The sequence below is a fragment of the Moraxella sp. K127 genome (genome assembly GCF_015223095.1).
In the GTDB taxonomy this organism is placed as follows: Bacteria; Pseudomonadota; Gammaproteobacteria; order Pseudomonadales; family Moraxellaceae; genus Moraxella.
The window spans coordinates 1-48842 of record NZ_JADFBZ010000017.1; the positions used below are offsets into that span (position 1 = coordinate 1).

Genomic DNA, 48842 nt, shown 5'->3' on the forward strand with positions numbered 1-48842 from the left:
TGGGTTGGCCTTTTTGTGTTGAAAGCTAAGGTTGGGCAATCCACACCAGACTTTTCGCATCATCTGCCACATCTAGCCGATACAGCACGGTGTTATGCATGGGCATGGCGGTCTGAAAAGCACGAAATCGCCTGATGTCGGCATTATCACGCACAGGCAGATTCATGAGCCGATAGGCAAGCAGTCCAAGCCAAATCCCATGCCCAAAAAACAGCGTGTTATCAGCAAAATCATCAATCCTACCAATGAATGTATCAACACGCCCCATAAACTCACCAAAGCTGTCCGCCCCCACGCCATGCCTATCATCTAGCCCCACCGTCTGCCACCAGTTGGCATTCATCAAACGGCGTGCATCCACCGAGATGTCTTCGATAGCATCAAAGGCAAGGGTGTTTAACTCATCAAGCAGGTCAAGTGTGCTTGCGGTCATGTCATAATACTGACAAAAGGGCAGGGCGGTCTGCTGTGTGCGAAGCATGGCGGAGTGATAAATGTGGCTTGGGCGTATGCCTAGCTGTTGCCAATGGGTAAGGCGGTTCTTTGCTTGGGTGTGTCCTTTTTCGGTCAGGGGAATATCAGCATTGGGCAGGGGCGTGCCACCAGCATTGGCAAGGCTTTCGCCATGACGGATAAAATATAGGCGTTGCATGGTGTTTGTCCTTATTAAAAAAGGCGGAATTTTGCCCGCCTTTTATGTTTGGCTTTGTTAATTAACCATACCCTTGGGTGGATTTGTAGGGGGAAAATTACATTTGTCCTATGATAAATTATTGATTTTTGGGCGAATAAATTGCCCCTACACGTCCAAATTTTAAATATAATTGAACAATACTTTATGCTTTTTAGGCTTATCCCAAAACCGCCCCTTTAATCAAGCCATACTCCGCTTTGGGCAGTCTTGCCCCAAACTGGCTTACCACATGGCTTGCCACACCCCCTGCCAGTGCGATACATCTCTTATAATCCGCCCCTTCTGATAGGGCATATAAAAACGCCCCTGCAAAGTTATCGCCTGCCCCATTGGTGTCTATCACGTTGGCAGGGGCAACATCATACATATAAATACCATCTTTGTCCGCCACAGTGGTGGGATTTGCCCCATCTGTGATGACAACCAAAGCAGCGTGAGCGAGTAAGGCATGCACCGCTTGGGTGTTATCGTCTGTGCCAGCAAAGAGTTTGGCTTCATCCATGTTACAAAAAATCACATCCACACCATCTGTCAGCCATGATAATATACCGTCTTTGGCAAAGCGAATCACCGCAGGGTCAGCAAAGCTTACCACGATTTTCACCCCTTGCGTTTTGGCGACTTGACACAATTGGGTAATGGCACTTTGTACCGATGGCGACATGGCAAGATAACCTTCTAGATACAGATATTTTGCTTTGCTTAAAACATCAAAATCCACATTGCTTTGGTCAATTTCACCACTTACCCCCAAATTGGTCTGCATGGTACGTTCACCATCGTCTGTAACCAATACCACACAGGTGCCTGTTGCCCCCACCACTTCGGCTCTGCCAGCATCTATCGCCACGCCCATATTTTGCATGTCAGACAAATAAAATGCACCACGTTTGTCATGCCCTACTCGGCAGCAGTAAAAGGACGTGCCACCCAGTGCTGAAAAGCATGCCACCGTATTGCCTGCTGAACCACCTCCTGCTTGTTTGGTGGGGGTAAGTCCATGCGTGTTTAACATGTCAAATAAGGCGGTTTGTTCATCCGTGTCAGCAAGGGTCATATTGCTTTTGGTTAATCCTGTTTGGGTTAAAATCTCATCACAGAGCTTAAATTCGGTATCAACAAGAGCGTTACCAATGGCGACAAGTTGGTACATGGTTTTTCCTTGTAATTTAAAATGAACTGTCATTATAACAAAATTTGCCAAAATTACCTGTTAAATTCATGACTTTATCCGATTTTTTTTGTATAATAAGCGGTTAATTTTTATAAAAAACCATGCCATGACCGCCAAAATCCCTGTTGTTTACACCCCCGATACAACCACCTTTGACCAAAAAAACCAAAAAACCAATCTTTTGGGCATGTCAAAAGATGAACTTTCCCAATTTTTTGTGGGTATGGGTGAAAAGTCGTTTCGTGCCACTCAGGTGATGAAGTGGATTTATCAGTTTGGCGTTACTGATTTTTTTGAGATGACCAACCTATCCAAAGCCTTGCAAGCGAAACTTGATAAAGTTGCGTGCGTGGTACCACCTGTGGTTAAGTTCAAGAAGTTTGGCGAAGATGGTACTCGTAAGTGGGTGTTTGAAGTGGCGGGCGGTTCGCTTGTTGAGACAGTGCTAATCCCTGCCGAAGATGGCAAACAGTTTGGGCGTAAGACCTTGTGCGTATCTAGTCAGGTCGGCTGTGCGTTGGACTGCTCATTTTGTAGTACAGGTAAGCAAGGTTTTGAGCGAGACTTAACAGCAAGCGAGATTATCGGGCAGTTGTGGGTTGCCAATCAGTCCTATATGCAGGGCGTTGCCCCGACCGAGCGTGAAAACCGTGTTACCAATGTCGTGATGATGGGCATGGGCGAGCCACTTTTAAATTATCATCCTGTTGTGGCGAGCATGAGTCTCATGCTTGATGACCACGCCTTTGGCTTATCCAAACGCCGAGTTACGCTCTCCACGTCTGGTATCGTGCCAAAAATGTATGACTTGGCTAAGGACATTGATGTGGCTCTTGCCATTAGCTTGCACGCTCCTAATGATGAACTGCGTAACGAGCTTGTGCCAATTAACAAAAAGTATCCTTTGGCGGAGCTTATCCGTGCTGCCAAAGCCTATGTTTATGATGAAAACCCCCGCCACAAAAAGCACGTTACCATTGAATACGTCATGCTACACGGGGTAAATGACAGTGACAAACACGCTCATGAATTGGTGGCACTACTGGCGGATTTACCAAGTAAAATCAACTTAATTCCCTTTAATCCCTTTCCGCACGCCCCTTATGGGCGGTCTAGCAATAACCGCATTCATGCGTTTAGTAATATCCTAAATCAAGCAGGATTTGTCTGCACCGTTCGCCAAACTCGTGGCGATGACATTGATGCGGCATGCGGTCAGCTTGTGGGGCAAGTGGCAGACAGAACACGGCGAGCCAAAAAATGGCAAGAGAGCATTGAAAAACGCCAAGCGTGATTTATGGGTGATGGTTTGTCTTTTATCAAAAAGTGTTTTGTTAAAAAGGTGTTTGGGCGTGAAATAAGGGCATTTTGTCCCATGTTGTTATTGATTTTTGTGAAAATCTGATGAAATGTCAATATTTTGGCGGGAAAAGAGCAAAAACATTGGCAAAAATTGTTGATAATTGTTAGAATGGCGATTATTTGTCTGTCGTGTTTGTATAAAAAGCGTGCAAGTCTTGGATGGTTGTCAGTATGGATTTGACTCTTGCACCATCAATGCAAAGATGGCACGACTTATGTAACTGTTCATCATGGTAATTATGGTAAAATCATGAAATATTTAGTCATATTAACGACATTGACCGTTTTATTGACGGCTTGTCAAAGCACTTCACAAAACACAACATCGGTCTATCAAGGCACTGACCCATCACAGCGTAAACGTGATAAGATGGAGCTTGCCCAAGCACGCACCGCTTTGGCAGGGCAGTACATCAACCAAAGACAGCTGGATGCTGCCAAAAGACAGTTGGATGAAGCGATAGAGGCACAGCCAAATTATGCCCCTGCTTATGATATGATGGGCAACTTGCTCAAAATAGAGGGCAGTCCTAGCAATATTGCCAACGCCGAAAAATACTTTAAAAAGGCGATCAGTCTGGACCCTGATTTTATCCAAGCACGCAATAACTATGGGGTGTATCTGTCCGAGCTTGGACGTCATCAAGAAGCGATTGAGCAGTTTAATATTGCAGGCAGTACCTTAGGCTATCATAATCGTGCAGGTGCGTTGGAAAATTTGGGGCTGACCTATCTAAAAATGAACAATCCAAAAGCGGCGGAGATGGCATTTAATAAAGCAATAGAGACGGAGAGTGCAACGGTTACAGCAAAGATGGAGATGATTGATATCCTAATTGGCAGACATGAATCCCTAAAAGCCAAAGCCTACTTTAATGACCTAAAAACGATGGCGCAACTTCATAATCAACCCATGCCATCACGCTTGCTATATCAAGGAGTCCGTCTGGGTATTTTGCAAAATGATCGCCAAGAGATTCAGCGATTGTCAAGTCAACTTTTGTCGCAACATCCACTCTCTGATGAAGCAAAACAACTAAAACAATGGCTAAACAACCCAACGGGAGCATTACAGTGAGCCAAACCAACGACAAACCAGCATCAAACACAGGTTTTGGCGGTAAATTAAGAAGTGCCAGAACGTCTCGTGGCTACTCACTAGATGCAGCAGCGGCTGAACTTCACATCCTAAAACGCCACGTACAGGCGATGGAGGAGGAGAACTTTGATGCTCTGCCCCAATTTGCTTTTGCACGGGGATTTGTGATGAACTATGCTAAGTTTTTGGGACTTGATGCCAATGAATTCGCCCGAGAATTTGAAAGCATCTACCCTGAGAACAAACGCACCAAGAGCGTCAATGACATTAAAGCACCACTGACGCCCATGGGTACAATTGAGCGTGGGCGTGGGGGCATGCGTTTTAATCCATGGCTTATTGCAGGGGTGATTGCACTTGTGATTTTTGGTTTTGTCTTATTAAAAATCATATCCAGTGCCATAGACAGGTCAGATGAAATAAACCCAACTGCCCAAACACAAATACTAAATCCAAGCGAGCAAGCCCAAGGAGCGGCGGTCGGTGCGTCGGGTTCGGCATTAAATTTAGGCACAAATGATGGTGAATCTACCACCCAAACCATGGCAGGTCAAGGTGTGATTGATATTTGGTCAAAAGGAGATGTTAATATCAAAATCACCGATAAACATGACAGAGTGCTCATGCAAGGCTTGCAGTCCCGTGGGGGTTATCAGTTAAAGGGTGAGACACCGTTTACCATTGAGATTGACAATCCTGCACAGGTAGATTTGAATTTTAATCAACGCCCCATTCGTTTGGGTGAGCATACCCAAAATGGCAAAGCCACTTTAACGCTACAATAAGCGAGTTATCATGCACCACAGTCCCATCAAACGTCGTCCCACTCGTCAAATCATGGTTGGCAATATCGCCATCGGTGGCAACGCTCCCATCAGCGTGCAGAGCATGACCAATACCAATACGTGCAATGTTGATGCCACAGTCGCCCAAATACAACGCTGTGTGGAGGCGGGGGCTGATTTAATGCGTGTCTCAACACCCACCATGGAATCTGTGGCAGCATTTGCCCAAATTAAAAAGCAAGTCAATGTACCGCTTATCGCTGACATTCATTTTGATTATAAAATTGCTCTGGCAGCAGCAGAAGCGGGAGCGGACTGCCTACGCATTAATCCGGGTAATATTGGCAATGACCAAAAGGTGCGTGAGGTGGTCTCTTGTGCTTGTCATCATAACATACCCATTCGTATTGGCGTCAATGCAGGTTCACTTGAAAAAGATTTGCAAAAAAAATATGGCGAACCAACAGGGCAAGCCATGCTAGAATCAGCTTTACGTCATATTGATATTTTAGAAAAATTAAATTTTCAAGATTATAAAATCTCGGTCAAGGCATCCAATGTTTTTTTGACATTGGATGCTTATCGGCTCATCTCAGCAGAGGTGGACTGCCCGTTGCATTTGGGCGTTACCGAGGCGGGTGTGTATCGTACAGGTACGGTAAAATCCGCCATTGCCCTAGGTGGGCTTTTGCTTGATGGCATTGGCGATACCATGCGAATATCCTTGGCAAGTCCGCCAGAGGAGGAGATTAAAATTGGTTTTGATATTTTAAAATCGCTAAACATTCGTTCAAATGGCGTCAACTTCATTGCTTGTCCGTCTTGTAGCCGTCAAGAGTTTGACGTGATTAAAGTCATGAATGAGCTAGAATCTCGCCTAGAAGACATCAGAGAACCGCTTGATTTGTCGGTGATTGGCTGTAAAGTCAATGGGCCAGGGGAAGCCAAAGAAGCAACCATTGGCGTGGTGGGGGCAAGTCCAAATTCACTGGTGTATAAAATGGGGCAAAAAAGCCATTTGATTGATACCAAAAATTTGGTGGACGAAATAGAACAAATGGTGCGTCAAAAGGCCAAAGAGTTGGCGGACAAACGAGCCAGTGAGATTGTTAGAGTGGCTCAATAAAATTATCATTTGGCATTTTAAGGCACGCTTGCATTTTGCATTTGTTAATGATGGATATTCTCCGATACATAAATGCTCTTGCCGACTTTAATAGATTATTTTTTTAATTTTATGTTTTTATATGAGGTAATGTGATGAAACATACTTTTGTTTTGGGTATTCTTATCCTATCATTTGGCATGTATGGTTGTGCCAAAGAAGAAAATTTTGCCGAACAGCCTGCTGTGGAGAGTAACCCCCCGCATGGTGTCCAAATGACAGAGAAGTCAAATGCCTTATCTCATTGGATTTTAGAAGAGGCGGACATTAGATTTTATAGCACAAAGACCGATAAGAATGATAATGACATTGTCGAGGAGGGTGTTTTTAATACCTATTCTGGCTATTTGGATAAGCAAGGTAACCTAAAAATGGAGATAGAGCTTGACAGTGTTGATACAGACATCTCTATCAGAGACCAAAGAATTAAAGAATGGCTTTTTGAGACAGCAAGATTTCCAAAGGTAGAGATTCAATCCCAAATGGATCATGACTGGATGAATGCTCTTGGTGTTCATAAAGAAGCAAGTAAAGTACAGCCACTGACCATCTCTTTTCATGGCAAGACAATACAAACCGAGGCTTCCCTTAAAATCATAAAGTTGGATGACAATACAATAAATGTGATGACACAAGAGCCTGTGCATATAAATCTGCTAGAACTTGAAATGATGCAGGGCTTAAATAGCTTAACAGAGGTGATGGATTTAAAGAGCATCAGTTATTTGGTGCCAGTCAAATTTCAAGGCAAATTTAAAAAACCTTAAATGATATTTGTCAAGTCATACATAAAATGACTTTGCACCTAATTGGTTATATTGATATAAAATTTTATGCCTTAATAACGCCCTAAGACAATAATGCAACCCAATCATACGATGATTTATAAATGTTTATCTCGTATTTTTGTGTATTTAATGACTCTTACTTTTTGGAATTTATTTTATGAAAAAAAATATATCATCATTCATGACAGTTTTATCATGTTCTTTATTGATGGCTTCTTGTTCTAATGCTGACAATTCATTAAAGAATGATGAAAATAAACAATCAAGCATTAATGTTGATGCCAATACCATCCAAAAACCATCTGCCCAAAAATCATCTTTTGATGTTAAAGTGGGTCTTATGTCATCTTCAACTGGTAATGCACCACTGATTTTTATTGACGAAAAGGGGGGCATTCAGGGTTTTGAGTATGACATTTTAAAAGAAATAGATGAACGTTCTGATTATAATTTTCAATATGAATATCAGCCAAGAGATGACCTTTTTAATGGCATGAATGATAAAGAGATAGACATGATCGCAGGTATTGAGATTAGCAAAGAACGAACTCAAAAATATAATATGACCAACTCTTATTTGGATGTTTATCCAATAACTTTGCTAAGCAAAAATCCCAAAATCAAGAAATTGGAGGATATTGATAAGAATTCTACAGCTGTTAAAGAAGATTCAATGCAAACCACATTCACCATAGTCAAAGATTATGAAAATAATCATGACAATACCAACATAGATTATACGGTCAGTGATTGGATTTCTGTGCAGGCCCTTTTAAGAGATGATGTTAAAATTGCCATTGGTAATTCTGTTGCCATGCCTTATTTTTATTCAAAATATTCAACAAAAAAAGACCCTTTATATTTTTCCATTGATTATGATTATCCACAACAATCTTATGGATTTTTGATAAATAAAGAAAATGTGGACATGATGAATGACATGAATAAGCACATCCTAGATATGAAAAGTGATGGCACTTATCAAAAAATATTTAAAAAGTGGTTTTAGTTTTTAACTAATAACGAAAATGATGTTGTAATATAAATTGAAATATCTTTTTGATAAAACTGATTTGGGAAAAAATATGACTAAACTTACCGCCATCCGTGGCTTTAATGACATTTTGCCAGCCGAATCCGCCAAATGGCGAAAAGTAGAGCATATTTTGATGCAAGTGTTGGATGCCTATGGATTTGGTCAAATTCGTCTACCTATGGTAGAGAGTACAGATTTGTTTGCTCGTGGTGTGGGTGAAGCGACTGACATTGTTGAAAAAGAGATGTTTGGTGTGGTGCATGGCAACCAAAATACAGGTGCAGATGAAGATGATAAATCATTTACACTACGCCCCGAGGGAACGGCAGGGTGTGTGCGTGCGGTAATAGAACATAATCTGACCCGTGGCGATACACCAAAATTGTGGTATATGGGAGCCATGTTTCGCTATGAACGTCCACAAAAGGGACGATATCGTCAGTTTACCCAGCTTGGGGTAGAGAGCATCGGTTCACCGCTGCCTGATGCTGATGCTGAGCTGATTGCGATGACGGCGATGATGTGGAGACGGCTTGGGGTTTTTGAGCATGTAAGCTTGGAGCTTAACACGCTTGGTGAGGCTCATGAGCGTATCGCTTATAAAACAGCATTAGTTCAGTATCTAAATACTCATTTTGATGGACTTGATGATGACAGCCAACGCCGTGTCAGTACCAATCCTTTGCGAGTGCTTGATAGTAAAGATGAACAGACACAGGCGATTTTGCTTGGTGCACCTAAGTTGTCTGACTTTTTGGGTGAGGAGAGTCGTTTGCATTTTGAGCAGGTGCAAAACTACCTACACACGCTTGGCATTGATTTTGTCATCAACCAAAAACTTGTGCGTGGGCTTGACTACTATAACAAAACCGTTTTTGAATGGGTAACGGACAAACTGGGTTCACAGGCGACTGTGTGCGGTGGCGGGCGTTATGACGGGCTTGTTGGCATCGTCAAGGGTAAGCCTGAGCAGAGCGAACCTGCGGTGGGCTTTGCCATGGGGCTTGAACGCTTGATGTTGCTGATAGAAACCGTAAACCCGATTGCCGATACTGCCGACTGCGATGTGTTTGTCGTGGCAAGCGAAAACGTGTATATGAATGCCGTGCTATACGCCAATGAGCTACGCACACATCGCCCAAATTTGCGTGTTAAAATGGCATCTGCCACAAGTTTAAAATCACAGATGAAAAAGGCGGACAAGTCGGGGGCGAAATTTACCGTGATTATCGGCGATGATGAAGTTGCCAATCAAACCCTATCGGTCAAAAATATGGCGACAGGGGAGCAGACAAGCCGTGCGATGACGGATTTTGATTTTGAGTAAGTTGAATAAGATTTGTGATTAAAATTGTCGGTGTTATAAAAGTTTAATGGTTTGGTTGACAATTTAACGACTTTTAAATCATTGATAACACTAGATTTAACATTAAAAAGCATTTTTAAGAGTTAGCAGATGAGCGATGAACTGATAGTAAATGACAAACAAGCCATGTCCGCCCTAAAACAGCACGGCAACAAAATCGTGTGGGCGGTGATTTTGGTGTTGGCAGGGTATTTTGGCTGGGATTTTTATCAAAAAAACTATGCCAAAATTGACACGGTGGCAGCCGATAGCTACACGCTAATCACCGAGAAAAATGATGTGTTTGTCCATCAAGCCGACAAAGAAGCATTAGCCAGGGACCAACAGGCTTTGTTTGCAGATATTGATAAACTGGTGGCGAATCATGGCAAGACCGCTTATGCATGGCAGGCTCTCATGATAAAGGCACGCCATCAGTCGGATAACGGTCAGCACACCGAGGCGGCGACAACCCTAAAACAGGCAAGTCAGATAGATTTGGATGATGAGGGATTAACAGCCATCACCAAACTAAGATTGGGACAATCACTCATGGCAGAGGGCAGTATTGATGAGGCTTTGACGGTGGTTAATGGTGAGTTTCCTAAGGCGTTCGAGAGCTCAAAGCAAGAACTTCTAGGGGATATTTACGTCTTAAAAAATGATAATGACAATGCCAAGCAAGCCTATCAGTTGGCATGGGATGGACTGACCGAGCGTGGCGAGAGTCGCTCATTGCTCAGCCTAAAAATGCAAGCACTGGGCATGACCCCAACGCCCATCACGCCCAAGCATCAAGTAGTGGCAACGCCAGTCCAAGCTGATGCGGACGTGACAAGTGCCGATGTCCAAACAGTGGGTGCAAATGATGTACTGTCAGATGAGAGTGAGACTGTGCAGGGCGGCGGCGATTGATGACACAAAGTGGCAATACAAACACACCATTTATCAACGCATGATAAACAAAACTTTGCTAAAATTAATGCGTTTTAACTGATGTATTAACCATAATCAAATTCAAATCAAATAAGGATTCGTATGAAGCACATCACCAAACCTTTGGCTGTGGCAAGTGTGGCGGTATTGGCACTGACTGCCACAGGGTGCGATCGTTTTGGTCGCAGCAAGGCCCCTAAAAATACCCCTGCCAAACTTGTTAAGATTGATAATGAGATAGCAATCTTAAACAAAGTTGCCAGTTTTTCACTACCCCAAGCAGGTGGACGTTTTAAGGGTGCTAATGTCAATAAAAAAGACGTGGTGGATTTGCAAGTGGCTTCTGTGGGCGGTACACTCATCGCTGCCAGTCGTACAGGTGTGGTCAGTGCCTTTGCTGGCAATGCTCAGACATGGTCGGTAAATGTTGGCGATGTCATCAGCAGTGGCGTGGCAACCGATGGTCGGCTTGTGGTGGTTGGCACTCGCTCGGGTAAGGTGGTGGCACTTGACGGAGCGACAGGGAGCGTGGTGTGGGAGCGAAGTTTGCACAGCTCGTCACTTGCTCCTGCCCTTATTGGCAGTGGTCGTGTGATGGTCTCTGCCAATGATGGCGTGATTTATGCCCTAAATGCCAGTGATGGCAGTCAAGTGTGGCAGTTTAGCACCCAAAACCCTGCTGTCAGTGTGCGTGGTGCGGCAACACCCATCAGCCTGGATGCTAACACGGCACTATTTGGCACGGCAGATGGGCGTATTCATGCCATCAACCCACAGGCAGGCACACCGCTGTGGACACGTCGGGTAGGGCGTGCGGTTGGTGGTAGTCAAGTCCATCGCATGAGCGATGTTGATGGCACGCCATTGGTGGCAGGTCAGTATCTATATGTGCCAAGTTATAGCGGACAGCTTGCGGGCTTTGATATGGGCACAGGACGTACCCTATTTGTTAGTGAGCTTGCCAGCACCAAATCCCCTGCTCTGCTGGGCAATCAGCTCATTGGCACAAGCATTCATGGCGATGTGGTTGCTTTTGATGCGATGACGGGTGATGTGGTGTGGGAAAATAGTGAATTAAAATATCGTCGTCTGACCAACCCTGTTACCATCGGCAATCATGTGGCAGTGGGCGACTTAGATGGTGTGGTGCATGTCTTTGATAGTACAGGAAAAATCATCAGTCGCACAAACACCAAAGGACAACTGACCAGCTTGCAAGTGGCACAAAACCGCCTATACACTCAAAACAGTCAAGATGTGGTAACAGTGTGGCAGTTTTGAGTGATAAATAACAAGTAAATACGAACTAGGTAAATACGAACCAAGGGGCGAGAGATATTGCCCCATTGTTCATCTCTTTGGTTACCAAATTATTTTGATGCACCGTAACGGTGTTACTCTTTGCACATCTTCAAAAGTTACGCCGTCTGCAAGTTCTACCAAAACCAGTCCCTTGTCGGTAACATCATACACCCCAAGCTCGGTAATGATGCGATTGACCGCACCTTTGCCTGTCAGGGGCAGTTAGTACTTTGGTAAAATCTTCGGTTCGCCATGCTTATTGACCTGTTCCATCAGTACAATGACATACCGAACACCTGCCACCAAATCCATCGCACCACCCATGCCCTTGACCATTTTATTTGGTATCATCCAATTTGCCAAATCACCTGTCTCAGATACTTCCATCGCCCCCAAAATGGCAAGATCAACCTTACCGCCTCGTATCATGCCAAACGATTGTGATGAACTAAAAAAGCTCGCCCCTTTTTTGGGCAGTTACGGTCTGTTTGCCTGCATTGATTAAGTCAGCATCAATTTGGCTTTCGGTAGGGAATGCTCCAATACCCAAAAGTCCATTTTCTGATTGGAGCATGACCGTCATGTCTTTTGGGATATGATTGGCAACCAATGTTGGTAGACCGATGCCCAAATTGACATAATAGCCGTCTTGTAATTCTTTGGCAGCACGCTGTGCCATTTGTTCTCTTGTCCGGCCATGATTATTTCTTGTTAATGTGTTAATTTTTAATGGTGCGTTGTTCAATGCGTTTTTCAGGATTGGCATTGACCACGATGCGATGCACATAAATGCCTGGCAGATGAATCTCATCAGGGTCAAGCTCGCCTGTCTCTACCAGTTCTTCAACTTCTACAACCGTGATTTTACCTGCGGTTGCGACATCAGGATTGAAGTTGCGAGCGGTTTTATTAAATATCAAATTACCCATTTTATCCGCTTTATATGCCTTGACAAGCGACACATCAGCAACAAGTGAGTACTCCATCAGGTACTCTACTCCGTCAAACTCTCGGATTTCTTTACCGTCAGCAACTTGCGTTCCTATACCTGTTACCTGTTTTTGTAAAAAAAGCAGGAATGCCCGCCCCACCTGCACGAAGTTTTTCGGCAAGTGTGCCTTGTGGGGTAAGCTCCACTTCAAGCTCGCCTGACAAAAATTGGCGTTCAAATTCTTTGTTCTCGCCAACATAAGATGCGATCATTTTTTTGATTTGCTGGGTTTGTAGCAACAGTCCGAGCCCAAAGTCATCCACACCTGCGTTGTTGCTAATACAAGTCAAATTCTTAACGCCTGTCTCTTTTAGAGTATAAATTAAAGCCCCTGGGATGCCACACAGTCCAAAACCCCCCACTGCAATGGTTTGACCATCCGCCACAATGTCAGCAAGGGCGGATTTGGCATTGTCATATACTTTTGTCATAAAAACTCCTTTTGATTATCTTTTGGCTAGCTTGCATCACAATCTGCCTGCTTTTTTGGATGGGCTTTAATAAAGGCAGGCAAGATACCACAATACTCATCAATGGCGGTAATGGTTGGATAGGCGGACAAATCCACCCCAAAGCGGTTGGTGTTATATACCTGTGGTATCAGCACGCAGTCAGCAAGCGTGAGCATATCACCAAAATAGCATTTGCCCGCCGTCTTTTGTAGTAGCTTTTCAAGGGCAGTAAAGTTTTCATGTATCCAATGGGCATACCACGCCCGCTTATCATCATCGCTGACATTTAGGCGTTGTTGTAGGTATTTTAAAACTTTAAGATTGTTAAGTGGGTGAGTGTCGCATGCTATCATCTGACACATTGTCCATACAGTTGCACGGTCAAAGGACTCTGATGGCAGTAAGGGTATACTGGGGTAAGTGTTTTCCAGATAATCCAAAATTGCCAGCGATTGCATGATAATGCAACCATCGCCCACATCAAGGGCAGGGACAAGCCCTTGGAGGTTTTTGGCAAGATACTCTGCCCCAACTTGTTCGCCTTTAACCAAATGAATTGGCAGATGGTCAGCATTTAAGCCTTTTAAATGTAAAACAATGCGTATCCGATAGCTTGCCGATGAGCGAAAATAAGTATAAAGTTTCATCATATCTGTTTTGTGGATTCAAGCCTTGTCATTGTTATTCCTGTAAATCCAAAAAATAACGTCAAAAGTAAACAGCTGTAACAAAATACGGCATACGGTACATAATCCAGCACGGGCATGCCAAATATTCCTGTCAAAAACACCCCATACACGCCCCATGGTACCAAAGGATTGATGACCGTGCCTGAGTCTTCTATCGTACGTGCTAAATTTTTGGGGTGTAATCCCAAGCGTTTAAATTCAGGGGCAAAGGTATTGCCTGATAACAGTAGACTCAAATACTGCTCGCCCACCAAAAAATTGACCCCAAATGCCGTCAAAGATGCTGCCAATACCGCACGGCTGGCACGAGTGAGCAGATGGGATATGGCAGACAGCAGGGCAGGCAATACCCCCAAAGCGTGCAACAAACCACCCAAGCTTAGTGCCAAAATTACCAAAATCTGACTAAAAAACATGCTTTGTAATCCGCCTCTGGATACCAGTCGTCCAACCTGACCAAGCTCCAAGTCCTTTGCAGGTTGATAGCCTGTAAAGAACCATCCGCCCAAATCAGCAAGAGTGGGCGAGCTGTGGGTATAAGTGATGGCAAGTGATACGATGATGGTTGCTGATATGGCGTAAATGGCGTTCACTCGCATGATGGCAAGGGCAACCAACACAACAAGGGGGAGCAGGGCATGGCCATGTACCAAGCCACTTGCTAACAAATTGTCCTGTAACACTGCCACATCCGCCAAGTTTGCCCTGCCACCATCTGATAGCATAAAAAACACCACCGCCGAGATGAGCCATGCAGGTATGGTAGTGTGCATCATGTTTTTGATATGTTCAAACAAATCAATGCCCACGATACTGGCGGCGATGCTTGTCGTGTCAGATAATGGCGACATCTTATCACCAAAGAGTGCCCCTGAGACCACCGCACCTGCGACCATGGCAGGGTTGGCATTAAAGGCTTCGGTCATGCCCAAAAATGCCACACCCACTGTTGCACAAGTGGTAAAACCGCTACCTAATGCCACCCCAATCACACTTGCTAGGATAAAGGCGGACAAATAAAACATGTTAGGAGATAATACATCAAATCCATAATAAATGAGTGTTGGAATCGCCCCACTCATCATGAGTGCCGATACCAGCAGTCCAATTGCTGAAAACAGATAAATCGCCCCCATACCTGTGGCAACACCACCAATCATTCTATCTTGCATCGCCTCAAAGCTGATGCCTTTGGTAAGCCCAAACATCAACAGACCCAAAATGACAATCAAAAGCGACAACAAAGGCACAAAGCCCCATTTTATCATCGTAAGGGCAAGCACAAAGACCACAACAGCAGCAATGGGGACGGCTTGTTTGGGGGTTAAGTTTAGAAGAGGGGTTTGATTGCTCATAACAATTCCTTATTACCTGATGATGGCATTATATTACCATAAACCTTTGCCATCATTTAAAATAAATGTCATTATAATCAAAAACACCCCATAAATAAATATGATTTTATGGGGGTACTTATGGGGTTTTTAAAAATAATTGTCATTTATGAAATATAATGTATTTAACTATATTTCCCATTTTTCCTGTATTATATGACTATTTATCCAAGCACCCAAAACACCGCATGCCACAACAATAAATCCAAATAAAAGCAAACTTAAAATAATCCACTCTGATTTAATTAAAAAAGTTATAGCAAATCCAAGCAGCACACAGCATTGCAGTGATAATACATAATGAGGCATTAGTTGTTTAGTATAATTTCCACAAAAATTGAGCATAAATTCACTCATAAGCGTATTTTGCACACCATTTCCGACACCAATTAACAGTCCAGAAAAAAATAAAACAAAAATTACCCAATAATTAGACAACATACTTGCCAAACCAAACCCCATCATACCAACACCCATTAACCCAGCCGCCAAATAAGCACCAGAAACCTGTCCTATTTTTTTAAAGAAGTCACTAAATAACATTGGACTAATTAATAAACCCAAGCTCATCATAGATAAAGTTGTCCCATAAATAAATGGACTAAGATTTAACTGATGATTGATATAAGGAATGATAATAATATTTAATGCGGAAGTTAAAGAAATAGTAATCGTAAAAAATAATAAAACTTTTTGAATAGTATGGTTTTTTATAAATTGCCGATAAGAAATAATATAATTATTGTTTGATGTTTCATCTATTGGTTGTTGCTTATTAGAATGATGACCATTCAACATCAATAAAATAAAACAAAAAAAGCTAATGGCTGACAAAATAAATACCAAGTCCTTCTCAATAAAACCAAATGCCAATCCTGTTAAACTGGGAGCAAAAACAAATCCAGCGTTTTTAATGGTTTGAGTTAATTTGTTAGCAAGAGTTAAATTGTTAGAAAAGTAATTTGGCAACACTGATAAAAACACAGTCCACAGTAGCGAACCCAAATACCCCAATAAAAAACTAAGAACTAAAATCAACAATGCTGAATTAGCAAAAAAATAAAAGGCAAGTATGATCAACCCTTGTAGAAAAAACACAGTAGGCAAAATAATCTTTTCACTAATTTTTGGCAAAATAAACGCACCACTACGACTGGCAGTAACACCACCAATCATAGACAGAGCATATAGTAAGGTTAAATTTTTTGAGTCACCACTAGCTAATGTAAGAGCAAAACTAACCAACATTGCTTCATCAGCGAAACTTCCTAGTGCCAAAACAACGACTGCAATAATAACTAGCGGGTAGCGCATACCAAACACCCCCATAAATATAATTTATTTATGACAGCAAAGATATTCTCTTGCCCACATCTCTCAATATCAATAACCTCATTGTTTAAAATATAATTTAACAAAATGTCAATATCTTGATGATAAGAAATACAGGAACAATGACCATTAGATGATATAATTAACATATCATCCAATCTAATCCACTGCAATACAGCATTATTATCTTTTATTAAGAAAAGACAATCCATTTTTTGTTTTTGTATTGGTCTAGGAACAAACAAACCCAAACTGGTTGTCTTAATAAGCTGATAGGAAATTATTTTAAGTTTTATATTAAAATCATTCAGTCTACTTCTAATATGATGAATAATCTCAAGATTATCATCGCTTAGGCTTACCAATCCAGAATTAAAATTGTGATTGGGAAAATTATTGAATTTAATATGATTTAAACCATCACTTCCAACAAACAAACTCTTACCAACTTGTTCAAATATGGTATCAACATCATCATTGTCTTCCCAAAATGCGATATTTACAACTAAAGAAGTAGCACCTTTACTCTCTGCTACATGATAATAGTCATAAGGAAAATAACAAATATTGTCACTTCGGTTTTGAATGATTGTAGCACTATCCTTGTATTGTTCATAGTGTGGATATTTTAGTCCTTTTACTGTTTTTTGATTGGGCGACCAAGTATACATACTTTTGCCATTTCTTAGAGTAAAAGCAAAATTATGTGCATAATCTACATGCACGCCTGAATGTGTTGATGCATAATTGCCCAAAAAACAATCTACATCTACTCGTCCTGTTGGTTTTTTATCAGTATTATTGTAAATAATATGAGCAAAATTTCTTGCTATATCCCAAATCTGTGCATTGATAGTATGTAAGCCAAAATAAGCAATACACCAATCATTATTTTGGTTCATATGTTCAAGTCGTGTAATATAATTGTCTATATCAACATCATTGGATATCGCAAGCATATCACGATTTGGAATTGGTGTTAGAATGCCATTGATGGAAGTAATAAAGTCTGTGGCTTTATTGTGTGTTTGAAAGTCTTGTAGGTGATTTTTATAATACAAAAAAGTTTCAAATATTGTTTTCTCATCAAACATTATTTGGTGTGAATGCAATGTATTAAATTCTACTGCTTCTCTATTCCAAAAATTCAAAAATTCCGCTTTGTCTGTTATAGATACCATAACTAAACCTATCAAAAACCATTAGATAAAAGAAAGTTGTAATCCAATATGTATTGTCATCTATATCTTTAATGGTTAAAGGTAAGCTTAAGAATTACGCGGAATGCTTGGTATGCACATCTGCTACCGTGGAATGATAATCCACAGTCTGAGATTGACCGCTACGCATCGTTGATGCTGGCGGTTCATCTGGCATCTGTGCATATTTTACATGCTTGCTTAGTGGGTTGAAGTCTTGGAGAGTCAAATCAGTCATCATATCCATAATAGTGATATCCTTGTTAATAGTGATATAGGTCATTGACAACCATATCAGAATACAACTGATCTTGATTATCCAATACATAATAACAAAAGTCAAGACCTATCTTGAAAAAAATTAAGAAGAACAAGTATCAAAAAACACCCACACAAATCAATTCTGGCGTGGGTGTTTTTAATAATTTCAATACAATTAAAACTCTGTCTTCACCGTATTGACAATCTCGCCAAAAATACTGTTGCCGTCTTTGTCATTCATATAAATTTTAACGGTGTCGCCATTGTCCAAAAAGGACGTTTGTGGCTCGCCCGTCTCGATGGTCTCATACATTCGCACTTCGGCAATACAGCAGTAGCCCACACCGCCGTGTTCTACCGATGAGCCGTACAGATTGCCTTGTTTGTTAGACACCGTACCAGAACCGACAATCGTCCCTGCCTGAACATCACGTGTTTTTGCCAAATGGCTAAGTAGGCGAGCAAAATCAAAGGTCATATCCACGTCTGCATTGGGGCAGCCAAATAAGTCGCCATTTAGCTCCACATTCAAAGGCAGATGCACCTTATAATCCGCCCAAGCGTCCCCAAGCTCATCGGGTGTTACAAAGACAGGACTAAAAGCAGACGCAGGCTTGGACTGCAAAAAGCCAAAGCCTTTGGCAAGCTCGCTAGGGATTAGCCCACGAAGTGAAACGTTATTGACAAGCCCGATCAGCACGATGGCAGACCCTGCCGTATCAATGCTTGCCCCTTGTTTGATATCACAGCTTACAACGACCACTTCGGCTTCAAAGTCAATACCCCATTCAGGCTTTGCCAAAATCTCATCGGTCGGTGCAATAAAACTGTCCGAACCACCTTGATACATGAGCGGGTCATCATAAAAGGACTCAGGCACTTGTGAATTACGGGCTTTTCGCACAAGCTCGACATGGTTCAGATATGCCGAGCCATCTACCCACCCATAAGCCCTAGGCAGGGGCGAATGGCAGTCTTTGACAACAAAGGGCATACCCACGCCATCATCATCGTTTAGTTTTTTATAAATATTTTGTAAGATTGGCTCGCTATTTGCCCAGTCGTCTAGGGCGTTTTGTAGCGTGGTAATTTCATCACAAAACAAACAGCGACTCAAATCACGACTTACCACCACCAGTCTGCCATCTCTGCCAAAGGGAGTGTTGTTGTGTTGTCTTAATGTAGCAAGTTTCATAGATTTCCTTTTTTATTAGGTTGGCTTGGATTTTCTTAATTGTCATCAGGCGGTTCGGTGCCGTCATGCACCCATTGGGCGTGTTTTGGGGCTTTTTTGGTGTCCGCCCATTCGTCTAGCATCTCCCATTTGACTTTACCCAAAGCACGGCTCATTTTGTCGGTTGTCATATCACAGGCAAGCTCAATGCGATGACCGCTTGGGTCAAAAAAGTAAATGGAATGAAACAGCGTATGATTGACAGGCCCTAGCACATCAATGCCATCTTTGATGAGTTTATCTTTGGTGGCAAGCAGGGTGTCCATGTCTTTGACCTTTAATGCCAAATGCTGAGTCCAAATGGGCGTGTTCTCATCTCGCCCCATCTCAGGACGCGTGGGCAACTCAAAAAATGCCAAAATATTACCTCCGCCTGCATCCAAAAATATGTGCATGTATGGGTCAGGTTCGCCCGTAGATGGTACTTTATCTTCGGCAATGGCACAAGCACAAAGCCCATGTTTAGATGTTTTTGATACCATTGTACTGTTTGTTTGGCATCACGACAGCGATAGGCAACGTGGTGTACGCCTTGGGTTAGTGTGGTCATACTCACTCCTATTTAGGCGGTTGTTTTGGTATCAAGCGTGCCACGACGGACTTGGTCTCGCTCTAAGCTCTCAAAGAGTGCCTTAAAGTTACCCTCACCAAAACCATCTTTGTAGTCGCCTTTGCGTTGGATGAATTCAAAAAACACAGGGCCAAGCTGAGTTTCTGAAAAAATCTGTAACAGCAGGCGTGGGTGTCCGTTCTCTGTGGTGCCATCTAAAAGTATGCCACGACTTTGTAGCTTGGCGATGTTCTCGCCATGATTGGGCAGGCGTTCATCAATCATTTCATAATAAGTGTCAGGTGGAGCACTCATGAGCGGAATGCCTGCTTGACGCAAAGCATCAATGGCAGGAAGTAAGTCATCTGCCAAAAGAGCAATGTGCTGAATGCCCCCACCACCAAAGGCCATGAGATACTCTTCAATCTGCCCACCCCCTTGCTTGGATTCTTCGTTCAAAGGAATGCGGATTTTGCCATCTGGGGCGGTCATGGCTCGGCTGGCAAGCCCTGTGTATTCACCTTTGATGTCAAAATAGCGAATTTCTTTAAAATTAAACAGCCTTTCATAAAAGGTAGCCCAATAATTCATGCGTCCACGATAGACGTTGTGAGTTAAGTGGTCAACAACCTTAAAACCATAGCCCACAGGGTGCTTGTCTACACCATCTATAAACTCAAAATCAATGTCATAAATGGATTTGCCATCTTCATAACGGTCAATCAGATACAAAGGCGCCCCACCAATGTCTTTAATGGCAGGCAGTCTTAGTTCCATGACGGATGTGGGAATGTCAATGGGTTCTGCCCCAAGCTCTAAGGCACGCTTGTATGCCTTGTGAGCATCTTTGACCCGAAATGCCATGCCACACGCACACGCTCCATGTTCTTTGGCAAAATAGTAGGCATGGCTTTTTGGTTCATTGTTGATGATGAAATTGATGTCGCCTTGACGATATAAAAGCACATCCTTTGAGCGGTGTTTGGCGACCAAGCTAAATCCCATTTTTTCAAAAATTGGTTCTAAAAAATTGGGTGTGGGAGAGGCAAATTCTACAAATTCAAAGCCATTTAGACCCATTGGGTTTTCAAATAAATCCATCATGCGAGACTCCGTTTCATAAAAGTTAAAATAAAGGGCAGATGATGATAAAACATTGCCAACTGATGACAGTTATCATAAAATAAGTATAAAGGTTGTACAAATCATTTTTTTAATTTATTTATGGGAAAATCCAATGAATGTCTCATTGCGACAGCTTAGAGCCTTTGTGATGATTGCCGATTGTAGAAGTTTTACCAAGGCAGGTGATGAGCTGTTCTTAACCCAATCATCTTTGAGTGGACTCATCAAAGAGATGGAAAAACAACTTGACGTCAAGCTCTTTGACCGCACCACTCGCCAAATCCATTTAACGGATGCAGGCAAGCGACTGCTCCCACACGCACGGCGGATTTTGGATGAAGTGCGATTGTTTGACCACCAAACGCAGGATTTAAAGGACTTTTATCAAGGCAAAATCCGCCTTGCCGTCTCCCAACAGCTCGCCGCATCAGGCATGCCACGCTTGATTCATAAGTTTGCCACGATTTATCCTAGCGTGCAGGTAACACTGCTTGACTGCTCCATTGAGGAGGTCATCAGCCGTGTGCAGTCGCTTGATGCTGACATTGGCATTGGACCTGAACGTACGCTTGGGTCAGACATTTTGGCAGATGAGTTGTTTGCATCACCTTTTTATGTGGTGTTGCCTACCACGCATGCCCTTACCAAATATTCCCACATCGCTTGGGGTGAGCTTGAAGATGAGCGTATCATTACCTTGCGTGGTAATTTTACCCAAAGATTGATAGATGAGTTGCCCAAAGAGCTGTCATCTCGGTTGTTTCGGATGGATTATGAGGTAAATTTTTTGTCTACCGCTCTTGGCATGGCACAAATGGGGTTTGGATTAACCATCACCTTACCCCACGCCAAAAACTGGGTTGATCAACATGGGCTTGTCATGAGGCCTTTGGTTGAACCGAGCATTCATCGCAAATTTATGTGCTACACCCATAAAAGGCGTTCTCCCACGCCTGCCATGAGTGCCTTTTTGCGATTTTTAAAAGGGTATGCTAAGGCATGGGAGTGATGTTCTGCTGGTGTATTTCTTGCTGGTATGTTCTAAGTTGGCAATTGACAAATGCCCCACTTTGGCAATTTTATGTTAAAATAGCAAGTTTTATAAAATAACAACTGAGAACACCATGTCCTTAAAATCCGTAGTTGCCCTTATCGGTCGCCCAAATGTGGGCAAATCCACGCTGTTTAACCAACTCACCAAATCCCGCCAAGCCCTAGTTGCTGATTTGGCAGGACTGACCCGAGACCGTCAGTATGGCGATGTATTTTTTGAAAATAAATCTTTCATCGCCATTGACACAGGAGGTATTGGCGAGGCTGATGATGGCAAGGGTAACATTGATGACTACATGGCGACACAATCGTACACCGCCATTTACGAGGCAGACATGGTTGTGTTTATTGTGGATGCACGAGCAGGACTTACCCCAAGTGATGAGGAGATTGCTAGGTTTTTGCACACGCTGGGCAAACCTGTCTTTTTGGTAGCCAACAAAACAGATGGCGTACATGATGCGTCCATTGCTGAGTTTTTTGGGTTAGGTTTTGGTGAGCCGATACCTACCAGTGCCAGCCATGGCAAGGGCGTAACGAGCCTACTTGAAATCATCACCGCTGATATGCCTGAAACAGTCGTTGAAGATTCCAAGGCAGATGGCTTAAAATTGGCGATCATCGGTCGCCCAAATGTGGGCAAATCCACGCTGGTCAATCGCCTTTTGGGTGAGGAGCGTGTTGTGGTGTTTGATATGCCAGGCACAACCAGAGACAGCATTTATATCCCTTTTGAGCGAGAGGGGCGAACTTATACACTCATTGATACCGCAGGGGTAAGACGGCGTGGGCGTATTGATGAGAAAGTGGAAAAATTTAGTGTCATCAAAACCTTGCAGGCCATCAAAGATGCGAATGTGGTTGTGTTGGTGATTGATGCTCATGAGGGCATTGTGGACCAAGATTTACACATGCTCGGCTATGCCTTAGATGCAGGACGGGCGATTGTGATTGCCATTAATAAGTGGGATAATCTCACTCAGGACCAAAAAGACAGTGTCAAAATTGAAATGGACAGACGTTTTCACTTTATCCCATGGGTTAAGATTCATCTGATTTCTGCCTTGTATGGCAATGGTGTGGGTAATCTGTATCCATCCATCCATAAGGCGTACGATGCGTCCATGTTTAAGGTATCCACATCTCGTCTTACGCAGATTTTGCAAGATGCTGTGGCGGCCCATCAACCGCCAATGGTGAGTGGTCGCCGTATCAAACTTCGTTATGCTCACTTAGGCGGTCATAATCCACCTGTCATTGTCATTCATGGCAACCAAACAAGCAGTCTGCCAAAGAGCTATCAGCGTTATCTTGAAAATATCTATCGTGAGGTATTTAAATTAGAAGGCACACCCCTTCATGTGGAATTTAAACAAAACGCCAACCCATATCAAGGTAAAAAAAATCCCGTCATCAAAAATAAAGCCAAAGTCATGCGTGAGCGTAAACGTATTGCTGAATTTAAGAAACGGGATAAGAAGAGAAAGTAAGAGCGGATTATGAATTACGGGTTGTCATTTATTAGTGATGATGATTTATATCATCATGTCAAAAATACGGTATTAAAATACCGTTTTCAAATTGATTTTAAAAAATTAAATAAAAACTTAATTGACCCAATTAAATTAACATTTGACAGTGCCATTTATCAAGGCGGTTTTGATAATGGGGCATTGTCTGTTATTTTGGATAATGAAATTAGCCGTCAAATGGATAAATCCAATACCAATCATATCGGTTATTTTCATCAAAATATTTTTAATTTTATTGGTAAAGAAAACGGTTGGTCTGTTCCTAGTCAAGGGTTTGATGTTGAAAATTCATCTTTACAAATCTATGTAGAGATGAAAAATAAACACAACACCATGAACAGTTCATCATCGGCAAAAACATATATGCGAATGCAACACAAGATTTTGCAAGAGCCAAATGCCACTTGTATGCTTGTGGAGATTATCGCCAAAAATAGCCAAAATATCGCATGGCAATGCTCGGTGGATAATCAATCCATGAAACAAGAACAAATTCGCCGAGTGTCTATTGATAAGTTTTATGAATTGGTAACAGGTAACGCTAATGCCTTTGCTCAATTATGCCAAATATTGCCAAACGTTATCCAAGATGTATTGGCAAATGAAAAAACACAAATCATTGAAAATACGGTGTTATCAGACATACAAGAACAAAACATTGAGCATATTCTAACCAGTTTGTATTTAATCACATTTAAAAAATATCAAGGATTTGATAACTTTCATTTGGGGTTATCATGACAAATTTATCATTATTTGATGAGCAAATACCAAATCAACAATCCTATATTCATTCTAATAAAAAAATTAGTAGCATTGAATTATTTGCAGGGGCGGGCGGATTGGCTTTGGGTCTTGAAAAAGCAGGATTTGAAGCGGTGTTATTTAATGAAGTGGATAAACATGCTTGCCAAACATTACGCCAAAATCGCCCTAATTGGCATATTTTAGAACAGGATATTTCTACGGTGGATTTTCGTCCTTATCGTGATAAGGTTGATTTTTTATCGGGTGGATTTCCTTGTCAGGCATTTTCTTATGCAGGAAAAGGCGAAGGCTTTAATGACATTCGAGGGACGATGTTTTTTGAATTTGCCCGTGCCATAAAAGAGATTAACCCTAAGGTTATTTTGGGCGAGAACGTCAAGGGTCTGTTAAATCATGATAAAGGCAGAACGCTTGCAACCATTAAACAGACACTCACAGAATTAGGTTATCGTGTGATTGAGCCAAAAGTATTAAATGCTGTTAATTTTCGTGTGCCACAAAAAAGAGAGCGGATTTTTATTGTGGGTGTTCGTGAAGATTTGGCGGATAAGGTGGATTTTGTGTGGCCTACGCCTTATCATCGCCCCATGACCATGACGGACGCTTTAAAAGCAGGTGAACTGTTTGATTGTGATGTGCCGATGTCGGACGGACAAATTTATCCAGAACACAAAAGATCGGTGTTAGACCTTGTGCCACAAGGGGGCTGTTGGCGTGATTTGCCTGATGAAGTGGCTCGTGCTTACATGAAAAAAAGCTATTTTTTGGGCGGTGGGCGTACAGGCATGGCAAGGCGTTTGGGTTGGCATGAGCCGAGTTTGACTTTGACGTGTTCGCCCGCCCAAAACCAAACCGAACGTTGCCACCCTGACGAAACCCGTCCGCTTAGGGTGCGTGAGTATGCTCGCATACAAACTTTCCCTGATGATTGGCAGTTTGCAGGTTCATTGTCTCAGCAGTACAAACAAATCGGCAATGCCGTTCCTGTGAATTTGGCATATGCCATGGGCGTGCAATTGCGACAGTTGTTATTACAAATCATGGATTAATATGTTCAAAAACATCCGCATTCTTATCCTACTTTGCATTTTACTCATCGTCGCTGTCAATAGCTTTCGTGATAAAAATCACGATTGGCAAAAGCCTGTTTATGTCGCCATTTATCCCATTAACGTGGATAATTCGCCAGAGGTTGCCAAATATATCGCAAGCCTATCCGACAGCGATTTTAAAGAAATAGAGACCTATCTTAATGCCGAGAGCAAAAAATACGGTCAAAATGCCAATTTTTATTATCGGCTTGGGCAAGAAGTCAAAGCCATGCCCCCTGTCGTGCCAAGAAATGGCGGAATGAGTGATGCGATTATTTGGAGTTTAAAATTTCGCTATTATGCCTACAAAAACGCCCATGACGTTGGCGTGCCGACCAATTTGCGGTTATTTTTGCAGTACCATAGCCCCGACAAAAAAGTCATCACCGAGACATCTACCGCCTTACAAAATGGACGCATTGGCGTGGTCAATCTGTTTGGCATGGACAAAAAAACCGCCAATAATAACGTGGTCATCGCCCACGAGAGCTTGCACGCCTTTGGGGCGAGCGACAAATACGACCTATCAAACGGCACTCCCATATATCCGCACGGCTATGCCAACCCCGCCCAAAACCCACGCTATCCGCAGACCCAAGCCGAGCTTATGGCGGTGCATATCCCCACATCGCCGACCAAATTTGACATGGCACGAGACCTAAAACAAACGGTTGTGGGCGAGATGACGGCAGTTGAGATTAAATGGAAAAAATTGGATTAACCATGCTTTTTGAGACGCTTGCCATAAATAACGGTGATATTTTAAATCTGGATTATCATAATGAGCGATTTAAACAGGGGCAGTTATTTTTACATTGCCAAACGATGATTGATGATATTGCCGATATTATTAACATTTCTGATGAATTTAATAATAAATTTATCCGTTGCCGTGTTACTTATGATAACTATAACATAAAAGTAGAGTATTTTGATTATACCCCAAAATCCATTCAATCTTTTAAAATAATAGAATGCGATAGTATAGATTATGCTTATAAATATGATGATAGGGCTTTATTAAATCAGTTATTATCGCAAAAGGGCGATTGTGATGAAATTATTATTATAAAAAATGGATTAGTTACAGATTGTTCTATTGGCAATTTATTATTTTTAAAAGATAATCATTGGTACACGCCCGATACACCATTATTGAAAGGTACTCAGCGAGCGTATTTATTGGACACTCAAAAAGTTCATTTGGCAAATATTGATAAAAATAACATTTGGCAATACGAAAAAGTGATGATGATAAATGCCTTAAATGCGTTTGATGAAAATAGGGCGATATTAATTAAAAATATTAAGGAATGATATGCTAAGATTGGCAATTTTTGCGGACATTCATGGCAAATTTTTATTGCCATTTAAACTAGTGAATTATTACCAAACCCTGACAGGGAAAGCGATTGACGCCATTATCCAATGTGGCGACATGGGAGCATTTCCCGACAAAAACAACATGGATAAAGCGACATTAAGACACGCCAGACATGACAGAGATGAGCTGGGTTTTATGGATAATTTTGTCAAAATGGATAATGACATTGCCAAATTTTTAAATACGCTTAATATCCCCATGTATGCCGTGCGTGGCAATCACGAAGACCATGATTTTTTGGATAATTTAGAACATAACAGCGATAAAAATTCGCCTTATTTTCATATTGATTGTTATCAAAAAATTCGGGTATTAAAAACAGGCTTTCCGCTCATATTAACCAATGATACCGACAGCATTAGCCTATTGGGGATTGGGCGAATTGGCGACAGAAAAGGGCGAGATAATAAAACATTTATCCAAAACTACGAACGAGAACAATTAAAAAAGCTCTATAAAACTTGTGGCGATATAGATATTTTAATCACTCATGACAAACCAAGCGAGAGCATTCGTGGTTATGGTTCATCTGACGTGGCAGACGCATTGGATAATATCGCTTTTTGTTATCTTTTTATGGACATACGGGTGAGCCTTATCATGAAACACTTGCTGATAATGGCATTACCCAATCAATAAAAATCAAAGAATTGGAATTTAATCAAAAAGGCAAATTAGAAACAGGCTGTATGATAATTTTAGAAAAAAACAAGGATAATATCAGCATAAAAAGCGTACCATTATTTGATATTATTCATTTTGATAAAGAAAGTTGGCGGTATATGTGATGATTTGCAATTTTATAAAAAAAATTTTAAAAATCCCTTGACTTTTTATTTTTATCGCTTATCATATACGCATTCACGCACCAAATACGCTTGGTGCATTTCATTCACCCAAACAGCAATAGGAGTAAAACAATGTCTGTATCTTACAATTTTTGTAATCCAAAAAAGACCAACCGTTTTGACTGTTTGGGCAAATCATTTTTGATATAATCTTTATATCAAGCCAAACACATAAAGACGGTGGCAAGCCTTAATCTACAAGGCTTTCACCGTTTTTTTATTGTCTAAAATTTGCCCAAAAAATCGCCAAGATTTGTCTTAAAAATTGATAAACTGCTTTATCAATTTTGACGGTTTTCTTTTCCCAAAAATATTGTCTTTTATTTGTCATTTTTATATTTAAAAATGATTGGGGAAGTATTGTCTTTTTAATTTATGTTTATTTAATTAGCTAAAAATTAAATGATTTTTGGTTGGGGATTTTTATATCAAAAATTTGGTATTTTTAAATTCAATCGTCATTGTAGGGGCGAATTACATTTGCCCAAAAAATACCAATAGCACAATCCCCAAACCAACCCAAAAGAGAAATAATTTTATGAGTATCGGACTTATTTTAAATGAAAATGGCAACAATGGCGTGCCTGTCAAAATCTTTACCAAAGACGTGGAACAAAAGGCGTTAAATCAGCTCTACGCGATGAGCCAGTTGCAATTTATCCATAGCCATATCGCCGTCATGCCTGACGTTCATGCGGGCAAGGGGGCGACTGTGGGGAGCGTGATTCCGACCAAATCGGCAATCATTCCGTCTGCGGTGGGCGTGGATATTGGCTGTGGCATGAACGCCCTACGCCTGTCTATCAAGGCAGAGCAGTTGCCCGACAACCTAAAACCTGCCCGCCTTGCCATTGAAAAACACGTCCCTGTCGGCTTTGAAAAGCACAAGCAAATCATGGCAAAAATGAGTACGCTTGACCCGCTTGCCATTCGTCTCAAAAAAATTACCGACAAGCACAAGGGTTTGTTAAAAATGCTCAATAACTTTGACAGAACGTGGGCAAAACAGCTTGGCACGTTGGGCGGTGGCAATCACTTTATTGAGCTGTGCGTGGACGAGAACGATGACGTGTGGATTATGCTCCACTCTGGTTCTCGTGGGATTGGCTCGTGTATTGGCGAGTATTTTATCAGTCTTGCCAAAAAGGTGAATGAGACGTGTTTTGGTTATATTCCTGACCGTGAGCTGTCGTATTTGGCGCAGGGTACGCCGTTTTTTGACGATTATATTGAGGCGGTGGGCTGGGCTCAGGACTATGCGACCGAAAACCGCAAGGAGATGATGAGACTCATTATCAAAGCCTTACAAAGCAAAGACGCACAATTTCCCCGCTTTACCGTAACCAAAGAGGCGATAAACTGTCATCACAACTATGTCAGCCGTGAGAGGCATTTTGGCAGTTCGGTCTATGTAACTCGCAAGGGGGCGATTAGTGCCTATGAGGGTGAGCTTGGCATTATCCCTGGCTCTATGGGGGCGAAATCCTATATCGTGCGTGGGCGTGGCAATAGCGAGAGTTTTTGTTCGTGTTCGCATGGGGCAGGGCGAAAAATGAGCAGGGGGCGTGCGGTGCGTGAGTTTGGCTTGGCGGATTTGGTGAGCCAAACGGACGGTATCGAATGCCGTAAAGATAAGGGCGTGCTGGACGAAATTCCACAGGCGTATAAAGATATTGATGAGATCATGGCAAACCAAACCGATTTGGTGGAGGTTGTGCATACCTTAAAGCAGGTGATGTGTATTAAGGGGTGATGAATGATTTTTGGACTACTATCTGATTTTTTATTTGTCATTTTGTAAAATAAGTGCAGGAGCAAATTACATTTGCCCTGTGTTAAATTTGGATTTTGGGGTGAATAAATTACCCTTATACGTCCAAATTCTAAAATATATTTTGATTTAGTCCAACATAGGAAAATAATATGAAAAACCAAAAAGAGCTTATCAAACTTGGCGAAAAATTGGCAAATCACCCAATTTACCCAAGTGCGATTAAAGTACGCAACCAAACCGCCTTAAACCCTTTATTAAAAAAGGGTGGTGTTCATGATAAAGACAACCCCAAAACACGCCATAAAAAAGAGCGTGCTAAAATACGTTTGCACCTAAAACATAAGGGGTATGACAATAATTTTTAAAAATTTTTCAAATTTTTTGTAAGATATTTGCTCCACGTCCGTCTAAGGTATATCATAGAATGGTTTATGATGTTCAATCGGAGTTTATTATGTCAAATCTTAACCGTAAAATCACAGGCCTTGCAGTAGCAACCTTACTGGCGACAGGGCTGAGTGCTTGCAAAGAGGAAAAAGTGCAAGCACAGCCACTGGCACAAGGCTATCAAAATGCTGATACCGCCCAGCCTAATCAAGCAGTCGTCTCCGACACCAAAACCGCCGAAGGCAAATGTGGTGAGGGCAAATGTGGTGAGGGCAAATGTGGTGAGGGCAAATGTGGTGCGACCAATGCTGACAAATCAGCATCTGCCAGTTGTGGAGCAAGTACTGATAAAAACGCCAATGCCAGTTGTGGCGGTTCAAAATAAACAGTTTGTTGATGGCAAATACAAGGTTATGATGTTTTGTAACCTTGACTTTCGTTATTTTTACTTATTTAACGCTCTTTTTGATGGGTGAGTCGGAGAAAAATTAATGATACAAACCAAAAACTTAATCATAGGCTTTGGTAAAGCAGGCAAAACATTGGCAGGACTGTTTGATAAACATGGTCAGAGTACCATTTTGGTTGAGCAATCGGAAAAAATGTATGGTGGAACGTGTATTAACGTGGGCTGTATTCCCTCAAAAAAACTGATTCATGAAGCCAAAACGGATGGTTTTGATGAAGCCATGCAAAACAAAGATGCCCTTATCAGTACTTTGCGTGAAGCAAATTTTAACAAAATCAATGATTTATCAAACGTGCGTGTCATTACCGCACAGGCAAGTTTTGTTGATGATAATACCGTTACCCTATCCACAGGCGAGACGGTGCGTGCTGAGCGGATTTTTATCAACACAGGTGCAACCCCCATCATGCCAAACGTGGCAGGCGTGGATGGTGAGCATATTTATGACAGTACAGGGCTGTTAAACTTAGGCGATACGCAAAAAACCACCCCCAAGCGATTGGTCATCGTGGGTGCAGGATTCATCGCTCTTGAATTTGCCTTTATGTATCACGCCTTTGGCAGTCAAGTAAGCATTGTTGAGCGGTCGGAGGAGTTTTTAGCAAACGTTGATGATGATGTGCGTGAAATTGTCCTTGATTTGTTAGATGAGCGTGGTATTGAGTTGCATTTGGGGCAAGACGTCCAAGAGTTTAGACATCAAGATACCCACACTCAGGTCATCACTGACAAACTGACCCTAGATGCTGATGCCGTGCTTATTGCCATTGGCAGACAGCCCAACACAAACAGTCTAAACCTACAAAACACAAGCGTGCAATTAGATGAGCGTGGTTATGTGGTGTGTGATGATAAACTAAAAGCCACAAACAATATTTGGGCCATGGGCGATGTTGCAGGCTCACCACAATTTACTTATATCTCGCTTGATGATTATCGCATTGTGGCAGATGATTTGTTTGGCAGTGGCACACGCCAAAGAGCTGACCGCAATATCTTCCCAACCAGCGTCTTTATCACACCGCCTTTATCACAAATTGGCATGAGTGAAAAACAAGCCCAAGCAAGTGGTAAAAATTATCAAGTAGCAACCTTAGCCGCCCAAAACATTGTTAAAGCCAAAATGACAGGCAACACCAAAGGTTTATTAAAAGCGGTTGTGGATAAAGACACCAATGAGATTTTGGGTGTTACGCTGTTTTGTGATGACAGCCATGAGATTATCAACTTATTTAAACTGGCAATGGATAATGGTGTTAAAGCAGATTATTTTAAAGGACAGATTTTTACGCATCCAACCATGAGCGAATCATTAAATGATTTATTTGCTCAATTTTAAAATGGTTTTTTATAAAGGTATGTTATGAAAAAATTTACTCTGACCATCATCATGGGTGTGTTTGGATTGACAGCATGTAACAGTTTTGCCAACATGTCCATCAAAGACAATACAACCCAAACACAGGTTCAAACACAAATCACACCAAAGGCAAAAGGCGTTTGGATTGATGTTCGCACCCCAGAAGAATATCAAGCGGGTCATTTGACAGATAGCATCAATGTCCCTGTTGATGATATCACCAAACGTATCTTTGCCATTGAACCTAATAAAGACAGTCCCATCAATCTATATTGTCGTAGTGGCAGACGTGCCGAGGTTGCTCGTACGCAACTGCTTAAATTGGGTTATACCAATGTTACCAATCACGGCGGTTATGAAGATTTAAAACAACAAGGCTATCGTTAAGGGATTTTTTATGAAAATTAATGTTGGCAAACCCGATAAAATCGTGCGAATTGTTTTGGGTGTCGTTATTATTGGTGTGGGTGCTTATTTTGGTTCGTGGTGGGCAATCGTTGGGCTTGTGCCTTTATTGACAGGCTTTATGAATTTTTGCCCCATTTATCATCTTTTGGGCATCAGCACCTGTAAATACCATGCTAATAAAAACTTCAATAAGTAAAAAGACAGACATGACAGATAACAAATCACCACATGGGGCAGGGCTTGGCTTTCGCCGTGAACTATTACCGCAAATGTCTCTTGATGATGTCAATGCCATTTATCAATTAAGCCATATTGATTTTTTTGAGGTCTCGCCTGAAAATTGGATAAATTCCCAAGGCATGATGGGCGGTCGTTTTGAAAGTATCTTACGTGCTTATACCGAGCGGTTTTCATTCATCTGTCATGGACTTTCTTTATCTATTGGCAGTTCACAAGAATTGGACATTACTCATGTCAATAATATCAAAACATTCATGAAATCACACGGCATGAATTTATTCACCGAGCATCTGTCTTGGTGTGGTGATGATAAAGGACATTTATACGATTTATTGCCCATACCTTGCACCCAAGAAGCGGTATTTTGGGTGGCTGACCGCATAAAAAAAGTGCAGGACATTTTAGGCTCTCAAATCGGTATTGAAAATGCCTCATACTATTATCTACCCTCTCAAAGCCAAATGTCTGACAGTGAATTCATTTCAGCGGTGATAAAAGAGGCGGATTGTTTGTTGCATTTGGATGTGAATAATATTTTTGTCAATAGTCAGAACTTTGGTTTTGACCCACACCAATATTTGCGTGAATTACCCTTAGAGCGGACGTGTTATTTACATGTGGCAGGACATTATGTGGACGATGATGGTCTGATTGTGGATACACATGGCGATGGCGTGGTAGAGCGTGTTTGGGCATTGCTAAATGATGCTTATGAGTTGATTTTTGCCAAAACGGGCAAAACGGCGGATAAAATTCCAACTTGTTTGGAGCGTGATTTTAACTTTCCAAAACTTAGCGAGCTTACCCGTGAAGTAAAATTTATCCGAGAAATTCAACAAATCCACAAAAATAACACCGTAACTAAATTGGCTTAATGGTTTAATAAATTCTTATGGTAATGATGACAGATAAAGCACCCAATTTACGCAGCTTTCAGCGTGAATTTGGTGATTATATTAGAAAGCAAAAACACGATGATGGCGATACCGTGCCTTCTCGTGTTGGGCAGTTATACCAACATTTGATTTATAATAACATCTCTGGCTTTATAAACCAATGCTTTCCCATTACTCGTAAAATCATTGAAGTGCATTTTGGTGCATCGCTTTGGCAAAATCTCATCAAAGATTTTATAAAACATGGTGATATGACAAGTCCGTATTTTAGTGAAATTAATGAGCAGTTTGTTGGTTATTTGACAGATGATGTTTTGAATAAATTTTCCTTGCCACTTTATTTATCTCAATTTGTTCATTATGAATGGGTGGAGCTGTATGTGGATAATCTGCCCAATGACAGCCCTAAGCCTGTTTTTATTCATCAAAATGAACCTATTATCATCAATCATACCGCCCAGATTTTGTATTATGAATGGATGGTACAAGACATTAGCGTGTCATTTTTACCCAATAAAAAACAGCCGACGTTTTTGGTGGTATGTCGTCAATGTATGGATAATGTCTTTAAAACCGCATTTATGGCAATTGACCAACTGACATTTATCATATTGACCTTTATTCAAGAAAAGCAAAAGCAAGGCGTGTGTTATCAAAATACCGATGAATTATTATTACAACTACAAAAAACCTTTGAATTAAATGATGAGATTTTAAATGATATAAAATCATCATTTGATGACTTGTTAAATACCATGCTAGACAACCAAATTTTTTATAAAAGATAAGGGGATTTATGATGAATAAATATGTTGCTTATTATGACAAATTGGTTTTGTCTTTGAAAAAAATAGACTTTTTGCCACTACTAGCAATACGTTTGTATCTTGCTCCGATTTTTATCATGGCAGGGCTGACCAAATACCGCTCATTTTATGATACAGTGGCGTGGTTTGGTAATGGTGATTGGGGGCTTGGTTTGCCTTTTGCATCCTTTTGGGTGGTCGTGGTCATTATTGCCGAATTGATTGGCGGTGTGGCATTGTTATTAGGGGTGGCAACACGTTTATTTGGTCTATTATTGGCAATCACCATGGCATTTGCCATGTTATTGGTGCATTTAAAAAATGGTTGGCATGCCATCGCTCCAACGAATCCAACGACAAACATCGCCCAATTATTTGGCAGGTATGGGCAGGCAAGTTTGGATAATTCCATACAAGCAGGTGAGCGATTAAATAAGGCTCGTGAAATTTTACAATCCTATGGTAATTATGACTGGCTTACCGAAACGGGGAATTTTGTGATTTTAAATAATGGCGTAGAATTTGGCATGACGTATTTTATTATGTTGCTTGTGCTGATTATTTATGGGGCGGGGCGTATTATCAGTGTGGATTTTTGGCTAAATAAAAGTCTGCCAATGTTAAAATAATATCATCAGATATTCATAACATATTCATAACGTACCATTTATGTGGCTTTGTTCATTTTTCTTGACCTATTGAATTATTGAGAATTTTTTTGACCATAAAAATGCACCAAATCAATTTACACCACTTTGATAAAAAAAGCATGGATGAGATATATCAAGCCATGTTTTCTTTTGCGTACAATCAGTTAAATCATGAACAACACGCCAAAGATGTGGTGCAAGATACTTTGGTGAATGCCTTAAAATACGCCGATAGTTTTCAAGGAAAGTCCGCCTTTAAAACGTGGGTATTTGCCATTTTGAAAAATAAAATTGCCGACTTTATTCGCCAAAATAAACATTATGTAACCATCAGCGAGATGAGTGAAAATGACGATGATGAATTTTTATCCATGCTGTTTGATGATATTGGACATTGGCAACATGGTTCATCACCAAATGGTTTTGATAATTGCTGGACAAGTCCGCATGAAACTGCTGAGAATGATGAATTTTGGCAAGTATTGGAATTATGTTTACAAAATTTGCCAAAAGAGCAGGCACAGGTTTTTTTGATGAAGGAATATATAGAATTGGGCAGTGATGAGATTTGCCAAAATTTAAACATTACTCGCCAAAATTTATATGTGTTATTACATAGAGCCAGATTAAGATTGCAAATGTGTTTATCGGTAAAATGGTTTGTTTAGAGGGTACAATGAAACGATTTAAAAATTGCCAAAAAATGACTGAGCTTATGAGTTTATCACAAGATGAACCATTGACTTTGTCACAAAAAATGATGGTGAGATTTCATCTTTTGATGTGTCCTGAATGTGCCAGATTTGATAAAAATAATGAAATATTAAAAATGATGATAAAACAGCATAAAAATTTGAATGATGATTTATCATGATGGTTTGTCATCAATGAGCATTTAAAAAAGCTGACTTGCCAATATGGCTTGCATGGGGTTAAAACTTTTACGATGCTCGGGCAGTATCCCATACTTATGAATGGCATCACAGTGTATTTTGCTGGCATAGCCTTTGTGTTTTTCTAGTCCATAATCAGGATAAATCTTGGCGTAATCACTCATGGTGTTATCACGGTGAACTTTGGCAAGAACGCTGGCACAGGCGATGGATGTGTGAATGCCGTCACCTTTGATGAGTGTATGAATGCACGACCCAAATGGAGCAAAGTCGTTGGACAACAGAGGCATGGCATTGCCATCTATTATGATGACAGGGTTGTCGTGAATGCCGATATTATTTAACATAATCAAATGTTCAATTGCCAGTCTCATGCCAAGCAGAGTGGCTTGATAAATGTCAATGGCATCAATGACGAATGCAGGTATGTCAATTAAAGCATAACTTTGGCAGGTCTGTTTGATGGGTTCAAAGAGCAAATTCCGCTTTTTTTCAGACAGTTTTTTACTGTCATTAATAGAAGATATGGGCGTGCCTGCCAAATCAATTTGTCCAAATTCGCCCGTAAGGTTATTATCCAAAATCACCGCCCCAACGGTCATTTGCCCAAATAGTGAACCACGCCCAACCTCATCGATGCCGATGACAAAAGTGCCTGATGGGGGTGCATGATTTTTATGGGCGATGATGGTACAAGCGTGGGTGTATGTATTTAGAGTATGAGCTTTTATCATGGCTTTTTAAAATCTGGTTAAAATATGGTTAAAATCATAAAACCGTGTGTGCTAAGTTGCCAAAACATGACGGTTTTTGTATTAAATTCATCGGTTTTGGTCAATTGGCGTTTGTAAGCGTGGACGGTTTGGGGTTAATTTGTTTAGTAGTACATAAGAGATGGGTAACGGCTCATCAAAAATCAGCCCTGCCAAAATCTCACCACATAATGGAGCAAAACTAAATCCCTTTGACCCCATGCCATAGACGGTATACAGCCCATCATGCCTGCCAACCTGCCCAACAAGTGGATGATAATCAGGCGTTTGGGCTCGTATGCTTGCCCGCCCGTGCAAATCTGCCAGATTGACATTGAGTTCGTTGGCAAGATTTGGCAGACTTTGGCGAAACTTATTCAAATTAAACTCATGTTCATCATCACGTACCGATGTGTTAGTATCATTGCGTACAAAACTTGCCCCCATTAAGAAAGTAAGCGTGTCATCTTTATCAAAGGTGGCACAATAACCATCATACTTTATCGGTGTGGCAAGTTTGGTTTTTAATTCATCACAAATGCACCCAATATCAAGCCATGAGACTTGTCCACGAATCTTTCTGGGATTAAACAACTCATCATTTAATAGATGACTTTCAAAACCTGCACAAATGATGACAATATCAGCGGATAATTGGTCATTGGCATTTTTTAGCATCCATTTGTCATGCTCTTTTATGACGTTGTTGGCATGAAAATGCTCAAAATGAATTAAGGGATTTGATAGAATGAAATCTGCTAATTTATGGGTGTCAATCAGTCCTGCTTTGGGCGTATGGGTGTTAATGATTTGCTTATTAAAATCATCATTATTCAAATTAAAATCATCATTGACAATGCTAATTAATTCATCAGGATAACTGTTTGCCAAATGGGCAAGTTTATCATGTGATTTTTGTGTGGGTAATAAAAAATCCATCGCCCCTGTTTGGGTAAATATTTCATCTTTTGCCAATTGATTAAAGGTTTGATAAATTCGCTCAGCATATAAAAAACTGACCGTTGGCAGATGGTTGGGGGCGTCTGATAATTGAGTTAGTTTGGGGGCAAATAGAGCTTTTGGATTGCCCGATGCTCCTGAGAGTGGGGCGATTTTATCAGTGAGCGTTACTGACACACCACGACTTGCCAAAGCGTGTGCGGTAAATAACCCCGATACGCCAGCTCCGACGATGATGGCTGTCTTTGGCGTGGGTTTGATGGCGACGGCTCTGTCAAATTTGGCGGTTATCATCTCACGCTTACGCCCAAAGCCTTTGATTTTTTGTACACTCATGCCAATGTTCATCAACGCCCGTCTGACCGTACCACTGCTGGTAAAAGTGGCAAGGGTGGCATCAGATTTGGATAAGCGTTTGATTTGATTAAAAATATCATCTGACCACAGTTCATGGTTTTTGCTGGGAGCAAAACCATCCAAAAACCATGCGTCCGCCTGTCCTGTTTTGGTGTGCATGCTTGCAAAGCTGTCATGTGCATCCCCAAGCCATAAATCAAGGCAAATATTACCAAAATGCAAGCGATGACACCCCGTTAAGGCAAGCGGATAATTATCCAGTAAAACCTTGATAAATGGGGTGGTTTGCTCGTCCTGCCATGCTGATAGGGCGGTGGTTAGGTCGGCATGAGTAAGCGGATATTTTTCGGTACTGACAAAGTACAGGCGGGCGGACGGTGGGGCGACTTGTTGCCAGAGCAGGCAGGTTGCCAAAAAGTTAAGCCCCGTGCCAAAGCCTGTCTCCATGATGACAAAATGCTCATGTTCACCCAAATTGGCAAAACGGTGGGGCAAATCATTGCCTTGTAAAAAGACATAGTTGGTTTCATCAAACCCACCCGCTTTTGAAAAATAAATGTCGTCAAACTGCTCGGACGTGGGCGTGATGTTGCCCAAACTGTCGGTTTGCCATGTGATGTCTGCGGTCTGTATCATGGTTTGTCAGGTCGGTTTATTTGCGTTTCATGATGAGTGACGCTAGGATGAAGCCAAGAATGAACGACACCAAGGTGCTGATAACACCATAAAGAAACAACTGTCCACTACGTTCATTAACCAACACATTGACCTGCGTGGTCAGCTCGTCAATCCGTCCTTGTAGTTCGCTGTTTTTGGCGAGTAGCTCAGTATTGGCACGGGACAGCTCATTATCGTCAGGGCTGTTTAGCTCGGCAATGGTGGGAGCGTTGGGGTCGTGCGGGCTGGCAGGGGCTTGACTCTCTATGTGTTCGCTTTCGCTGATGTCATCACTGGTGCTGGTGGCAGGTGTGCCAGATGTGGTGTCAGATGTCGCATTAGATGTGTTTGTTGGGGCGGTCTGAGCAAGGCTAACCGCAGGCAGTAAGGCGGTGGCAAGCAAGGCGGTAAGGATGACAACTTTCATGGCAACCCTCACGCGCCACTGCCGTTAGCAGGCAAGGCTTGGATAAAGGGCTTGATGTCTACATGACTGTACACACCGCCATGCAGATAGGGTTCGTCATTTACCCATGCTCGTGCCTCATCTATGTCATTAAAGTGGGCGATGATGAGACTGCCACTCATGACAGGTTCGCCATGATTGATGGGTGTAGGGCCTGCGATGACAAGGCGATTTTGGGCGTGTAGGGCGGTCAGTCGCTCGATGTGAGCAGGGCGAATTTCGCTACGTTTGGCGGTACTGTCGGCAACATCATGACCGATGATGGCAAATAGGGGCATGGGTTTTCCTAATTTTGGGGTTGATTTGGGTGGTGCGTGGTATGCACCAATAAGATTTTCTACTTAATAGGTGCGTAATACGCACCCTACTGTAATTGGTGTATTTTGAAGTTAAATGATTTTAAATGTCAAATTAAAATTATTTTTTTATCGCCGTTTCATCTATCTTGATATGCTTACGCAGAACGACAAACATACCGACCATAAAACTGATCATGACAATAATATCGCCAAAGGCGGTAAATTCACCCCAATACTTACCCCCCATAAACACAAAAGCAAAAAAGGCATGCAGACTTGCCATGAATACAAAAAATCCCGCCCATGCCAGATTGAGTTTTTTCCATGCTGATGATGACATCTCAAAAATGGGGGTGAATAGCTTTTGAATGGCGGATTCTTTGTTGCTTAGAAAAAATGGCGATAAGAATAAGGCGAGAGCAAAGCCCAAATTAATCAAAATCGCTTTTAGACGGATATAAAAATCATCTCGTAAGGCAAGGGTCAGCCCGCCAAATATCACGGTCATCAGTAGCACAAAAATTTGCTGTTTTTGCAGACGAAACTTTTGACTAATAAACAAAAAGCCATACACCACGAGCGTGGCAAGGGTCAGCCCTGCGGTCGCCACGATGATGTGGTTGTTACTCTCGCCCCCTGTCAGCCCAATGGCGGTCAGCAGGGGGTGGGCAGGATTGTCCTTGTCTGTGGTCTTGTACAGATAAAAAAAGACAATGATGGGAATGTAGTCAAGTAGGGCTTTCATGGGTGTGATGTGTCTAAAAGGTGCTATTTTACACGCTTTTGGGGGTAAAAGTAAAATAAAACCGATGCTTTGGTGCAATCTTATGATATGAATAAATTGCAAGATAAACTGGCGTTATTTGTTGTGGCAAGGTAAAATACTGCCCCAGTCGCTCTATCAGGCAAGCTAAATAAATCGGAAATGGCAAAATGCTACAAATTTTATATCAAGATGATGACGTGGTGGCGGTAAACAAACCTGCTGGTATGCTCGTTCATCGCTCGTGGCTTGACAAGCATGAGACGGTGTTTGTGATGACGGTTTTGCGAGATATGCTTGGGCAACACGTTTTTCCTGTTCATCGGCTAGACCGTCCGACTTCGGGCGTGTTATTGTTTGCCAAGTCGTCTGATGTGGCACGGACTTTGTCAGGACAATTTGAACATCACACGGTGGATAAATCCTATCTGGCGGTGGTGCGTGGGTATCTTTTGGGTGGTGGACGGATTGATTATCCTTTAAAGGTCAAACTTGACAAAATCGCCGATAAATTCGCCAAAACGGATAAAGAGCCAGAGTCCGCCATAACCGATTATGAGAATTTGGCAACGTGTGAAATGCCCTTTGTGTCGGTGGATAGATACGCCACGTCTCGGTATAGTCTCATGAAACTTACCCCAATCACAGGGCGAAAGCACCAACTAAGACGGCACATGACGCACCTGTTTCACCCGATTGTCGGTGATACCACGCATGGCGACACCGCCCAAAATCGTGCAGTGGCAGAGTTTACGGGCGTATCAAGGCTACTTTTGCACGCTCATACTTTGGCATTTGATGACATGAGTGGCAAGCGTATCACGGTTGTTGCTCCGATTGATGATGACTTTAAAAAGGTGATGGGGGATTTTGGGTGGGGTGAGTGGGTGTGACAAGCCATTGTCATGGTAGAACTGTTTGGATGGTTCATAATGTCATAAACACTGATTCTTGTGCCAATAATGATGGGTTTGCCAAAGCGAATATTTGGGTCATAGTCAATGCAGGTTTGATAGGGCATGGCATTCTGTATTTTGATGATTTAGAGAGTGTAAAACAGATAAATCACAAGTGCAAATCATGCCCACATCTATCACAAAACTTAGCATTGGAAGCATGCCCGAATTTACCGCATTTTGGGCAGGTGATGGGGTGTAGCTGTGGTCGCATGGTGCGTGACAGCTCAGCGGTAAAAATCCCTGTCGGTACGGCAATGATGGAGTAACCCATAATCATCACCATACTTGCAATCGCTTGCCCTATCGGGGTTTTGGGGGAGATGTCGCCATAACCCACGGTTGTCAAGGTTACAACCGCCCAATAGATGGATTTGGGGATGCTGGTGTAGCCGTTCTCAGGGCCTTCGACCACATACATGACCGAGCCAAAAATCGTCACAAGCAGTAATAATGACAGGAAAAAGACGATGATTTTGTGCTGACTGGTGCGAAAGGCAGCTGCCAAAAATCCTGCTTGTTGCATGTAGGATTTGAGCTTAAATACCCTAAAAATCCGCAAAATCCGCAAAATCCGCACCACAAGCAAATACTGCGTTCCCACAAAAAAGTAGCTAAGATAGCTTGGCAATAGTGCCAATAGGTCAATCACGCCAAAAAAGCTAAATGCATAACGCTTGCGATTGGGAGCGGAGTATAGGCGTAATAAATATTCTATGGTAAATAAAATGGTAAAAAACCACTCTGCATACAAGAACAGCGTGCCATACTGCAAACGTAAATACAGCACACTGTCAAGCATGACCACGACCACGCTAAGAGCGATACCGATGAGTAGCACCACATCAAAAAATCGTCCCGCAGGCGTGTCAGTGCCTTCGATAATGATGTGGATTTTCTCTTTTAAGGGCAGGCTTTTTTTGTAAACAGGGGCTTTCATGCAAGATAGAATGAGAGAAAGATGGGCGTATTTTATAATAAAGTTGGGGCTTGGGATAGTATTTTTACAAAATTCTTGTTATGATTGATACGTTTTAGGCTTTTTACATTTGATTTATCATGAAAATCATCATTTTAACACTACCCCTTGTCCTGACCGCTTGCATGAACATGGCAGATTTTTCTGAAAAACAACGCCACACGCCCCAAACTTACCCCACTTACGACCCAAATTGCCAACGCCACATTCCTGCCCCACGCACACCACAAGGCTATCCTGACATGGGTTCGCCTGAATATCAAGAAACTCATCATCGCACGCATTGCAAACAGGGCAATCGCACTATATTTAATTTTTAGCAAATAAAATTATGTTTTTGAAGAAATTGGCAATTTTTAGACATAAATTATTTAAAAACTCACCAAACCAATTATATTTTGAATAATTTATTAAAAATATATTTAGATAAAATTAACTATAAATACTAAATTTGCTTGATTTTTAATCAATTTCATGTAAAATTTTGTAGTGCGATTGCCCTGGCATTGCAAATAGCAAATATTGGCAAATTTGCCCAAACCTTGTATAATAACCCATTTTTATTATTTTCATTTAAAAGGTGCATTATGGCAGGTCATAGTAAATGGGCGAACATCAAACATCGTAAAGCCAAACAAGATGCCGCAAAAGGCAAAATCTTTACCAAAATCATTCGTGAAATCGTCTCCGCCAGTAAAGGCTCTGACCCAGACCCTGCCAACAACCCACGCCTGCGTGCCGTGCTAGAAAAAGCCAACGCCGCCAACATGACCAAAGACGTGATTAAACGTGCCATTGAACGTGGGCAAGGGGGCGGAGAAGGCGACAACGTCCAAGAGATTACCTACGAAGGCTATGGCGTGGGCGGTGTGGCAGTCATCGTGGAGACCATGACCGACAACGTAAATCGCACGGTGGGCGAGGTTCGTCATGCGTTTAGTAAACACGGTGGCAACCTAGGTACATCAGGTTCGGTGGCGTATTTGTTCTCTAAGCGTGGCGAGATTGTCTTTAATGATATTTCACTAGAAGACAAAGTCATGGAAGTCGCCCTAGAAGCAGGAGCAACGGATATTGAAAATGACGGCGAGAGCCTGCTTGTCATCACAGAGCCTAACGACTTTGGGGCGGTGGTGGACGCACTAGCCGATGCAGGACTAAAAGCGGACAATGCCGAAGTTACCATGTCGCCAAGCACAAATGCCGACATTGATAACATCGATGATGCCCAACGTGTGCTAAAAATGATTGATATGCTAGAAGATTTGGACGATGTGCAAGAAGTCTATACTAATGTCAATTTTAGCGATGACGTCATGGCACAGTTAGATGCTTGATAATACTTTTTGCTAACAAACATCGCCCAAGTCCGCTTATGCCGATTTGGGCGATTTTGCATTGATGATTTTTATAAAAATTCGTTATGACAAGGAAAACCTATGACCCTATCCGACTACGTCCGCTCTATCATCACCGCCACCGTCTATGACGTTGCCATTCGCACTCCGCTTGAACAGGCGGACAAATTATCCGCACGCTTTGGCAATGACATTCGCCTAAAGCGTGAAGACTTACAGCCTGTATTTAGCTTTAAATTGCGCGGGGCGTACAATAAAATCAGCCAATTATCAGACGAACAAAAAGCCAAGGGCATCATCTGTGCATCTGCTGGCAACCACGCCCAAGGGGTCGCCTACTCGGCAAACCGCTTAAAACTTAATAACCTAATCGTCATGCCAAAAACCACGCCCGACATCAAAGTCCAAGCAGTCAAAGCCTTTGGCGGTACGGTGCATTTGCATGGCGACAGTTTTGATGAAGCCAACCGCTTTGCCATGGACAAGGCAACCACAGACGGCATGACCTACATCGCCCCTTATGATGATGAGCTTGTGATTGCAGGGCAAGGCACGGTGGCGTTGGAGCTGTCGCAAGACTGGCGAGACATGGAATACGTCTTTGTGCCTGTGGGCGGTGGTGGCTTGGTGGCAGGCGTGTCGGCATTTTTGGGGGAAGTCGCCCCGCACGTCAAGGTCATTGCGGTGGAGTCTGAAGGGGCAGCGTGCCTAAAAGTCGCCTTAGCGGACGGCAAACGCACTCGCTTGCCACAGGTAAGCCTATTTGCAGACGGGGTGGCGGTCGCTCAAATCGGACAAATCCCTTTTGACATCGCCAATCTAACCAAATCAAACGGTCAAGGCAAGGTCATCGATGACGTGATAACCTGCAATAACGATGAAATTTGTGCCAGCGTCAAAGACATCTTTGAAGAAAATCGCCACATCGTTGAGCCGTCTGGGGCGTTGGCGTTGGCAGGGCTAAAAAAGTACATCAAAGAGCATGACTTGACTGGCAAAAACTGCGTGGCAATCGTCTCAGGGGCGAACATGAACTTTGACCGCTTGCGTTATATTGCCGAACGCACCGAGATTGGTGAGAATAAAGAGGCGATTTTTGCGGTAAAATTACCCGAGCAGGCAGGGGCGTTTTTGGATTTTTGTCGCTGTTTGCAGGGGCGAAATATCACCGAATTTAACTATCGCCTAGATGCCACAAGCCCCAATGTCGCCCAAGTCTTTGTCGGCATTGGCTTAAAAGACGGTCAAAAAGAGCGTGCCACGATTACCGATATGCTCGACAAGGGCGGATATGACGCCCATGACCTAACCGATGATGAAGTCGCCAAAACGCATATCCGCTATTTGATTGGTGGGCATGGGCGACTGACCGATGAACGCCTGTTCCGTGTCATGTTTCCCGAGCGTCCAGGGGCGTTATTAAATTTCCTTGAAAAATTGGGGCAGGATTTTAACGTAACCTTATTTCACTATCGCAATCACGGAGCGGCAGAAGGGCGGATTTTGGTGGGACTGCAAGCCACGCCCACAAGCGGACGGCAAATCGTGGACGCACTGACCGAGATTGGCTATGAATGCGAAGATTTGACGGACAATGTTGGGTATGGGGTGTTTTTAAAATAAACCCAAATCTAAAACACGGCAATCGCCGTGTTTTTTAATCATTTAACTTCAAAACACACTCATTGGCAGTAAGGTGCGTATTACGCACCAATAAGATTTTCTATCTAAAAGGTGCGTGGTACGCACCTTACCATTAAGTAAAAGCACCATTTATTCTTACAAAGAATTTTTGTAAAATAAAGCAAGACTCAACCCAATGGAAAATTTTATGAAAAAACTTCTAAACCCCCTTATCATCGCCCTATCCCTTTTACCCTTATCCGCTTTGGCGTGTGAAAAACCACAGGTGGTGGGGTATGATTTTGTTAATTGCTTATCAGAAGGTTTGGCAAGTGTGGAACAAAACGGCAAATGGGGGTTTATTGATAACACAGGTAAAGTGGTTATCCCTGTTCAATATGATTATGTTGGGTATTTTTCAGAGGGCTTGGCAACAGTCAAACAAAATGGCAAATTTGGGTTTATTGATAAAACAGGTAAAGTGGTTATTCCCATTCAATATGATAATGCTTGGGTTCTTATCAATGGTAAAGCCAAAGTCTCATTAAATGGCGAAACCTTTTATATAGACACAACAGGCGAACGCCTAGACTAACCCCGATTTTGGCAGGTACACCAAGCACACTGATGTGTCAGATGAGTTAAAAGAGGTATAAAGATATATTTATGATAAATCTTTTGGTTAATGGGTGGTATCGCCCTTGATATTGACCCGATGTGTCCGCATTTATGAACTAAGCATTTACCAGCTAATAATAAAAAAGAGAACACCATGCCAACCCAAACCCACACCCTAGCCATACACGGCATGACTTGCCAAGCCTGTGCCACTCGCCTAGAAAAAGTATTAAATAAAAAAGAGTGCGTAGAGCGTGCTGATGTGAACTTTGCCACAGAGACGCTGACCCTTAGTACGACAGGCGATGCGTCTGATGATGAGATTTTGACATGGATAAAAAAGACAGGCTTTACAGGGGAATTTATCCAAAACCAATCCCAAACCACACCCCATAGCGACACACCGCCATATCGCTTGATTACTCTTGGTGTGTTGTCCTTGCCGTTTTGGGTGGGTATGGCAGGCATGATGACAGGCTCGCACGCACTCATGCCCCCAAATTGGGTGCAGTTTATCCTAGCGAGCATTGCTCAGTTTGCCCTTGCCGTGCCTTTTTATAAAGGGGCGTGGGCAGGGATAAGAAGGGGCGGACTGCTTGGCATGGACGTGTTGGTGGCGTTGGGGACGAGCATGATTTGGGCGTATTCTACTTATGCTTGGCTAGCAGGCGGTCATGTGTATTTTGAAGCGAGCGTGATGATTTTGACCTTTGTGAGCCTTGGCAAATACCTAGAACACCGCACCAAAACAGGCAGTCTCAACGCCTTATCCAAACTCATGGAGCTACTACCGCAGACGGTCAAGGTCAAGCGTGATAATGCGTGGACGGACGTGGCGTTATCCGATGTCAAAGTGGGCGATATTTTGCAAGCCAAACATGGCGACAAAATCGCCGTGGACGGGGTCATCACGTACGGTCAAGGGGACATTACCCAAGCTCATCTGACGGGAGAAAGTGCCTATTTATCAAAAACTTATGGCGATGACGTATTGGCAGGGAGCGTGGTTGTGGACGGCAGTTTTGCCTATCAAGCCAAAGCGACAGGCTCACAGACCGCCCTTGGGCAGATGACAGACGCACTGTCGCACGCACAGGGGACAAAAGCCCCGATTGCACGGCTTGCCGACCGTGTGGCAGGCGTGTTTGTGCCTGTGGTGGTGGGGCTTTCGGTGCTGACGTTGTTGGCAAATTGGTATTTTTTGGGTCAGTTTGACACCGCACTCATGCGAGCAGTTGCCGTGTTGGTCATCGCTTGCCCGTGTGCATTGGGGCTTGCCACGCCCACAGCGATTATGGCGGGTATGGGGGTGGCAGGTCGGCATGGGGTGCAGTTTTTGGACGCGGTGGCGTTGGAGACGGCAGGGCAGATTGGGGCGATTGCCTTTGATAAGACAGGCACGCTGACAAACGGTCATCTTGTGGTGGTGGACACATTGAGCCTGACCGACACGCCCACATTGCTTGGCGTGAGTGCGAGCATAGAGAGCCACAGCACGCACCCCCTAGCCCGTGCGATAACTGCTTATGCTCATGACAATCACGCTCCGACATTAACCGCCCAAAATATCCTAAGCCAAGCAGGGCAAGGCATACAGGGCGACATCACTGGCGTGGGCGTGGTTAAGGTAGGCACGAGCCGTTTTGTCCATGCCGATTTGGGCGAGAAAGAACACGCCTTTATCCAAGCCAATCCCACAGCCAGTCTTGTGTTTGTGGCAGTTGATGACAAACTGGCAGGGATTTTTGCTCTAGCCGACACCCTAAAAGCGGACGCACACACGCTCATTGATAAACTCAAAGCGGACGGTATTACGCCTGTTATCCTAAGTGGCGACCGTCAAAGCGTGGTGGATAGCGTGGCAGGTGAGCTTGGCATAGACGGCTATGGGGAGCTATCGCCACAGGATAAATCTTTAAAAATCAAAGAATTACAAAAAACTCACAAAACTGCCATGATAGGGGACGGCATCAATGACGCCCTAGCGATGACGACCGCCGACATCGGCATGGCGGTGGGGGGTGCCACAGACGTGGCGACAGGCTCGGCAAGTGTTCGGCTGATACAATCGGACACAGGTGGGGCGATGAGCGTCTATCACGCCCATAAAATCGCCAAATTGACTTTGACGAACATCAAGCAAAACCTATTTTTTGCCTTTATTTATAACATCATCGGCATACCGCTTGCGATGATTGGTGTGCTAAACCCGATGATAGCCAGTATCGCCATGGCACTAAGTTCGCTGTCGGTGCTTGCCAATGCGTTGCGGTTAAAGGGGGTGGATTTGAAGGGTAAAATCAATTAAAATCAAGCCCTATCATTCTTTTGTCATTTAAAGGAAAATATCATGACTGTTTCATTGGAACAATTACAAGGCTTGGAAAATAAGCATGGATTTAATTATCCCATAACTTATAAAACATTATGCCAAGATAATATGCTGACGTGGGGTGAAGTGGATATTCATTGGCAAAAAGAAGTCTATCCTACTTTAAAGGATAATCCGCCTTTGTCATTATATAGCAATCTCATAGAAGTTATGGATTTCGACGACATTGAGCATATTACAGATATGTTTTTAAATCAAGATGACCATATGGCAATTAACCCAAATTATTTATTTGTGCCATTTTTGCAAGACGGCTCAGGGGATTATTATTGCTTTTGGTATCATCATGATTTGCCAAATTTATCAAAAGATGATGTGCCGATTGTGCTATTTCATCATGATTATGATGAAGCCGATATTTTAGCAAAAGATTTACAGGATTTCATTTTTTATTTGATGTTATATGGCGTTGTTGCTATTGAGCCTGATAGCGAGCTTATGCAAGATATTGAGACAAATTTAGCCAATTATCTAAAAAGTCATAAAAAATACCTAAAACCAGAGCATTATGATGTCATCAAGAAAATTTATGGATATGATTTTGATGATAATAAAGAAGGATTGATTGATGAAGATGAATTCATAAAAATGTTACATGAACATATCGGCTTTCAGGGCAATCGCACTACAACCATCGACAAACCCATAACAAATCATTAAAATGTGAGCAAAAAGGACATTCTTTATGCTCACAAACCCCATTGACTATTTATCGCAAGTTCATGACCCAAGGCGTCAAAACAAAAACCTGCTACACCCACTTAAAAACATTTTAACCATTGCTTTAACTGCGGTTATCTGTGGTTATCATGACTGGGTAGATATAGAAGACTTTGGCAATGAAAACAAAACATGGTTTGCTACATTTCTTGACTTAACCCATGGCATACCCTCACATGACACCTTTGGCAATGTCTTTAAACGCCTTAACAAAGATGAACTTAGTCGATACTTTAGTGAGTGGATGAATCAAACCCAAGCCAATCATCCACACATCGCCATTGATGGTAAATTCATCCAAGGTGGCTACAAAAATGACAACGCATTACAGCTTGTTACCGCCTTTGCCAGTCAAACCAAACTCATTCTTGCTCAAGTTGACATTGCTGATAAAAACAACGAAATTAGCACATTACCCCAACTGTTAAAACTCATTGACATCAGCGGGAGTATTGTGACAGCCGATGCCA

At 42.3% G+C, this 48842-nt stretch carries 51 protein-coding genes and 3 pseudogenes; 35 read left to right on the forward strand and 19 right to left on the reverse strand.

The window, feature by feature from the left end; all coding sequences use genetic code 11:
* Positions 1-25 precede the first annotated feature (25 nt).
* Entirely contained in the window at positions 26-652 is a 627-nt protein-coding gene (locus IM753_RS05160; protein WP_194108819.1) for a histidine phosphatase family protein, read from the reverse strand.
* 199 nt (positions 653-851) lie between these two features.
* Entirely contained in the window at positions 852-1847 is a 996-nt protein-coding gene (locus IM753_RS05165; protein WP_194108820.1) for an adenosine kinase, read from the reverse strand.
* A 127-nt stretch (positions 1848-1974) separates the two neighbouring features.
* Between IM753_RS05165 and rlmN the strand changes: the two genes are divergently transcribed.
* From rlmN to bamB, 9 genes are all read left to right on the forward strand, one after another.
* Complete coding sequence (gene rlmN / locus IM753_RS05170; protein ID WP_194092488.1) at positions 1975-3162, forward strand: 23S rRNA (adenine(2503)-C(2))-methyltransferase RlmN; 1188 nt, start codon at positions 1975-1977, stop codon at positions 3160-3162.
* 318 nt (positions 3163-3480) lie between these two features.
* Positions 3481-4308, forward strand: coding sequence for a type IV pilus biogenesis/stability protein PilW (gene pilW, locus IM753_RS05175; RefSeq protein WP_158512484.1), 828 nt, complete (start codon positions 3481-3483; stop codon positions 4306-4308).
* The gene (locus IM753_RS05180) at positions 4305-5114 is read left to right on the forward strand and encodes a helix-turn-helix domain-containing protein (RefSeq protein ID WP_158512485.1); all 810 of its coding nucleotides are present in this window, start codon (positions 4305-4307) and stop codon (positions 5112-5114) included. Before pilW ends, IM753_RS05180 begins: the two co-directional genes overlap by 4 nt.
* Positions 5115-5124: 10 nt before the next feature.
* A complete protein-coding gene (ispG, locus tag IM753_RS05185; protein WP_065274006.1) occupies positions 5125-6240 on the forward strand; it encodes a flavodoxin-dependent (E)-4-hydroxy-3-methylbut-2-enyl-diphosphate synthase in 1116 nt (371 codons plus the stop codon).
* Between the two features lie 134 nt (positions 6241-6374).
* Positions 6375-7046, forward strand: a complete 672-nt coding sequence (locus IM753_RS05190; protein ID WP_065274005.1) for a YceI family protein — start codon at positions 6375-6377, stop codon at positions 7044-7046.
* A gap of 178 nt (positions 7047-7224) precedes the next feature.
* Positions 7225-8076 carry an ABC transporter substrate-binding protein gene (locus IM753_RS05195; protein WP_065274004.1) on the forward strand — a complete coding sequence of 284 codons (852 nt, stop codon included), beginning with the start codon at positions 7225-7227 and terminating at the stop codon, positions 8074-8076.
* Positions 8077-8152: 76 nt separating this feature from the next.
* A complete protein-coding gene (hisS, locus tag IM753_RS05200; protein WP_065274003.1) occupies positions 8153-9430 on the forward strand; it encodes a histidine--tRNA ligase in 1278 nt (425 codons plus the stop codon).
* A 129-nt stretch (positions 9431-9559) separates the two neighbouring features.
* Positions 9560-10363, forward strand: a complete 804-nt coding sequence (locus IM753_RS05205) for a tetratricopeptide repeat protein (protein ID WP_065255398.1) — start codon at positions 9560-9562, stop codon at positions 10361-10363.
* Positions 10364-10486: 123 nt separating this feature from the next.
* Entirely contained in the window at positions 10487-11665 is a 1179-nt protein-coding gene (bamB, locus tag IM753_RS05210) for an outer membrane protein assembly factor BamB (RefSeq protein ID WP_194108821.1), read from the forward strand.
* 81 nt (positions 11666-11746) lie between these two features.
* On the opposite strand, the pseudogene IM753_RS05215 reads toward bamB, so the two are convergent.
* From IM753_RS05215 to hppD, 10 genes and pseudogenes are all read right to left on the reverse strand, one after another.
* A pseudogene (locus tag IM753_RS05215) lies at positions 11747-12365 on the reverse strand (3-oxoacid CoA-transferase subunit B).
* Positions 12366-12405: 40 nt separating this feature from the next.
* Positions 12406-13108 (reverse strand): annotated as a pseudogene (locus IM753_RS05220) (CoA transferase subunit A).
* Positions 13109-13134: 26 nt separating this feature from the next.
* Positions 13135-13776 (reverse strand): maleylacetoacetate isomerase, encoded by a 642-nt coding sequence (maiA, locus tag IM753_RS05225; protein WP_194108840.1) that lies wholly within the window; start codon positions 13774-13776, stop codon positions 13135-13137.
* On the reverse strand, positions 13776-15173 hold the full coding sequence (locus IM753_RS05230) for a Na+/H+ antiporter NhaC family protein (protein ID WP_194108822.1): 1398 nt from the start codon (positions 15171-15173) through the stop codon (positions 13776-13778). The genes maiA and IM753_RS05230 overlap by 1 nt, the downstream gene beginning before the upstream one ends.
* 168 nt (positions 15174-15341) lie before the next feature.
* Positions 15342-16526 (reverse strand): MFS transporter, encoded by a 1185-nt coding sequence (locus IM753_RS05235; protein WP_194108823.1) that lies wholly within the window; start codon positions 16524-16526, stop codon positions 15342-15344.
* Positions 16511-17725 carry a hypothetical protein gene (locus tag IM753_RS05240; protein ID WP_003668495.1) on the reverse strand — a complete coding sequence of 405 codons (1215 nt, stop codon included), beginning with the start codon at positions 17723-17725 and terminating at the stop codon, positions 16511-16513. Before IM753_RS05240 ends, IM753_RS05235 begins: the two co-directional genes overlap by 16 nt.
* Positions 17726-17819: 94 nt before the next feature.
* The gene (locus tag IM753_RS05245; RefSeq protein WP_152708302.1) at positions 17820-18026 is read right to left on the reverse strand and encodes a hypothetical protein; all 207 of its coding nucleotides are present in this window, start codon (positions 18024-18026) and stop codon (positions 17820-17822) included.
* 153 nt (positions 18027-18179) lie between these two features.
* The gene (locus IM753_RS05250) at positions 18180-19199 is read right to left on the reverse strand and encodes a fumarylacetoacetate hydrolase family protein (RefSeq protein WP_194108824.1); all 1020 of its coding nucleotides are present in this window, start codon (positions 19197-19199) and stop codon (positions 18180-18182) included.
* A gap of 35 nt (positions 19200-19234) precedes the next feature.
* Positions 19235-19788: pseudogene (locus tag IM753_RS05255) on the reverse strand (VOC family protein).
* A 12-nt stretch (positions 19789-19800) separates the two neighbouring features.
* Positions 19801-20889 (reverse strand): 4-hydroxyphenylpyruvate dioxygenase, encoded by a 1089-nt coding sequence (gene hppD, locus IM753_RS05260; RefSeq protein WP_255518645.1) that lies wholly within the window; start codon positions 20887-20889, stop codon positions 19801-19803.
* A 136-nt stretch (positions 20890-21025) separates the two neighbouring features.
* Here hppD and IM753_RS05265 point away from each other — a divergent pair, with 136 nt between their 5' ends.
* From IM753_RS05265 to IM753_RS05350, 18 genes are all read left to right on the forward strand, one after another.
* The gene (locus tag IM753_RS05265) at positions 21026-21922 is read left to right on the forward strand and encodes a LysR family transcriptional regulator (RefSeq protein WP_194108826.1); all 897 of its coding nucleotides are present in this window, start codon (positions 21026-21028) and stop codon (positions 21920-21922) included.
* 115 nt (positions 21923-22037) lie between these two features.
* The gene (gene der / locus IM753_RS05270; RefSeq protein WP_194108827.1) at positions 22038-23456 is read left to right on the forward strand and encodes a ribosome biogenesis GTPase Der; all 1419 of its coding nucleotides are present in this window, start codon (positions 22038-22040) and stop codon (positions 23454-23456) included.
* A gap of 9 nt (positions 23457-23465) precedes the next feature.
* Positions 23466-24239, forward strand: a complete 774-nt coding sequence (locus tag IM753_RS05275) for an Eco47II family restriction endonuclease (protein WP_194092485.1) — start codon at positions 23466-23468, stop codon at positions 24237-24239.
* Positions 24236-25315 carry a DNA cytosine methyltransferase gene (locus IM753_RS05280; RefSeq protein ID WP_194092484.1) on the forward strand — a complete coding sequence of 360 codons (1080 nt, stop codon included), beginning with the start codon at positions 24236-24238 and terminating at the stop codon, positions 25313-25315. The genes IM753_RS05275 and IM753_RS05280 overlap by 4 nt, the downstream gene beginning before the upstream one ends.
* 1 nt (position 25316) lies before the next feature.
* A complete protein-coding gene (locus IM753_RS05285; RefSeq protein ID WP_194092483.1) occupies positions 25317-26078 on the forward strand; it encodes a hypothetical protein in 762 nt (253 codons plus the stop codon).
* A gap of 2 nt (positions 26079-26080) precedes the next feature.
* Positions 26081-26674 carry an aminotransferase class IV gene (locus IM753_RS05290; protein ID WP_194092482.1) on the forward strand — a complete coding sequence of 198 codons (594 nt, stop codon included), beginning with the start codon at positions 26081-26083 and terminating at the stop codon, positions 26672-26674.
* A gap of 1 nt (position 26675) precedes the next feature.
* Positions 26676-27380, forward strand: coding sequence for a metallophosphoesterase (locus IM753_RS05295; RefSeq protein ID WP_227712936.1), 705 nt, complete (start codon positions 26676-26678; stop codon positions 27378-27380).
* Between the two features lie 747 nt (positions 27381-28127).
* Positions 28128-29342: an RtcB family protein gene (locus IM753_RS05300; protein WP_194092481.1), complete on the forward strand. Its 1215-nt coding sequence runs from the start codon at positions 28128-28130 to the stop codon at positions 29340-29342.
* 170 nt (positions 29343-29512) lie between these two features.
* A complete protein-coding gene (locus IM753_RS05305; RefSeq protein WP_051225941.1) occupies positions 29513-29728 on the forward strand; it encodes a hypothetical protein in 216 nt (71 codons plus the stop codon).
* Positions 29729-29817: 89 nt separating this feature from the next.
* Positions 29818-30135 carry a hypothetical protein gene (locus tag IM753_RS05310; protein ID WP_194108828.1) on the forward strand — a complete coding sequence of 106 codons (318 nt, stop codon included), beginning with the start codon at positions 29818-29820 and terminating at the stop codon, positions 30133-30135.
* A 106-nt stretch (positions 30136-30241) separates the two neighbouring features.
* Positions 30242-31558 carry an FAD-dependent oxidoreductase gene (locus IM753_RS05315; RefSeq protein ID WP_172823622.1) on the forward strand — a complete coding sequence of 439 codons (1317 nt, stop codon included), beginning with the start codon at positions 30242-30244 and terminating at the stop codon, positions 31556-31558.
* Positions 31559-31582: 24 nt separating this feature from the next.
* Positions 31583-31966: a rhodanese-like domain-containing protein gene (locus IM753_RS05320; protein WP_065255387.1), complete on the forward strand. Its 384-nt coding sequence runs from the start codon at positions 31583-31585 to the stop codon at positions 31964-31966.
* Positions 31967-31976: 10 nt separating this feature from the next.
* Entirely contained in the window at positions 31977-32183 is a 207-nt protein-coding gene (locus IM753_RS05325; protein ID WP_194108829.1) for a DUF2892 domain-containing protein, read from the forward strand.
* Between the two features lie 10 nt (positions 32184-32193).
* Positions 32194-33102 carry a DUF692 domain-containing protein gene (locus tag IM753_RS05330; RefSeq protein WP_066891919.1) on the forward strand — a complete coding sequence of 303 codons (909 nt, stop codon included), beginning with the start codon at positions 32194-32196 and terminating at the stop codon, positions 33100-33102.
* 26 nt (positions 33103-33128) lie between these two features.
* Positions 33129-33911 (forward strand): DUF2063 domain-containing protein, encoded by a 783-nt coding sequence (locus IM753_RS05335; protein WP_194108830.1) that lies wholly within the window; start codon positions 33129-33131, stop codon positions 33909-33911.
* A gap of 11 nt (positions 33912-33922) precedes the next feature.
* Entirely contained in the window at positions 33923-34558 is a 636-nt protein-coding gene (locus tag IM753_RS05340) for a DoxX family protein (protein ID WP_194092478.1), read from the forward strand.
* Positions 34559-34659: 101 nt separating this feature from the next.
* On the forward strand, positions 34660-35247 hold the full coding sequence (locus IM753_RS05345) for a sigma-70 family RNA polymerase sigma factor (RefSeq protein WP_065255382.1): 588 nt from the start codon (positions 34660-34662) through the stop codon (positions 35245-35247).
* An 8-nt stretch (positions 35248-35255) separates the two neighbouring features.
* A complete protein-coding gene (locus IM753_RS05350; RefSeq protein WP_065255381.1) occupies positions 35256-35453 on the forward strand; it encodes a zf-HC2 domain-containing protein in 198 nt (65 codons plus the stop codon).
* A gap of 21 nt (positions 35454-35474) precedes the next feature.
* Here IM753_RS05350 and IM753_RS05355 read toward each other — a convergent pair whose 3' ends face one another.
* The 5 genes from IM753_RS05355 to IM753_RS05375 all read right to left on the reverse strand — a co-directional run bounded on the left by IM753_RS05355 (position 35475) and on the right by IM753_RS05375 (position 39708).
* The gene (locus tag IM753_RS05355) at positions 35475-36206 is read right to left on the reverse strand and encodes a ribonuclease HII (RefSeq protein WP_194108831.1); all 732 of its coding nucleotides are present in this window, start codon (positions 36204-36206) and stop codon (positions 35475-35477) included.
* A gap of 87 nt (positions 36207-36293) precedes the next feature.
* Positions 36294-38177 (reverse strand): FAD-dependent 5-carboxymethylaminomethyl-2-thiouridine(34) oxidoreductase MnmC, encoded by a 1884-nt coding sequence (gene mnmC, locus IM753_RS05360; protein ID WP_194108832.1) that lies wholly within the window; start codon positions 38175-38177, stop codon positions 36294-36296.
* Positions 38178-38193: 16 nt separating this feature from the next.
* Positions 38194-38625, reverse strand: coding sequence for a hypothetical protein (locus IM753_RS05365; RefSeq protein WP_194108833.1), 432 nt, complete (start codon positions 38623-38625; stop codon positions 38194-38196).
* Positions 38626-38633: 8 nt separating this feature from the next.
* Positions 38634-38942, reverse strand: coding sequence for a YciI family protein (locus IM753_RS05370; protein ID WP_194092839.1), 309 nt, complete (start codon positions 38940-38942; stop codon positions 38634-38636).
* Positions 38943-39081: 139 nt separating this feature from the next.
* Entirely contained in the window at positions 39082-39708 is a 627-nt protein-coding gene (locus tag IM753_RS05375; RefSeq protein WP_194108834.1) for an inner membrane-spanning protein YciB, read from the reverse strand.
* Between the two features lie 188 nt (positions 39709-39896).
* Between IM753_RS05375 and truC the strand changes: the two genes are divergently transcribed.
* Positions 39897-40619: a tRNA pseudouridine(65) synthase TruC gene (gene truC, locus IM753_RS05380; RefSeq protein WP_194108835.1), complete on the forward strand. Its 723-nt coding sequence runs from the start codon at positions 39897-39899 to the stop codon at positions 40617-40619.
* On the opposite strand, the gene IM753_RS13450 is transcribed toward truC, so the two are convergent.
* Together IM753_RS13450 and IM753_RS05390 are read right to left on the reverse strand one after the other, a co-directional pair.
* Complete coding sequence (locus IM753_RS13450) at positions 40508-40747, reverse strand: DUF433 domain-containing protein (RefSeq protein ID WP_083108130.1); 240 nt, start codon at positions 40745-40747, stop codon at positions 40508-40510. The two genes, truC and IM753_RS13450, sit on opposite strands and share 112 nt — an antisense overlap.
* 44 nt (positions 40748-40791) lie before the next feature.
* Positions 40792-41622, reverse strand: a complete 831-nt coding sequence (locus IM753_RS05390; protein ID WP_065255375.1) for an ion transporter — start codon at positions 41620-41622, stop codon at positions 40792-40794.
* A gap of 119 nt (positions 41623-41741) precedes the next feature.
* On the opposite strand from IM753_RS05390, the gene IM753_RS05395 reads away from it, so the two are divergent.
* From IM753_RS05395 to IM753_RS05425, 7 genes are all read left to right on the forward strand, one after another.
* Entirely contained in the window at positions 41742-41981 is a 240-nt protein-coding gene (locus IM753_RS05395; protein ID WP_194108836.1) for a hypothetical protein, read from the forward strand.
* A gap of 267 nt (positions 41982-42248) precedes the next feature.
* Complete coding sequence (locus tag IM753_RS05400) at positions 42249-42998, forward strand: YebC/PmpR family DNA-binding transcriptional regulator (protein ID WP_062498255.1); 750 nt, start codon at positions 42249-42251, stop codon at positions 42996-42998.
* Positions 42999-43100: 102 nt separating this feature from the next.
* Positions 43101-44642: a threonine ammonia-lyase, biosynthetic gene (ilvA, locus tag IM753_RS05405; protein ID WP_194108837.1), complete on the forward strand. Its 1542-nt coding sequence runs from the start codon at positions 43101-43103 to the stop codon at positions 44640-44642.
* 208 nt (positions 44643-44850) lie between these two features.
* Entirely contained in the window at positions 44851-45237 is a 387-nt protein-coding gene (locus IM753_RS05410) for a WG repeat-containing protein (protein WP_194108838.1), read from the forward strand.
* Positions 45238-45414: 177 nt separating this feature from the next.
* The gene (locus IM753_RS05415) at positions 45415-47568 is read left to right on the forward strand and encodes a cation-translocating P-type ATPase (RefSeq protein WP_194108839.1); all 2154 of its coding nucleotides are present in this window, start codon (positions 45415-45417) and stop codon (positions 47566-47568) included.
* 42 nt (positions 47569-47610) lie between these two features.
* The gene (locus tag IM753_RS05420; RefSeq protein ID WP_194092470.1) at positions 47611-48312 is read left to right on the forward strand and encodes an SMI1/KNR4 family protein; all 702 of its coding nucleotides are present in this window, start codon (positions 47611-47613) and stop codon (positions 48310-48312) included.
* A 25-nt stretch (positions 48313-48337) separates the two neighbouring features.
* Positions 48338-48842 (forward strand): ISAs1 family transposase (locus tag IM753_RS05425; RefSeq protein ID WP_194092469.1); only part of this gene is annotated, 505 nt, incomplete at its 3' end.

Coding starts and splice junctions, on each gene's coding strand:
- IM753_RS05250 (WP_194108824.1), bottom strand. CDS start 19,199: ATGAAACTTGCTACATTAAGACAACACAACAACACTCCCTTTGGCAGA.
- IM753_RS05230 (WP_194108822.1), bottom strand. CDS start 15,173: ATGAGCAATCAAACCCCTCTTCTAAACTTAACCCCCAAACAAGCCGTC.
- IM753_RS05355 (WP_194108831.1), bottom strand. CDS start 36,206: ATGATAAAAGCTCATACTCTAAATACATACACCCACGCTTGTACCATC.
- IM753_RS05190 (WP_065274005.1), top strand. CDS start 6,375: ATGAAACATACTTTTGTTTTGGGTATTCTTATCCTATCATTTGGCATG.
- bamB (WP_194108821.1), top strand. CDS start 10,487: ATGAAGCACATCACCAAACCTTTGGCTGTGGCAAGTGTGGCGGTATTG.
- IM753_RS05305 (WP_051225941.1), top strand. CDS start 29,513: ATGAAAAACCAAAAAGAGCTTATCAAACTTGGCGAAAAATTGGCAAAT.
- IM753_RS05165 (WP_194108820.1), bottom strand. CDS start 1,847: ATGTACCAACTTGTCGCCATTGGTAACGCTCTTGTTGATACCGAATTT.
- IM753_RS05310 (WP_194108828.1), top strand. CDS start 29,818: ATGTCAAATCTTAACCGTAAAATCACAGGCCTTGCAGTAGCAACCTTA.
- IM753_RS05245 (WP_152708302.1), bottom strand. CDS start 18,026: ATGACCTATATCACTATTAACAAGGATATCACTATTATGGATATGATG.
- IM753_RS05160 (WP_194108819.1), bottom strand. CDS start 652: ATGCAACGCCTATATTTTATCCGTCATGGCGAAAGCCTTGCCAATGCT.
- IM753_RS05320 (WP_065255387.1), top strand. CDS start 31,583: ATGAAAAAATTTACTCTGACCATCATCATGGGTGTGTTTGGATTGACA.
- IM753_RS05375 (WP_194108834.1), bottom strand. CDS start 39,708: ATGAAAGCCCTACTTGACTACATTCCCATCATTGTCTTTTTTTATCTG.
- IM753_RS05285 (WP_194092483.1), top strand. CDS start 25,317: ATGTTCAAAAACATCCGCATTCTTATCCTACTTTGCATTTTACTCATC.
- IM753_RS05265 (WP_194108826.1), top strand. CDS start 21,026: ATGAATGTCTCATTGCGACAGCTTAGAGCCTTTGTGATGATTGCCGAT.
- IM753_RS05420 (WP_194092470.1), top strand. CDS start 47,611: ATGACTGTTTCATTGGAACAATTACAAGGCTTGGAAAATAAGCATGGA.
- truC (WP_194108835.1), top strand. CDS start 39,897: ATGCTACAAATTTTATATCAAGATGATGACGTGGTGGCGGTAAACAAA.
- IM753_RS05290 (WP_194092482.1), top strand. CDS start 26,081: ATGCTTTTTGAGACGCTTGCCATAAATAACGGTGATATTTTAAATCTG.
- hisS (WP_065274003.1), top strand. CDS start 8,153: ATGACTAAACTTACCGCCATCCGTGGCTTTAATGACATTTTGCCAGCC.
- mnmC (WP_194108832.1), bottom strand. CDS start 38,177: ATGATACAGACCGCAGACATCACATGGCAAACCGACAGTTTGGGCAAC.
- IM753_RS05415 (WP_194108839.1), top strand. CDS start 45,415: ATGCCAACCCAAACCCACACCCTAGCCATACACGGCATGACTTGCCAA.
- IM753_RS05335 (WP_194108830.1), top strand. CDS start 33,129: ATGACAGATAAAGCACCCAATTTACGCAGCTTTCAGCGTGAATTTGGT.
- ispG (WP_065274006.1), top strand. CDS start 5,125: ATGCACCACAGTCCCATCAAACGTCGTCCCACTCGTCAAATCATGGTT.
- IM753_RS05345 (WP_065255382.1), top strand. CDS start 34,660: ATGCACCAAATCAATTTACACCACTTTGATAAAAAAAGCATGGATGAG.
- IM753_RS05370 (WP_194092839.1), bottom strand. CDS start 38,942: ATGCCCCTATTTGCCATCATCGGTCATGATGTTGCCGACAGTACCGCC.
- IM753_RS05400 (WP_062498255.1), top strand. CDS start 42,249: ATGGCAGGTCATAGTAAATGGGCGAACATCAAACATCGTAAAGCCAAA.
- IM753_RS05240 (WP_003668495.1), bottom strand. CDS start 17,725: ATGGTATCTATAACAGACAAAGCGGAATTTTTGAATTTTTGGAATAGA.
- rlmN (WP_194092488.1), top strand. CDS start 1,975: ATGACCGCCAAAATCCCTGTTGTTTACACCCCCGATACAACCACCTTT.
- IM753_RS05350 (WP_065255381.1), top strand. CDS start 35,256: ATGAAACGATTTAAAAATTGCCAAAAAATGACTGAGCTTATGAGTTTA.
- IM753_RS05315 (WP_172823622.1), top strand. CDS start 30,242: ATGATACAAACCAAAAACTTAATCATAGGCTTTGGTAAAGCAGGCAAA.
- hppD (WP_255518645.1), bottom strand. CDS start 20,889: ATGGATTTATTTGAAAACCCAATGGGTCTAAATGGCTTTGAATTTGTA.
- IM753_RS13450 (WP_083108130.1), bottom strand. CDS start 40,747: ATGCCCTATCAAACCTGCATTGACTATGACCCAAATATTCGCTTTGGC.
- pilW (WP_158512484.1), top strand. CDS start 3,481: ATGAAATATTTAGTCATATTAACGACATTGACCGTTTTATTGACGGCT.
- der (WP_194108827.1), top strand. CDS start 22,038: ATGTCCTTAAAATCCGTAGTTGCCCTTATCGGTCGCCCAAATGTGGGC.
- IM753_RS05205 (WP_065255398.1), top strand. CDS start 9,560: ATGAGCGATGAACTGATAGTAAATGACAAACAAGCCATGTCCGCCCTA.
- IM753_RS05295 (WP_227712936.1), top strand. CDS start 26,676: ATGCTAAGATTGGCAATTTTTGCGGACATTCATGGCAAATTTTTATTG.
- maiA (WP_194108840.1), bottom strand. CDS start 13,776: ATGAAACTTTATACTTATTTTCGCTCATCGGCAAGCTATCGGATACGC.
- IM753_RS05300 (WP_194092481.1), top strand. CDS start 28,128: ATGAGTATCGGACTTATTTTAAATGAAAATGGCAACAATGGCGTGCCT.
- IM753_RS05410 (WP_194108838.1), top strand. CDS start 44,851: ATGAAAAAACTTCTAAACCCCCTTATCATCGCCCTATCCCTTTTACCC.
- IM753_RS05235 (WP_194108823.1), bottom strand. CDS start 16,526: ATGCGCTACCCGCTAGTTATTATTGCAGTCGTTGTTTTGGCACTAGGA.
- IM753_RS05280 (WP_194092484.1), top strand. CDS start 24,236: ATGACAAATTTATCATTATTTGATGAGCAAATACCAAATCAACAATCC.
- IM753_RS05325 (WP_194108829.1), top strand. CDS start 31,977: ATGAAAATTAATGTTGGCAAACCCGATAAAATCGTGCGAATTGTTTTG.
- IM753_RS05395 (WP_194108836.1), top strand. CDS start 41,742: ATGAAAATCATCATTTTAACACTACCCCTTGTCCTGACCGCTTGCATG.
- IM753_RS05390 (WP_065255375.1), bottom strand. CDS start 41,622: ATGAAAGCCCCTGTTTACAAAAAAAGCCTGCCCTTAAAAGAGAAAATC.
- IM753_RS05330 (WP_066891919.1), top strand. CDS start 32,194: ATGACAGATAACAAATCACCACATGGGGCAGGGCTTGGCTTTCGCCGT.
- IM753_RS05275 (WP_194092485.1), top strand. CDS start 23,466: ATGAATTACGGGTTGTCATTTATTAGTGATGATGATTTATATCATCAT.
- IM753_RS05340 (WP_194092478.1), top strand. CDS start 33,923: ATGAATAAATATGTTGCTTATTATGACAAATTGGTTTTGTCTTTGAAA.
- ilvA (WP_194108837.1), top strand. CDS start 43,101: ATGACCCTATCCGACTACGTCCGCTCTATCATCACCGCCACCGTCTAT.
- IM753_RS05195 (WP_065274004.1), top strand. CDS start 7,225: ATGAAAAAAAATATATCATCATTCATGACAGTTTTATCATGTTCTTTA.
- IM753_RS05365 (WP_194108833.1), bottom strand. CDS start 38,625: ATGAAAGTTGTCATCCTTACCGCCTTGCTTGCCACCGCCTTACTGCCT.